Origin of the sequence: Pseudoduganella ginsengisoli, assembly GCF_009720865.1 — a bacterium.
GTDB lineage: Bacteria > Pseudomonadota > Gammaproteobacteria > Burkholderiales > Burkholderiaceae_D > Rugamonas > Rugamonas ginsengisoli.
On record NZ_WNLA01000031.1, the window covers coordinates 1 to 52,687 of the forward strand.

Consider the following 52,687-nt stretch of genomic DNA (forward strand, 5'->3'; position numbering starts at 1 on the left):
CCCGGCCACGGCGGCGGCCAGCGCCGCGCCGCCAACTCCACAGCAACCCGCCCCCGACACCGGTGCGGCCGACATCCACGTCCAGCGCGGCGCCGCAGCGCCGCGTTTGAACGCCGCGCTGCAGGATGGCTACCAAGCCTTCATGGCAGGCGACTACGCCACGGCGGCACAGCAATACGCCAATGCGCTGCGCCAGGACCCGAACAACCGCGACGCCCTGCTGGGCAACGCCACCATTGCCGCGCGCCGTAACGACATGGCTGCCGCCGCATCGGGCTACCAGCGCCTGCTGGAATTGAATCCCGCCGACGCCGATGCGCAGGCAGGCTTGCTGGCGCTGCGTCCCGGCGACCTGGGACACAGCGAAGTGCGGCTGAAGGAATTGCTGCGGCGCGATCCGGGCGCCGCTCCGCTGGAATTCGCACTGGGCAATCTCTATGCACAGCAGGGCCGCTGGCCCGATGCGCAGCAAGCATACTTCCGCGCCTACACGGCGATGCCGGACAACGCCGACTATGCATTCAACCTGGCCGTGGGGCTGGACCGCCTCAGCCAGCGCAAGCTGGCGCTGACGTATTATCAGCGCGCGCTGGATTTGTCGCGCACCAGCCCCGCGGCATTCGACCGCACTGCGGCACGGCGCCGCGCCGATCAATTGGCGGACAGCGCGCAGGGAAAGCAGCCATGAATGCGTTACACCAGCCGGGCCACGGCCCCGCCGCGCCGCTGGGCAAATTGCTGGTGCGCCAAGGCGTCATCAGCGAGGACCAGCTGCGCATTGCACTGATCGAGCAAAAGCGCAGCGCGGAACCGCTGGGCCGCCTGCTGATTTCGTTGGGCTTCGTGACGGAAGCCACGATGCGCGAGGCGCTCAGTGAAAAGCTGCAAACCCCCGCAGCTGATCTGAACAGCCTGGTGGTTGATGCTGTCGCGCTCAAATTGATTCCCAAGGATGTGGCAAAGCGCTACCGCGTCTTCCCCATCGTGTATGAGCGCGACAAGGACAACCTGGTGCTGGCCATGGCCGATACCAGCAATATCGTCGCGCTGGACCAGATCAACGCCATGCTGGTGCAAGGCATCACCATCACGCCGGTACTGGTCAACGAATCCGATATCAGCCGCGCCATCGACCAGTATTACGGTTTCGAGCTGTCGATCGACGGCATCCTGCATGAAATAGAAACAGGAGAAGTCAACTACGCCAGCATGCGGGCCGACACGGATGAATACAGCCACCCGATGGTGCGCCTGATCGATGCGCTGCTGGCCGATGCCGTGCAAAACGGCGCGTCCGACATCCACTTCGAACCGGAACAGGGCTTCCTGCGCATCCGCTACCGTATCGACGGCATCTTGCGCCAGATCCGCAGCCTGCATAAATCGTACTGGCCCGCGATGGCGGTGCGCCTGAAAGTCATCAGCAGCATGAATATCGCGGAGACCCGCGCGCCGCAGGATGGCCGCATTTCCATCCGTTTTTCCGGCCGCCAGATCGACTTCCGCGCATCCAGCCAGCCGACCACGCACGGGGAAAACATCGTGCTGCGCGTGCTCGACCGCCAGCAGGGCATCGTGCCGCTCGACGGGCTGGGGCTGGCCGATCCGGAATTGACGCTGTTAAAGCTGATGATTGCCCGCCCCCACGGCGTGATTCTCGTCACCGGCCCCACCGGCAGCGGCAAGACCACGACTTTGTATTCGATCCTCAACCATATCAATACCGAGAGCGTCAACATCATGACGCTGGAAGATCCGGTTGAGTACCCGATGAACATGATCCGGCAAACGTCCGTCAACGACGCGGCGCGCATCGGCTTTGCCGACGGCATCCGCTCCATGATGCGGCAAGACCCGGACATCATCCTGGTCGGCGAGATCCGCGACCGCGAAACCGCGGAAATGGCGTTTGCCGCCGCCATGACGGGCCACCAGGTGTATTCGACCCTGCATACGAATTCAGCCATTGGTTCGCTGCCACGGCTGCTCGATATCGGCATCGTGCCCGATGTCATGGCGGGCAACATCATCGGTATCGTGGCGCAGCGGCTAGTGCGCAAGCTGTGCGTGTACTGCCGCGCGCCCTCGGAAGCCGACGACATCGAACGCCGCCTGCTGGGCCTGGCGCCGGACGACGGGCCGGCGCCGGTCTACCGCGCCGTGGGCTGCCCGCGCTGCGCGCACCAGGGCTACAAGGGCCGCATGGCCATCATGGAAGTGCTGAAGATGAACAGCGAACTCGATGAGCTGGTGGGCCGCCGCGCATCCGGCCGCACCATGCGCGAAGCGGCTGCGCGGGCAGGCTTCCGCACGCTGGTGGACGATGGCATGCGGCGCGTGCTCGATGGCGCCACCACGCTGGAAGAAGTGGCGCGCGTGGCGGATTTGACGGACAGGCTGCAGTGATGCCCCATTACCTGTACAAAGCCATGGATGCCGCCGGCGAACTGGTGCCCGGCAATATGGAAGCGGCCAACGTGCCGGACCTGGAATTGCGCCTGGGCCGCATGGGCCTGGACTTGATTGATTACACGGTGACGCGCACCCGTACCCTCGCGCTGGGCCGGCGCAAGGTCACGCGGGCCGACATCATTAATTTCTGCTTCCACATGGAGCAAATGACGGGCGCCGGCGTGCCGGTGCTGGAAGGACTGGGCGACCTGCGCGACAGCATGGAACAGCATCCCCGCTTCCGCGAAATCATCACGTCGCTGATTGAATCCATCGAGGGAGGAAGCCAGCTGTCGCAAGCGCTGCAGGCGCACCCGGAAGTTTTTGACCGCACTTTCACCAGCCTGGTGCACGCGGGCGAGCAAAGCGGCCGCATTACCGACGTCTTCAAAAACCTGGCCGACAGCCTGAAATGGCAGGATGAACTGGCGGCCCGCACCCGCAAGATCCTCACCTATCCCGCCGTAGTCGCGGTGGTCGTCATTGCCGTCACGTTTTTCCTGATGATTTACCTGGTGCCGCAATTGACGGCATTTATCCGCAATATGGGCGGCTCGCTTCCCCTGCATACGCGGGCGCTGATTTTCGTGTCCGGCGTGTTTATCCGCTGGTGGCACGTGATCCTGGCCGCGCCGGTACTGGCGTGGCTGGGGCTGCGCTGGCGTTTGCGCCGCAGCGGCGCGGCGCGGCGCCGCTGGGATGCATTGCTGCTGCGCGCCTGGCTGGTGGGGCCGGTACTGCACAAAATTATCCTGGCCCGTTTCGCCACGTACTTTGCGCTGATGTATGCGGCAGGCATCCCGGTGCTGGAATGCCTGCGGCTGTCCGAAGGCATTGCCGGCAACCGCGCCGTGGCCGAAGGCTTTAAACGGGCCGCGCAGCTGATCGCGGAAGGCGCCAGCGTCGCGTCGGCGTTTCAACATACGGGAATATTCCCGCCGCTCGTGGTGCGCATGCTGAAAGTCGGCGAAACCACGGGGGCGCTGGACCGGGCGCTGCGCAACGTCAGCTATTTCTATGACCGGGAAGTCAAAGACATGACGGACCGCGCGCAAGCCATGATGGAACCGGCCATGACGGTGATCCTTGGCTTGCTGCTGGGCTGGATCATGCTGTCCGTGCTGGGCCCCGTGTACGACACGATAGGGAATATCCGCCTGTGAACATGCTATTCGGACCAACGTTGCACCTGGCGTACCTGTGCAGCGGCAGGCTGGAAACCTGGCGCTGGCGGCGCGGCGTGCTGGCGGCCGGTCCCGTGTTTGAACCGACCCGCGCCGGCATCGACGCCCTGGCCGACCATATGGTGGCGCTGGGCCGTCCGCCCGTGCATTTGCTGGCCGATCTGGTCGAAGAAGATTTCCACCGCCTGCTGTTGCCGCACGCGCGGGGCCGTGCCGGCCGCAATTTGCTGGCGCGCCGGTTGCAGCAGCATTACCGTGAAACGCCATACCGCCGCGCCGCCATGCAGGGCCGCCAGCCGGAGCACGAGGGCGGCGGGCGGCGCGACGATATCGTGCTGATGTCGGCGCTGACCAATCCCGCCACGGTGCAGCAGTGGACGGAAGCGCTGACACTGGTGCAGGCGCCGGTGGCGGGCATCTGGTCCGCCGCCCTGCTGTATGAAGGCGTACCGCAGGCGCTGGGCTTTACGCAGCCGCATATCCTGCTGGTGACGTGGCAAAGCTGCGGCATGCGGCAAAGCTATTTCCGTGACGGGCAACTGAAATTCTCGCGGCTGGCCCCGGCGCAGGCAGAATGCGCGGCAGAGACGGCGCGCACGCGCCAGTTCCTCGTCAGCGCGCATTTGCTGGAGCGGGACGATATGCTGCATGCCATCATCGTCACGCATGACGATGCCATTGCGCCGTTATCCGAACAGTGCATCAGCAGCACAGAAACCACATTCCACTTCGTGCCGCTGGCCATTGCGCTGGAACGCTGTGGCGCCGATGCCGGTGGCGCGGAGGCGACGATGCTGGCCGATACCGTACTGCTGCATGTGCTGGCGCGCACGCTGCCGCGCAGCCATTATCCGTGCGGCGCCGATGCCCGCTATTTCCGCCTGTGGCAGGCGCGCGTGTCGCTCTATGCGTCCGCGCTGGTGGTGGCTGCCTGTGCGCTGGTCTGGACCGGGTTGAACCTGTGGGCGTATGCGGACGCCAACGTGTCCGCCGCCACGCTGGCGGAAGAAACCCGCCATTTCACGGCGCGCTACCGCAGCGCCATGGCGCCCGTTGGTCCTACGGCAGCACCGACCGCGGATATGCGCGCTGCCGTGCTGGTTGACCGCCTGCTGGCGGACCAGGGACCGGCGCCGCTGGACATGCTGTCACAACTGAGCGGGGCGCTGGACCGTGCACCGCAAGTGCAGCTGGTGGCGCTGAACTGGCAAGTGGAGCCGCCGGGCGGCGGCGCCCCGGCCAAGTCCACTGCGGCGCGCGGCCAGCCCTCACTCCCCGCCGCCGCCGGGGACGCGGCCAGCACCGGCTCCGTGCCGTCCTCGTTGCTGGGCATCCCCGTCAAGCCGCGCCAGTCGCTGCGGGTGGAAGCGGAAGTGCGGCTGCCACGGCCCGATGCAAAAGGCGCGGTGGACAGCATGAATGCATTTGCCCGGGACCTGGCCCGGCTTCCGCGCATGAGGGTGGCAATCGAGCAGCCTGTGCTCGACATACGGCCCGATGTGAAACTCAGCGGCCGCGCCACGGCGGAAGCGGCGCCCCCCGTGCCGTTCACGCTGCGGCTGGAGCTGGCGCCATGAATGCCGCGACAGTTCAACGTCCGCTGCCATGGTGGCTGCGCGACTTCCGACACATGCGGCTGGCGGCGCTGGTGTTTGCCGTCGCGGCGGCCTGCGCGGCGGCAGCGGTTGTCTCCACGCGGGCGCTGTGGCATGACGCCCGCAGCCGGCAAGTGCAGGCGGCGCACACGCGCGACCTGGCGCGCAGGCAGTTTGCACAGGTGGATCAGGAAAAGCGCGACATTGCCCTGTTCCAGCCGATTTACCAGCAATTGCTGGCACGCCATCTGGTCGGCGCGGAAAACCGCCTGGACTGGGTCGGCGCACTGCGCCAGATGCAGGACCAGTATGGCCTGGGGCCTATCGCGTATGACATTGCACCGCGCCAGCCGGTGGTGATGTCGCCCGCCATGGATTTGGGCCGTTTCAGCCTGTACGCCACACGGATGCGGATACAAATCGACTTGCTGCACGAAGGCGATTTATTTACGCTGCTGGCCGGGCTGCGCGCACAGGGCCACAGCACGGTACAGGAGTGCACGTTGAAACGCCCGGCTTCGGCGCCGAATGCACCGCTGGCGCCCACTGTGACGGCCACGTGTACGCTGAACTGGGTAACGCTGGCCGATGGCGCCGTACCGGATACGGGCACGATGGCTGGCGTGGTCCCCGCGGCGCCGGAAGGTGCGCTGGCGGCGCGGGCCAGCGAAGGAGCCGGTCCATGAATGCCCTGCGCAACCTTGTATGCCAGGGCCAGCTTGTGGCGGTCTGCGCGCTGTTGCCGGCGCACGCAGCGGAACCGCCCCCGCTGGGACGCCTGTTCACGACACCGCAGCAGCGCGCGCAGCTCGATGCGCAGCGCTACGGCGTGCCGCAAACCGCGCCGGCCGCCGAGGTTGCGCCGCCACCGCCACCGCAACCACCCGTTGTGGTCAACGGCGTAGTCCGTCCGTCGCGCGGCAACGCCACGATATGGCTGAACCAGGAGCCCGTGCCGGAAGGCCAGCGCATTACGCGGCGCGACGGCAAAGTCGTGGTGACGCTGTCATCGGGCCAGCGCGTCACGTTGAAGCCGGGCCAGCGCTATGATGAAGCGGCGGGAGGGGTGCGCGATGAAGCCCAGTGATGCACGCTTGCGCCGTACGCGGGGCCAGCGCGGCGCCGTGCTGCTGATTTTGCTGGCCATCCTGGCGCTGGCGGGGTCGTCGCTGCTGATGTCGGCTTTCAGCGCGGGCAACCCGCACGCGCGCCGCGAACAGCAGACCATGATGCTGCTGGCGCAAGCCAAGGACGCGCTGGCGGGATTCGCCGCGGTCAATGGCCGCCTGCCCCTGCCTGCGGCTTCGGCGCTCGATGGGCTGGAACGCCGTACGCCATGCAGCAGCGATGCCGACTGCACGGGCTTTCTGCCGTGGGCCGCGCTGGGGATCGACGGCGCCGACGCCTGGGGCCAGCGGCTGCGCTACAGCGTCACCCCTGCCTTGACTACGTATGCGTATGCGGCATCGACCGCCGTTGCCAACCGCACCGTGCAGACGCGCGATGCGGACGGTGCGTTGCGCTATCTGGCGGGCGGCCCGGCATGTTCGGTCGAGGCGCAGTGCGCGCCATTTGTCGTGCTGTCGCACGGGCGCTACAACTTTGGTGTCAGCGAAGCGGGAATTGCACGGGCCAATGCCGCCGCCGGCAACGACGACGAAGCGGACAATGCGGAACAGGCGCTGCACTTTATCAGCCGCCCCGCGACGGCCGACCCGCAGCACGCGGGCGGCTCATTTGACGACCTGGTAGCGTGGCTGCCGCTGGACTTGCTGTACCGGCGGATGCGCGCTGCCCGCACCTTGCCCAACTGACTATGCGAATCAAACTGCAACACGGTTTCAGCCTGGTGGAAATCGCCATCGTGCTGGTCATCGTCGGCCTGATGATCGGCGGCCTGTTGACCCCATTGACCGTACAAATGGAACAGCGCCGCGTGGCGGAGACGCGGCGCATGCTGGATGAGGCCAGGGAAGCGCTGGTGGGCTACGCGGTGCGGCATGGCCACCTGCCCTGCCCGGCAATTTCCGCCGCCAACGGCGAAGAAGACCGTACCGGCTACCGCTGCACGGATGAACGGCGCGACGGCTTCCTGCCATGGGCCACGCTGGGCTTGCCCAAACTCGATGCATGGAACCACCTGTACCGCTACAGTGTGACGCCGGCGTTTGCCGACAGTGGCCAGCGCTTCAAAATCATTACGCCGCGCGATATCACCGTGTATACGCGCGACGCCACCGGCGCGCTGGCTTATGCCGCGCCGGCGCAGGATGTGCCGGCCGTGATCGTGTCGCACGGGGCCAATGGCGCCGGCGCGTACAGTGAACTCGGCGTCGCCGTGGCCACTATGTCCCGTGGCAATGAGGATGAGCGCAACAATGCGCAATCGGACGTGAACTTTGTCGCCCGCCCGCCCAGCGACAGCCGCGCGCAGCAAGGCGGGGAATTTGACGACCTGGTGGTGTGGGTGTCGCCCAACATCCTGTTCAACCGCATGGTCGCGGCGCAGGTGCTGCCATGAAAGCGGTGGCGGCGATCGCCCGCTGCACCGTGCTGGAAGCGTGGCGCGGGCGCCTGCCTTGGGTGATGGCGGCAACGCTGGCGGCGGCGCTGGGGTTCGCGGGATTTGCCCGCCAGCTGGCGCTGGCCGAAGGCGACGCGACCCATACCGGGCTGCTGGGCTCCTTGCTGCGGCTGGCGTGCGCCGGCGGTATCGCCAGTTTTGCCGTACTGTCCGTGATGCGGGAAGCACAAGGCCGGGGCATGCAATTGATGATGGCCATGGCGCTGCCCCGTGGCGCTTACGTGGCGGGGAAATTTGCCGGGCTGGCGCTGCTGGCGGCGCCGCTGGCTTTCGCGTGCGGCGCGCTGCTGTACGTATGCGCATCGCCAGGACAGACTGTTTTGTGGACGTTGTCGCTGCTGTGCGAATTGTGGCTGGCGGCGGGCTTTGGCCTGCTGTGCGCACTGGCGCTGGCGCACCCGGTGCCGGCGCTGGCGGCCACCCTGGCGTTTTACCTGTTGGCGCGTGTGGCGGGCGCCTTGCAGCTGGCCGCCAGGCATGGCCTGCACCCTGATGACGCGCTGCGCCGCTGGATGGCGCTGGGCTTCGACGCCATTGCCGCTCTGCTGCCCCGGCTGGATCTGTACACGCGCGCCAGCTGGCTGATTTACAGCGACGGCAGCTGGACGGCGCTGGTGGCGATTGCCGGGCAGACTGCCGTGTACCTGGCGCTACTGGGCGCTGCCGCGATGTTTGATTTACAGCGCAAGGAACTGTGATGGCTGACCGGGCTAGCTTCAAGCTGCGCATGCTGGTGGCCGCCACGCTGGCGGCCCATGTGCTGTATGCCGCATGGCTGCCGGCGCCCGGGGCACGCGCCGAACCTCTGCCTTCCGCCCCTACCACGGACTGGCTGCGTATTGCCAGCCTGGGCGAGCCGGAAGTGGCTGCGCGGGTGCTGATGCTGCAAGTCCAAACACTGGACGATGGCCGGCGCTGGCGCGACCTTGACTACACCGCCCTGGCGGCATGGCTGGACCGCGCGCTCGACCTGGACCCGCGCGGCCAGGCGCCGCTGCTGGCGGCAGCCGATGTCTATGGCGCCATTCACGATCCGGCGCGTGTGCGCATCATGCTGGAATGGATTGCGCGGCGCTTCAGCGAAGACCCGGACCGGCGCTGGCCATGGCTGGCGCATGCCGCGCTGCTGGCGCGCCACCGGTTGCACGATCCGGAACTGGCGCAGCGCTATGCACAGGCGATCCACGACCAGGCCACGGGGCCGGACGTGCCGCCGTGGGCACGCGAACTGGCGCCGCTGCTGGCCGGCGCATCCGAGCGCGACGCGGTGCGCGCCATTGCGGGCGGCCTGCTGGTGTCGAACCAGGTACACGACACGGCGCAGTTGCGGTGGCTGGAACGGCGCCTGCAGCGCGCAGAACACTGACTTTTCAACTTTGGAGTATTGATCATGACATTCCTGCATTCCGCCGCACGCAGACGCGGCTTCACACTGGTGGAAATTGCCATCGTCCTCGTCATTATCGGTTTGCTGCTGGGCGGCGTATTAAAGGGCCAGGGGCTGATCGACAGCGCCAAGGTGAAGAACATCATCCAGCAATCGAATTCGCTGACGGCTGCGGTTAATGCGTACCAGGACAAGTTCCGCGCATTGCCGGGCGATGATCCGCTGGCCACCACGCACGTGCCAGGGGCCACGGGCAATGGCAATGGCGACGGCCAGATTTCCGAATACTATCTGGCGCCCCAGCACCTGGCGCTGGGCGGATTCATCACCGGTTCGTACAACGGCAGCACGGACTTCATGACGAGCGCCCAGGGCGGCGCCGTGTATTTGTACAACGACGTGGTGGGCGGCCGCGGCGGCAACGGCATCCGCTTCGACAACTTGCCGGACACGTTTGCCGAGCAAATCGATTCCAAGCTGGACGACGGCAAACCCAACACCGGCTCCGTACGCGCCAATACCGCCGGCGGCGCCTATACGAGCAGCGGCGCGATCGTTCCCCGCACCGCCATCTTCTTCTAAACCATGGGGTCAGACGTGCATTCGTGCATATTCCCTGCAGGGTCAGGCGTGCATTGATGCATCCGTTTCACTCTGGCGCACGGCAAAATTCGCGTGAAAACAACCATTATGTTGCGTATTGCAAGTGACGAAAAAAGGCGGGACGGCAGAGTGGCGCGAATGCACGAATGCACGTCTGACCCCAATGGGTGTGTGCATTAATGCACGTCTGACCCCACAAAAAACGCACGCACGTTCTATTTTTTGGGCTAGAATAAAAAAACTATCCCGAATACCAATAGGAGATGCATGATGTTTGAGGAATTCATCGGCACCAAGGAAGTGTCCGAGCGCCAGCGGTTTGATGTTGCTGCGCTCGACGCTTACCTGGCCCGGCATATCGATGGCTACCCGGCTGGTGAACTGGCGGTTGCCCAGTTCAAGGGCGGCCAGTCCAACCCGACCTTCAAGCTCTCCAAGGGCAGCCAGCATTACGTTTTACGCACCAAGCCGGCCCCGGCCGCCAAGCTGCTGCCGTCGGCCCACGCCATCGACCGCGAATACCGCGTCATGGATGCGCTGAACAAAGCCGGCTTCCCCGCCGCCCGCCAATACACGCTGTGCCTGGATGAATCCGTCATCGGCCGCGCCTTCTACGTGATGGAATTCGTTGAAGGCCGCGTGCTGTGGGACCAGGCCCTGCCCGGCATGACGCCGCAAGAGCGCCAGGCCATCTACGCCGAACAAAACCGCGTCATCTCGCTGCTGCACACGATCGACTACAACGCCATCGGCCTGGGTGACTTCGGCAAACCCGGCAACTACTTCCAGCGCCAGATCGAACGCTGGTCCAAGCAATACGTGGCGTCGCAAACGGAACCCATCGAGGCCATGGACCGGTTGATCGCGTGGCTGCCCGCCAATATCCCGCCCGGTGATGAAACATCGATCGTGCACGGCGATTTCCGCCTCGATAACATGATTTTCCACCCGACCGAACCCCGCGTCCTGGCCGTGCTGGACTGGGAACTGTCGACCCTGGGCCACCCGTTTGCCGATTTTTCCTACCATGCGATGGGCTGGAATATCGAGCCGGGCCAGTTCCGCGGCATCGGCGGGCTGGATTTGCAGGCGCTGGGCATCCCGTCGCAACAGGAATACATTGCCATGTACGCGGAACGCACGGGCCGCACCTTGCGCCTGCAAGATTTCAATTTCTACCTCGCCTTCAACATGTTCCGCCTCGCCTCCATCATGCAGGGCATCATGAAACGCTACGTCGACGGCACCGCCTCTAGCGCCCAGGCACTGGAATCGGGCAAGATGGCCCGCCCGATGGCGGAACTGGCGTGGGCTTACGCCAACGGCAAAGCTATTTAACAAGGAACCAGCATGGACTTCGAATACTCCGACCGCTGCAAAGAACTGCAAGGCAAATTGCTGGCCTTTATGGACCAGCACATTTACCCCGTTGAAAACGTGTTTTATGAAGAAGTCGACCGCAACGGCCGCGAAAAAAACAACCGCTGGATTCCCACGGAAATTGTCGAACAATTAAAACCGCTGGCGCGTGAACAAGGCTTGTGGAATTTGTTCCTGCCGAAATCCAAACGCGCGCCGGAAGGCTTGTCCAACCTCGACTACGCGCCGCTGTGCGAAATCATGGGCCGCGTGCCGTGGGCGCCGGAAGTATTCAACTGTTCCGCGCCTGATACCGGCAACATGGAAACGCTGGAACGCTACGGTACGGAAGAACACAAGCAGCAATGGCTGGAACCCTTGCTGCGCGGCGACATCCGCTCCGCTTTCGCCATGACGGAACCGGCCGTGGCGTCGTCGGACGCCACCAATGTCGAAATGAGCATCGAGCGCCACGGCGATGAATACGTCATCAATGGCCGCAAATGGTGGATTTCCGGCGCCGGCGACCCGCGCTGCAAATTGTTCATCACGATGGGCAAAACGGATTTCGACGCGCCCCGCCACCAGCAGCAATCCATGATCCTCGTGCCGTCCGATACGCCCGGCATCACCATCGTCCGGCCACTGCCCGTGTTCGGCTATGACGACGCGCCGCACGGCCACTGCGAAATCATTTATGACAACGTGCGCGTCCCCGCGTCCAACATCCTGCTGGGCGAAGGCCGCGGTTTTGAAATTGCCCAGGGCCGCCTGGGCCCGGGCCGCATTCACCACTGCATGCGCGCCATCGGTGTGGCCGAACGCGCGCTGGAACTGATGTGCAAACGGTTGAACAGCCGCGTCGCTTTCGGTAAAAAGATTTCCGACCAGGGCGTGTGGCGCGAACGCATCGCGGAAGCGCGCATCCAGATTGATACGGCGCGCCTGCTGACCCTGAAAGCCGCGTACATGATGGACACCGTCGGCAACAAAGGCGCGCAGGCGGAAATCGCCATGATCAAGGTGCTGGCGCCGACAGTCACGCAGCAAGTGCTGGACTGGGCGATTCAGGCCCATGGCGCTGGCGGCGTGTCGGGCGACTTCCCGCTGGCTTACCAGTGGGCCGGCAACCGTACGCTGCGGCTGGCCGATGGTCCCGATGAAGTGCACCGCAATGCCATCGCCAAGCTGGAACTGGCCAAGCACATGCCGTTGAAAGAAGACCTGAGCCTGCCTGTCACCCGCAGTTGACGCCAGAATCCGGCCGGCGCCACGCCGGCCGGATTAACTTATCTCTTGCAAGCAACAACTTTCTGTTGCTGTCCAGCACAAAGAATTTTGCCGAATTCACTGGCACGGGTATCATCCAAAGGCCACCGGACCAACTGGAGACGCCGGGTGACCACGGATAACGGAAAATTACCAACCATACGCTCGCAAATCGCACTGCTGGTGCTGGTTTGCGCATTGCCATCCGTCGTGGGCCTGGGCGTCATGGTCCAGCATTTTTATCAGCGCGAAACCGTGCAAGTGTCGCGCGATGCGCTGGAAACCGCGCGTGCCGTCGCTGCGGCGGTGGAACACGATATCAGTGAAGCGGAAAGCACGGCGCTGGCGCTGGCCAGTTCGCCCAGCCTGGCTAAGGGGGAGCTCGAAGCATTTGCCGCGCAAGTGCGCAAACAGTTGCGGCCGGCCTTCCCTGCCGAGAAATTCGTGTTGACCGATACGGCAGGCCGCCAGGTGCTGGCCATCGCTCCCGGCGCCGCGCTGCCGGACAGTACGCTGCAGCCGCCCGCCGCACGGCCCGCTGCACCTGCCGATGCACCTGCCGATGTACCGGTCAATGCATCGGCCAATTCATTAGCCAATTCATCGGTCAACGCTTCGTCCACTACGCTTGCCGATTCCGCAGCCAAATCGTCCGCCCCCTTGCCCGCCGCGACATCCGGCCCGCCCGCGCGGCTGCGCGCCGTGTTCGAACAAGGCGCCACCGCCGCCTCCAGCCTGCTGGAACGCGCCCCGGACGGCCAGCGCTGGCTGGCCATCGATGTGCCGGTCGAGATACAGGGCAAGCCAGCCTATGCGCTGACGGCCGTGCTGAAGCGCGACTTGCTGGGCGCCCTGCTGGCTGAGCAGCGCTTGCCATCCCACGTGATTTCCAGCCTGATTGATGGCGACGGCATCATCCTTGCGCGCAATAAGGATGCGCACCGCTATGTCGGCAAGGAAGTCCCTCCCGACCTGATGGACGCGATGCGCGATAGCGACGAAGGCACGGTACGCACCGTATCGATGGACGGCTTGAAAGTCTATGCCGCATTTGCGCGGCTGCCGCGCCACAACTGGCGCATCGCCGTCGCCATGCCGGAAGAACATGCGCTTGACGGCATGATGCCGTCCGTACCGCTGGTGACGGGCGCCGTTACGCTACTGGTATTGGCCGGTTTCGCCATGTCATGGCTGATGGGTGGCCAGATCGGCCGCTCGGTCAGCGCACTGACGCAGCCGGCCCATGCACTGGCAACGGGAGAGCCCATGGTGCTGGCGCCATCGAATTTCCTGGAAGCGGAAGAAGTCGCCAAAGCGCTGCGGCAGGTGGAAGGCGATATCGGACGCCACCGCCACCAGTTGGAATTGCTGGTGGCCGAACGCACGGCGGAACTGGCGGCATCGAAAGCACTGCTGGAAAACGTCTATGCCAGCGCGCCGGTCGGGCTGTCGTTCGTGGACCTGGATTTACGCATCGTCATGATCAATGAATACCTGGCGGCCATCAACGGCAAACCCGTCAGCGCGCACATCGGCCGCCATTTCGGCGACGTGATCCGCGACCCGCAGGTGCGCCTGGACGTCGAGCGCGATTACCGCACCGTGCTGGCGACCGGTGAGGCGATTTCCGGCATCGAACTATCCGGTACGGCGCCCGGCAACCCTGATGACGTGCGGCACTGGCTGACAGGCTATTTCCCCGTGCGTGCCGCCAATGGCAAACTGATCGGGATTACCGGACTGCTGCTGGACATCACGGAGCAAAAGCGCACCGAACAAGAGCTGCGCCAGTCCAAGCAATTGTTCAAATCCGTGGTCGAACACATGCCGGTAACCCTGTTCGTCAAACGCGCCAGCGATTTGCGCTTTGAAATGCTGAACCAGCACGGAGAAATGACGTTCGGTTTGCCGCGCGAAGAATTCATCGGCAAGAACGATTACGATTTCTTCCCGGCCGAACAGGCCGATGCATTTACCGCGGCAGACCGCGATGTGCTGCGGTCCGGCAAAGTGGTCGAGATCCCCGAAGAACCGGTGACCAGCACCGACGGCCGCCTGCGCTACCTGCACACGCGCAAGGTCGCCATGCGCGACGATGACGGCAATCCCACCCACCTGCTGGGCATCGCCATCGACATCACGGAACGCAAGCAGGCCGATGAGGAATTGCGCGCCACGTCGGCCAGCCTGCAGCGCTCCAATGCCTTTATCCGCGCCATTGCCGACAATGTGCCCGGCATGGTGATCTACTGGGACGAACAATTGCGCTGCCGCTTCGCCAACCGTTATTTCGCGGAATTCATGGGCCGTCCGCGCGAAGAAATCCTGGGCGCCGCCATCCAGGACGTGCTGGGCGACCGGCTGTACATGGAAAACCTGCCGCACATCGAAAGCGTCATGGCGGGCCAGCCGCAAAGTTTTTACCAGGACCGCCTGCGCGCCGACGGCGAGTTGCGCTACGTGTGGGCCAGCTACGTCCCCGACCTGGATGAACAGGGCAAGGCGCGCGGCTTCTTTGTCATGGTGTCCGACGTGACGGAGCTGAAGCGCGGCGAATTGCGCCTGCACGACTTGAACGACCAGCTGGTCAAGGCGCGCGACCGCGCGGAAGCGGCCAGCCGGGCCAAGAGTGAATTCGTGGCCAACATGAGCCATGAAATCCGTACGCCGATGAACGCCATCCTCGGCCTGGCGCGGCTGCTGGAAGAAGCGCCGCTGGAACGGCGCGAACGCAGCTACGTCGGCAAGATCCAGCTGGCTACGCAATCGCTGCTGGCGGTCGTCAACGATGTGCTGGACTTTTCCAAGATCGAAGCGGGCCAGCTGAAGCTCGACATCAACCGCTTCAACCTCGACCATATTTTGACCAGTATCGGCGTCGTCATCAGCCAGGCCGCGTGGGACAAGGGCGTGGAACCGATCTTCGCGATTGGCGCCGAAGTGCCGATGGAACTGGTGGGCGACGCCATGCGGCTGCAGCAAGTACTGCTGAACCTGGCCAGCAATGCCGTGAAATTCACGCGCGAGGGCGAAGTGGTGCTGAGCGTGCGCCAGGTGGGCGGCAGCATTTCCCACGTCAGCCTGGAATTTTCCGTGCGCGATACGGGCATCGGCATCCCGCGCGAACAGCAGGAACACATGTTTGATGCATTTTCCCAAGCCGACACCAGCACCAGCCGGCAGTACGGCGGCACGGGCCTCGGCCTGGCCATTTGCCGCCGCCTGGTCGACTTGATGGGTTCTACCATCACCGTGCACAGCGAGCCGGGACGGGGTTCCGTGTTCCGCTTCACGCTGGCGCTGGAACGGGCCGTGATGGGGATTCCCTCGCCACAGCCGTTGCCCCCCGCACTGCAAGGCTTGTCGCTGCTGATCGTCGACGACAATGCCACCGTGCGCGATATGCTGTCCCGCCACTGCCTGGCGCAGGGCTGGAGCGTGTGGACGGCGCATGACGCGGCCACCGCCATGGCCATGCTGCACAAGCTGGCGCGCCCGGTCGGCCCGACGCAGCTCGATTTGCTGCTGCTCGATGCGCGCCTGCCGGACATGGATGGCATTGGGCTGCTGACCCAGGCCCACACTGACGACAGACTGCAGCTGCCGCCCGCCATCATGATGGCGCCCGACCACCTGACGGAGGAATTGCAGGCGCTGGCCGATACCTTGCACATCGCCTCCGTACTGGCCAAGCCATCGACGCCAAGCCGCATGATGGCGGCCATTGCCGCCGTGCGCACAGGCTGCGCGGAACCATCCGCCCTGCCCGCGTCGGTCCCGCTGACGGGCCGCCTGGCCGGCGTGCGCGTACTGCTGGTGGAAGATAATGAAATCAACCAGGAAATGGCCCAGTACATCTTGCTGCATGCGGGGGCCCGCGTGGAAATCGCCGCCAATGGCCGCATCGCTGTCGATATGCTGGAAGCGGATGGCAGCCGCTGCGACGCCGTGCTGATGGACCTGCAAATGCCGGTCATGAATGGCTATGAAGCCACTGCCGCATTGCGCGCCATGGGGTTCCGCGATTTGCCTATCATTGCCATGACGGCCAACGCGATGGAAGAAGACCGCCGCCTGGCCATTGAAGCCGGTGTCGATGCGCACGTGCCGAAACCTATCGACGTGGAAGAAATGATCGACACACTGCTGCGTTTTACCGCCGTGCGCAGCGATGCCGACGCTGCCAGCACGGGCGGCTGGGCCGTGGAAAAAGACGACCGTCCGGCGGAATTGCCCGGCATTGATCTCGATGCGGCGCTGAAACGGCTGGCCGGCAACTACCCGGCATTTGTGGGTTTGCTCAAGCGCTTTGAAAATTCGCAGGGCGACACCGTGGCAGACGTGCGAATGTTGCTGGCTAACAACAAGCGCGAAGAAGCCGCCAAATTGCTGCACCGGCTGCGCGGCGTCGCGGCCAACCTGGGCGCCGGCGACATTGCCCGCATCAGCGCACAGGCGGAAGTTGCCTTACATCAAGACAATGATGCGGAATTGGCGTTTATGCTGACTGCTCTGGAACAGTCGATTGCGATTGTGACAGCAGCGGCCCGCACATTGCCGCTGCCATTGCCGGCAGGAGCGCCAGAGGCGGAACAACGGGATGAACTTGACCTGACGCAAGCCCTGCAAGAACTGGTATCCTTGCTACAAACTAACAATATGAAAGCTTTGACACACTTCCAGTCCGTCCGGCCATCGCTGGAATCCCGCGGCCACGGCACGGTGCTGGCGCTGGCCAATGCGATCGAGACGCTGGATTTCGCCGCCGCTGAAGGGCTGGTGCGCGACCTGTTGAGGCGAAAGGAAAACGCATAATGAGCTGGTCCGACCTGGCAATGAACGGCCGCATCCTGATCGTCGACGATGCGATGGAAAATATCCAGATCCTGCACCACGCGCTGCGCGACGAACACGATGTGCTGTTCGCCCTGAACGGTGAAAAAGCGCTGCAAATTGCGCACAACCAGTTGCCTGACCTGATCTTGCTCGATGCTGTCATGCCCGGGATGGATGGCTATGAAGTGTGCGCCGCGCTGCGTGCATCAAGCGCCGTGCGCGATATCCCCGTGATCTTCGTGACGGCGCTGACGCATCCGGAAGATGAAACCCGCGCGCTGGAAGCCGGCGCCGTGGACTTCATCAGCAAGCCGTTCAACTCGGCCGTGGTGCGGGCCCGCGTGCGTACGCAGCTGACCATCAAGCGCCAGGCCGACGCCATGCGGGAATTGACGCTGACGGACGTGCTGACGGGGGTGGCGAACCGCCGCAGCTTCAATGAAGCGATGGACAATGAATGGCGCCGCTGTGCGCGGGCGGAACAGCCGCTGGCGGCCATCATGATCGACATCGACCACTTCAAGAATTACAACGATGCCTACGGCCACCAGGCAGGCGACCATTGCCTGCAGCAGGTGGCATCCGCGATGAAGCGCTGCGCCGGCCGTCCGCCGGACTTGCTGGCCCGTTATGGCGGCGAAGAATTCATCATCCTGCTGCCGGCCGTGGGCCTGGACGGCGCGGAAGTCGTGGCCAAGCGCCTGCTGGAAGAAGTACGCAGCCTGAATTTGCCGCACTGCGCATCGTCCGTATCGGACCAGGTGACGGTGTCGCTGGGCGTGGCGGCGATACAGCCCAGCGACGACAATGACCCGGAAGCGCTGATCCGCGCCGCCGATGCCTTGCTGTACCGGGCCAAGGAAACGGGACGCAACCGCTATTGCATCGGCAACGGTAGTTAAGGCCGGGCGGTTGAAACCGCCCAATCCGTGCATTGCCAACGTTATAATGATGGCTGATTAACCTGTATCAGCCATGCATACTCCCACTCCGCCTTCTTCCGATGCCGCCGCTGCCGACGCTGCGCGTTTCCGCCGCCGCCTTTATATATTGGGCGCCATCGCCCTGGCCGGCCTTGCCGCGCTGACGGCGCGTCTGGTGTGGCTGCAAGCTTTCTGACTTTTTCACTGCATGACATCCGTTCCATTGTGGCGCCGCGTGCGCCCGTTCCTGGCTATTGATGCCCGCCTTGCGCTGCTGGTCGGCCTGCTGCTGGCCGCCGGCCTCGGTACGCTATATTCCGCCGCGCTGGACTTCCCCGGCCGTTTCGAGCTGCAGCTGCGCAACGTGGTGATTGCCCTGTCGCTGATGTGGGCGGCCGCCAATATTCCCCCTTCCACCCTGATGCGCTATGCGGCGCCCGTGTATGGCGCCGGCGTGGCGCTGCTGCTGGCCGTATTCCTGTTCGGCATCAGCCGCAAAGGTTCACAGCGGTGGGTGTGGATCGGCTTTGAATTCCAGCCATCGGAAATGATGAAAATCGCCATGCCGCTGATGCTGGCGTGGCTGTTCCACCAGTTTGCCGCTACCCGGCGCACGCATTTGTTCATCGTGGCCGGCGTGCTGCTGGCGATACCGGTGGGCTTGATCATGAAACAGCCGGACCTGGGCACGGGCTTGCTGGTGCTGGCGGCCGGCCTGTATGTGATTCTGCTGGCGGGCCTGTCATGGAAGGCGCTGGCGGCCATGGTGCTGGCTGGGCTGGCGGCAATTCCCATCGCGTGGCCGATGCTGCACGACTACCAGCGCAACCGCGTCCTCACGCTGCTCAATCCCGAAGCCGACCCGTTGGGCAAAGGCTTCCAGATCAAGCAGGCCGGCATTGCCATCGGCTCCGGCGGCATGGCGGGCAAAGGCTGGCTGGAAGGCACGCAAGGCCACCTGGGCTTCGTGCCGGAACGGTCGACGGATTTTATCTTTTCCGTGTTTGCCGAAGAATTCGGCCTGGCGGGCAACCTGGTGCTGCTGGTGCTGTATGCGCTGCTGATCGTGCGTGGCCTGCAAATCGCTGCTGCCGCGCCGACCGTATTTTCCCGCCTGCTGGCCGGCGCCATCACGGGGATATTCTTCACGTATGCATTCGTCAACCTGGGCATGGTGAGCGGCATCATGCCGGTGGTCGGCGTGCCGCTGCCCTTCTTCAGCTATGGCGGCACGGCCCTGATGACGCTGGGAACAGGCTGCGGCATGCTGATGAGCATACGCCGCGCCTCCCTGCTGGTACGGTAGGTACGGCCGTTACTGCACCGTCAGGATCACCTTGACGCTGTCGTCGGCAGCGGATTTTTCAATGTAGCCGATTGCATTGACATCCGCCGCCACGGCTTTTTTTACTTCCGCACTGCTGGCATATTCCTTGGGCGCGTTGCCCTTGCCGGTAAATACCAGCTTGGACCACGCCGCCTTCACTTGTGAAATATCCTTGCCCAGCACCTTTTGGCTGAATTCATTGCGCAGCGGCCCTTCCGTATGTTCGACCGGCGTGAATAGCGCCGATTTGCCGACAAAGAATTGCGCAGCCTGTTCGCTGAACATGCGCGTCGCGGGATTCTTGGGATTGACGATGACGACGATTTCCGCCGCCGTGGCCGATGCCGCCACACCGGCCAGCACGCCCGACGCCACCGCCAGCTTCAGCCCCTGCTTCACTGCCTGCTTCAAAGACCTGGTCATGGCAGTCTCCTAGAACACGAAGTCGATGCCGGCGGCATACACGTTCACCGGCCCCGTGAACCCTGGCGCGGGCTTGATGAACGCACCGGCGCCATCTTTCGGCGTGATGCGGTCCCACTGCACTTTGAGCGCCATGGAATCGCGGAAGTCCCAGCGCACGCCCACCGCGTTGGACTTCTGGATCGCGGCGCGGATAGCGCCGTTGACGGCCGCCGTCAACGGCGCGGCAGGCCCGGTGGTGGGCATGCCCGGCATGGTGCGGATCGACTTTTGATCGATATTGCCGTGGTAGTAGTACGGCAGCACTTTGCCAAAGCGGTAGCCGCCCATCAGGTACCACGAATTGGTTTGCATCACGAGCCGCGTATCGGTGCGCCGCATGGCATATTCACCCTGCAGCACAATGTTTTTCCAGTCCATGGTGCCGCCAAACGACGTGAAGCTGCCGTCCACGTCGGAAATTCTCAGCTGGTCCGCCACGGCAGTGAAGCCGGACGCCCGCAGCGTATTGCCCAGCCCCGTCAGCGCCGCGCTGCCGGTGATGGAAAACTTCGCGTTGGCCCGGCCGAAGCGCAGCGTGAATGGGCCGTTTTCCGCCACCACGTGCAGCGACAGCAAGGGGTGGTATTCAATGTAATTGCCGACCAGCTTTTGCTTCGTATGGCCGCCGCCGAACTGCACGGTCAAGGTCGTATCGCCAAACGACGGCTGCCAAACGACGTCCGCGCCATCGTAATAATCGCCGCTGACCTGGCGGTACACTTCGGCCGGCGGCCGGATCATCGTATTGGCATAGCCGACCTGGCGGAAGTCGGAAATCATGTACACGGGTGTGCCGATGCGCCCGACCCGGAAATTCAAGTCATCGGTGGCTTTCCATTTGGCGAATGCCCACGCCAGTTCCGCGCCTACGTCGTCGACGGGATTCTTGCGCACCAGACCTTGTACCGTGAAGGACAGGCTGTCTGTGGCTTTGGCGGTCGCCTGCAGGCCAAAGTTGGAATCGACGCCGGTGCGCCAGTCTTTCTTGGCGCCCACCGCCTGGTTGGGCCGGATGAATTCCGCCTGGTCGGTATCGGTGCGGGTGGCGGCCAGTGTGCCGAAACCGCTGAGTGTCACGGCAGGCCAGTCTGCCGCATAAATGGTGGGGGTGTAGACCGCGCCGGCCAGCGCAGCGCTTAACAGGGTCAGTCGAAATCGCATGCAGTCTCCCTTTCGATGTCCATCGGTGCACGGGGCAAGGCCCTGCCACAAACGCTGTGTGGATCAGGAAGCCTTGATACCAGTGTGGGCGACCGCCTTCAAACTGTCAGTATCCGATTGGCGGGTTTTGACAAATTGCGGCATGGCTGGCTAAAAATGTGGCAGCAGAGCAACGCCACGCACTGCCTACGCCGTCCGCGGGTCAGCTGCCTTGCCGTTTGAGCCAGCGTTTCAAGCCCCAGCCGCCTGCAGCCAGCAAGATTGCCGTCAACACCAGCAAGCCGATGCCGAAACCGGAGGGCTGCTTCATGGACGCGATGATGGTGTCGACAAAGCACATCATGAACACGGTGCTGGGCGTCATGCCGATGGCCGTGCCCAGCAATAAGTCGCGCAAGCGGATATGGCTGGCGCCGGCCACCATGTTTACGATGGGGAATGGCGCCACCGGCACCAGCCGGATCAGCACGATGGCCAGCAAGCCCCGCTCGCCCAGGCGCTGGCTGACCAGGTTGATGCGCGGCCCCGCCAGCCTGGCCACGGCTTCGCGGCCCAGCAGCATGCCGGCGCCATAGCTGAGCGATGAGCCGATCAACGCACCCGGCAGCGCCACGGCAAAGCCGCCCCACGGCCCGAACGCCACGATGGCCACCAGTGTCAGGAATGTCAGCGGTACGGCGGTGGCCACGGCAACGGCAAAACCGGCAATGGCGGCCGGAATCCCGAATGACTGGCCAACGCCGCGCAGCCCGGCCACGATGGTATCGAGGTCCAGCATGGATTTCATGGGCGACCACGCCCAGCCGGCCGCCAGCGCCAGCAGCAGCGCAATGGCCGCACCCAGCGCCATCAGGCGGCGGCGCAGCGCCTTGTCGGACTGGCCGCCTGCCTCACGCTGCATGGCGCTCGTCCATGATGGCGTTCAGGGTGGCGGCCAGTTCATTGATGTTGTTGCTCTCGAAAATAGAGCCGTGCATGCCGGGCACGCGCCGTTCCGACAGGCGGTCCTTCAGCAGGCGGCGCCATTTGCCAAAGAACAGCCGGTCCCAGTTGGCCAGGCCGGACGAACGCACCAGGCACGTGTGGCCATCGAATTCGCGCGGCTGGAAGCCGCGCAGCGCCATCACTTGCGCCACCAGGCCCGGATCGCCCACCAGGCCGCCCAGACGGCGCCCGTTCAGGCTCAATTCCTGGATCCGCAGCGTGCGCACCAGCCACCCCAGCGCGCGCCACGAGCCCACGCCGCCCACGATGGAACGGGGGTGGATGGTATCGAGCAGCACCAGCATGCGCACCGGCGCCCCGCTGCTTTTCAACAGGCGGGCGGTTTCCAGCGCAGCCACGCCGCCCACAGAAAATCCCGCCATGATGCCCGGTTCCCGGCCCTGTGCGACGATGCAGTTGACGTACAGTTCCGCCAGGCTGGCGACGTCTTTCAGCTGATTATCCATTGGTGGCTGCAGCATGTAGACGTCATAGGTATCCGACACCAGCCTGGCCAGTTCCGTAAAACGCAGCAAGTCGCCATGTCCGGACGCGGCCAGGTATAGCGGCGTGCGGCCATTTTCCGGCGACAGCGACAGGATCATGTCGGGCGGCGTGATCTTCTTGCCCAGCGCAATGGCCAGCCGCTCGATGGTCGGGTGTTCCGTCAGCGTGTACATCGGCACCGAACAGCCAAGGCGGCTGTCGATGGCCGATAGAATCGCGACGGCGGCCAGCGAGTCGCCGCCAATGTCGAAGAAGTTGTCGTGGATACCGATCGGCCGCGCCGACAGCGCGCTTTCCCAGATCGCCACCAGTTCCCGTTCCAGCGCCGTGCCCGGAGGCCGCGCCGGTTCCGCCAGCGAACCTGGCTGCTGCAACGGCAACGCATCGTAATCGATCTTGCCGACCGTGCTTTCCGCCAGCCGTGGCAGCACGCAGATGGCGCTGGGGATCATGTAGTCGGGCAGGCGCTGGCGCAGTACGGACTGCAAACGCTGCGCCGTCACGTGGTCGGCTGCACCGACCCATGCGTGGATTTGCGGCTTGCCGCCCAGTTCCACCAGCCGCGCCGCCGCCTGCGACACGCCGTTGACTTGCAGGCACGCCGCCTCGATTTCACCCAGCTCGATGCGGTAGCCGCGCAATTTCACTTGCCGGTCCAGCCGCCCGACGAAGTGCAGGTTGCCTTCCACGCCCAGCCAGCCACGGTCGCCCGTCTTGTACATGCGGGCGCCGGGCTGGAACGGGTCGTCGAGGAAGACAGCGGCGTCGAGTTCCGGCCGGTGCAGGTAGCCACGCGCCAGCGTGTCGCCGCCGATGTAGATTTCACCCGGTATGCCCAGCGGCATGGGACGCAATTGCGAATCGAGCACATAAATGCGGGTATCGTCGATCGGACGGCCGATCGGCAAAGGCGTATCGTCGCCCGATCCCTGGCACTCCCACGCGGTGGCAAAGATCGACGCTTCCGTCGGGCCATAGACGTTGAACAGCCGCGCGCCCGTCTCGTTGACGAAGCGCCGCGCCAGCGCCGGCGACAGTACTTCGCCGCCACAGCAGGCCACGCGCAATTTCAAGCCCTGCACGCCGGCGCAGCCATCCAGGTAGCGCTGCAACGTGGTGGGCACGAACGCGATGAACGTCACGCCGTGGCGGGCCGCAAAGGCCGGCAGCGTTTCCGGCAGCAGGCGGCCCGGCGGCGGCAATGCCACCCTGCCGCCGTTAATCAGCGGCAGCAGCAATTCGATCAGCGACGGGTCGAACGTGTATTGCGTCGACTGCCCGGAACAGTCGCGCCAGTCCACGCCATACGCGCGCGACAGCCACGCCAGGCGGCGCGACAGCACAGCATGTTCGACCATCACGCCTTTCGGACGTCCCGTGGAGCCGGACGTAAACAGCACATACGCCAAATCGCGCGGCGCAGGCTTGGCCGTCAGCGGCGGCAAAGGCGCTTCCGACACATCCGACAGCGGTTCATTCCACCGCACGCGCACGATATTCGGATGCAGCTGGCCCAGGCGGCCGCCGGCTGCGGGATCGATCATCAATGCACAGGCGCGGCTTTGTTCCAGGATATCGGCCAGCCGTTCCAGCGGCGCATCGGGATCCAGCGGCAGGAACGCGGCGCCAGTCTTGGAAATCGCCAGCATTGCCACCACCATCGAGCAGGTGCGGGCCATCGCCATGGCCACCACCTTGTCGCGGCCGGCGCCCTGCGCCACCAGGCGCTGCGCCAGCATGGTGGCGCGCCGGTTCAGCGTGGCGTAATCTGTCTCGCCTTCATCCCACACGACGGCCGGCGCTTCCGGCCGCAGCGCCACCTGGTGTTCGAACAGGGTAATGAATGGCGGCGGATATTCATGCGTCGCGATATCGCGGTGCAAACCATACAGCACGGCCCACTGTTCTTCGCTGGGCACGATCGACAATTGCGCAATGCCCGACTCCGGATGCGCGCGCATCGCTTCCACCAGGTGCCACAGGCGGCGGCCCAGCAATTCCGGCTCTCCCTGCGCAAAGCACGCTTCGCTAGCGTCGAGCACCAGCTCCAGGTCTTCACCGGGATGGAAGTCGCACACGGTGACGCCCAGCGGATAGCGGGCCGAACCCGAAAACAGCTGGCGCGCATCGACCAGCGGCGTATCGCCGAACGCCAGCGAGTAATCCTGCCGCTCGAACGACAGGAAAATATCCAGCAAGCCATCGCGGCCCTGGCGGATGACTTCCAGCTCGCGGCCCAGGTCCGACAGCGGGTAGCGCGCATGGCGCAGCGCGCCGCGCATGGCGATGCGCGTGGCGCCCAGCAATTCATCGACGCGCATGTCCGGGTGCACGGCGACTTTGACCGCCAGCACACCGGCAAACATGCCCAGCGTGGATTTATACGCGCGGCCCGAACGGTTCAGGCTCGGTACGCCGATCACCACTTCCTGCACGTTATTGACGCGGGAAAAATACAGCGCCAGCGCGGCCAGCACATAGTTAAACACAGTCAGCCCGGCGCCGGCGGCCTGCTGTTCGACCCGCTCATAATCCGCGCGGGGAATGCGCTGCTCGACAAGGCGCGACTGCGGCAACTGGCCCGCGTGCATGCCTTCGTAATCGTAGCGGCGCTCGATCAGCGGCGCCGGCACTTCCGGCACTTGCGTGCGCCAGTACACGGCATCGTCCTGATAGGCGGGCGAATCGCGGTACGCATGGGATTCCGCAATGAATTTGCGGTAGCCCGGCGCATCCGTTGGCGGGCAAATGACGGACAAGGCCAGCGCGTTGTAGATTTCACTCCAGCGCTTCATCACTTGCGTGGTGCCCCAGCCATCCATGATCAAATGGTGGAACTGGATCGTCAGCCCATACAGGTCATCGCTGCCGCGCAGCAAAGTAAAACGCCATGGCGGCGTGCCGTCCAGTACGAACGGTTCGCGGATGCGGGCCGACCACCACTGGCGCATGGCTTTGCGCGGATCCAGGCTGGCGGACAAGTCCACCACTTCCAGGTCCCGTTCAAACGCCGGCAGCAGCACTTGCCGTCCGTTTGAATCCGGCGCCAGGCGCAAGGCTTCGCTTTCCGCAACCAGGCACACGAGCGCCTGGCGGAAGCGGTTCAAGTCCAGCGGTCCTTCGAGGTAGGCGCCGCCGCCGATATTCAAATGCGGCGAAGCCGGCCAGGCACGCTGGTCCAGCCAGACTTCCCTTTGACTCAGTGACAGACGCAGCGAATCTTCAGCCGGCTGTGCGCGGCTCAACCCCTCATTGACGCGCGGCCTGATAGAACTGGATGCGTCCATTTTTCAATTTTTTCGATGGCATAACGATAGCCCACTTCGGCGATTTCACGCGAGCGGGCATAGCCCATCAGCGAGAATTCCGCGACGGGCGGTTCGAGATAGTGGTCCGCCTGGGCAATCGTGCGGCCGCGCTGGGCGGCGCCGCCGATATGCCCGGCGCTGTAAAGAATGGATGCAATGCTGGGAGTGGGATTGGCGTTCGGACTGAAGTACCCTTTTACGGTCTTCCACACGGACAATCGGTTCAGGCTGGGGTCTGCGCCTGGACCTTCGCGCACATCGACGTCGATGGCGATGATGGTGCCGTTGCCGCGCCGTTTTTCCAGCGGCGTGCCAAGGCGCACGCGCATGGCTTCCACCGGCACGTTTTCAAGAATGGCGCCATCCACCAGCAAGTCGCCCTTGTCGAGCACGGGCGGGAACAGGCCGGCCGGCGAATTGCTGGCCAGGACTGCGCGCCACAGCGGCCCCCGGTCCTGGACCGTGGTAATGCCCTTGGACAGGTTGCACGCGGCGGCAAAGAATGGCGTCCACAAGTCATCCATCGTGGTGTCGCCAAACATGCGTTTTAAATCGCGTTCGACGCGGCGGCCGGACACGATGGAAATCACGGGCAAAGTCAGGCGTTCGCCGCCGCCCGCAAATGCCTGCGTACGCTCGCGGATTTCTTCCAGCGGCACGCCGCACGCGAATTGCGCGCCGATCAGCGCGCCCATGGAATTGCCGCCTACCAGGTCGACGGGAATGCCGCATTCCTCCAGCGCGCGCAATACGCCCAGGTGGGCAAAGCCGCGCGCGCCGCCGCCGCCCAGCACCACGCCCACCGCGGTACCGGTCAGGAAACGGGCCAGGCGGGAAAAGTCGGCAGGCCGGCCTTCGCGCACGGGATAGGTGCGCTCAAATTCACGCACGCCGCGCCACAGGCCGATATCGGCGGGAATGCGCGCATCATCCTTATGCACGAGCACCAGGTGTTTGCGCTTCAGGTGGAAGCCCGGTTCCTGCATCAGGCGGTCTTCAATTTCACCGATCGCCTGCGACGTGCCGGCGCTGCAGACAAAAATCACCTGGTCAGCCTGGCGGAACGCGCGCCGCGTCCATTCGGATGGCTTGTCTTCCGCTTCATACACGAGGAATTCATATTCGCCTTCCAGCTCGTCCGCGTGGCGGCCCACGTGGCTGCTGCCGTCAGCAGGGGGACGCAGGTGGTGCACGCTGCCCATGGTGGCAAATGCAGTGGCCAGCCGGTGCGCGACTTCGGCCGCCTCGGCGCCGGCATGCAGCGGCACCACGGCAAACGATTGCGCATATTGCTGGTGCGCCACCGGCGTGTGGCGCATGAAGTTATAGACGGTTTTGACGAACACCTGGTTCAGCGCCAGCGGGTGCTTGGCCAGCAATTCTTCATAGCTGGCGCGCGACAGGTAGGCCACGGTGGAATCGCGGATCGCCGTGACGTCCGCCGTGCGCGGCTGCTGCAAGATCAAGCCGACTTCACCGACGCTCTGGCCGGGCCGCACTTCGTTGTACAGGTTCAGGTCCGCGCCGGCGCCGCGCGACACGCGCATACCGCCGCTGACGACGAACAGCATACTGTCCGACTGTTCGCCTTCCTTGTAGACTTGGGTGCCGCCGGACACGTCGCGGAAGACCAGCGCCGACGCCAGGTCATTCAGTACCGCGTCATCGAGTACGCCGAATCCGCGACTCGCGCGCAATACCCTGATTGCCTTTTCATGCAGGTCCATATGAGCCATTCAATTGTTAAACGGATCCGCACCGGTGGCGCGGCACTACCATAGAACACAGCCGACCATAGAGAGATGCACTAAGGCATTCCCTATGATGAGCGACAGGGATACGGTTTGTCAATCTGGCATTCACCCGGCGCAAGATTGCTACAAAATACGTATTATTATATACACAATCATTGCGCAAAATCAATTCTATTGCATTTAGTAAATTTTTTATAACAATCCTCGCGGCCATTTATCCCCACTGCATGCCATCGCTGCGCGATGATTCCACGTGCCATTCACTGGCGTTCGCCGCCGGGTCCGCCAGGAAGCGGCGCACTGCCCCTTCCCTGCCCATGGTTTCCAGCGACACGCCCACCCAGGCATCGCGCCAGCTGCGTTTGGCCGCATACAGCGCCGTATCGGCCAGCTGCTGCAAACTGTCCAGGTTCATCCCGCCCATCTGGCCCGGCACGGCGGGACACGCCGCGTAACCGATCGACACGGTCTTGTGCAGCACCGTGCCGTCCGGCAGCACGAAAGGATGATTGGCGATGGCGGCGCGGATTTTTTCCGCCATGGCCGGGCCCTGGCTGCGGTCCACGAGGCGCGCCAGCAGCAGGAATTCTTCACCGCCCCAGCGCACGATATGGTCGGAGCCCCGCATGCACTGGCGCAGCACGCCGGCCGCCTGCACCAGCACCGCATCGCCTGCCGCGTGGCCATACCGGTCGTTGACGGATTTGAAGTGGTCGAGGTCCAGCATAAACAGCAGCAAATCCGAATCCGGCGGCGGCGAACCATTGGCATGGCGGCGCGCCACCAGGTCCAGGTCGGCCTGGAACGCCTGTTCGAGGAAACGGCGGTTGCGCAGGCCCGTCAGCGGATCCGTCAGGCTGGCCTGTTCAATGTCGCGGTACGCGGTTTCCAGCGCGGCAGTGCGCTCGGCCACCATCAGCTCCAGCCGCTCGGCCCGCCGCCGCAACTGGCGCAACCGCAGCCGGAACAAGCCAAACACCGTGGCGGCGCCCAGCAGCCACATCAGCACGCGGAAATGCACGGTCTGGTAAAACGCGGGCTGCACGGTGACGCCGAGTTTCCATTCACCGGGCTGCCAGCCGTCGGCGCCGGATGCCTGTACCCGCAGGCGGTATTCGCCGGGCGGCAGCCCGGTGTACGCGGCAACGCGCTGGCGCGCATCGACTTCAACCCAGTCGGCGTCATAGCCATCGAGCTGGTAACGGTAGCGCACGTGGTCCGCCGCGCGGTAATCAGGCGATGCGAATTCCAGCCGCAAGCCGCGCTGCGCCGGCGTCAGCACCAGCGACGCCAGTTCCGCGCCGCCCGGCACGGGCTTGCCGGCCACGGACAACGACGTTGCCACCACGGGTACGGCGGCATGGCGGGGATCAAGCAGGGCCGGACGCACGACCAGCAAGCCTTCCGGCGTGCCAAACAGCAGATCGCCCTGGCGCGTCATCGCGCGGCTGGCGATATAGCGGGTACGGAAGTCCGCGCCATCGGCCGGGCCGAACGTGTGGAAAGTCCACGTCGCCGGATCGATGCGGGTGCGGCCGTTCAGCCACACCATGCCTTGCGCATCTTCGATCAGCGATTCGGCCGGCTGCGGCGCCAGGGCCGTGCGGCGCGCCAGCACATCGAAATGCGCCTGTTTGCCGTCCCAGCTGGCCAGCAGGGCCACACCGGACTGCGTGGCCAGCCACAGCTTGCCATGCCGGTCCACCATCAAATCCGGCACCCAGTTATCGGGCAGGCTGTCGGAGCGCTGCGGGTCGCGGCGGATGCGCACCGCCGTCCCCGTCTGCGGATTGAACGCGTTGACGCCGTTTTCCGTGCCGGCCCACAACGTCCCGTCAGGCGTAAACGCCAGCGATTCCACTTCGCGCCCAGACAGCGTGGCCGGGTCTTCCGCCACGTGGCGGTAGGCAGTGATCTTCCCATCCGCGGCGGCGCCGAGCGTCATGCGCGCCAGTCCTTTCGATGAACCGGCCCACAGCGCGCCATCGGGGCCAAACACCATCGCGCGGATCGGCCCGCCGGGCAAGCCTTGCGCTTCACTGTAGCGCTCAAACCCTTTGGCGCCTGCGCGCAGGCGGTGCAAGGTGCCATCCAGCGTGGCGACCCACATGCCGCCGCCGGCATCTTGCGCCAGGCACGTGACGGCGCCATCGGCCAGCGCGGCAGGATCGTTGCGGCGCGGCCGGTGGCGGGCCACGACGTGGCCATCCTGGTCCAGCACGTCGACGCCTTCGCCATTGGTGCCCAGCCACAGTTTGCCGTCCGACGTTTGCATGGCGCGCACGACGCCGGGGTGGGCCGGCGTATCGGGATTGATGGCGCTGTGACGGATTTTCAGGAAAGCGCGCGATTGCGGATCATGCCGCGCCACGCCGCCGCCCCACGAACCGGCCCACATGGAACCGGCGCGGTCGGCCAGCAGCGCGCCGATGCGGCCGGCGCCGATGGAATTCGTGTTGCCGGCGTCGTGCCGCAGGCGGTCCACCACCTTCAATGTTTTCGGGTCGATGACGTCGATGCCATTGCCAAACGTGGCGACCCAGATTTCGCCGCTGGCCGTCTGCGCAAAGCTGTACACCCAGCGGTAGCTCAGTTTGGACGGGTCCAGTTGCAGCGGGTCGCGCTTGTCGGCAGGCTGCCAGCGCACCAGCAAGTCTGCAGCCGGCGGCTGCACCGCGTCCGCCACTTCCGGCAAGCGCGCCGGGTCCAGCATGGCGGCGCCATCGCTGTCGGTGCCGATCCAGATGCGGCCCTGGCTATCCTGGAATAAACGCACGACATGCTGGCCGGCCAGCGATCCCTGTGCTCCCGGCGTGGACGCCACGCGCAGCCAGCGGCCGTCTTGCCACAGCTGCAGCCCGTCATGGCTGCCCACCCACAGCCGCCCTTCGCGGTCCGCCAATACGCTGCGCACTTCATTGCTGGCAAGGCTGCCCGCATCAAGAGCATCATGGCGGAAGTGCGTAACCTTGCCCGTCGCCGGATCGAGCCGGTCCACGCCGTCAAACGTGGCCAGCCACATCATGCCGTCACGGTCTTCGGCGATGCCCTCGACCCGGTCATGCGACAGTCCCGCGCCATCCTGACTGTGGCGGTATTGCGTAAAACGCTCGGTGCGGGGATCAAAGACGGACACGCCGCCGCTGGCGGTCCCCACCCACAGCCGCCCGTCACGGGCCACCAGCAGTGCGCGGACGTAGCTGCCGCCCAGCGCATGGTCATCGCCGGGCCGCGCGCGGTACACCTTGTAACTGTAGCCGTCAAAGCGTACCAGGCCGTCTTGCGTGCCGAACCACAGCAAGCCGTGCTGGTCTTGCGCCATGGCGGTCGTCAAATGCGCGGGAATGTCGTCAGGAATGGCCAGGCGCTGGAATGACACGAGGCCGGGACGGGTTTGCGCGCAAGCATGCGTGGGCGCAGTGAACAGCAGCGCCGCCAGCAGCAATGACAATAAGCTGCGCCGCCGGGGGCGCGCCCGGAATGGTGAAGTCATCGGCACAGGAAAAAATCCCATTATTACATGCTCAGCAGCAACATCGTAATCTGCTTTTTACATATGTCTTTTACGTGAAACCCGTAGCGGTTTGTCTATAGCAAAAGCGTGTGTTACAGTGCCAGATAGTTATCAATTAAATAATTCCCACCATGCACATCCGGCAATACCACCATACTGACTGGCCCCGCATCTGCGAAATCCACGACGCGGCGCGCCGTTTTGAACTGGAAGCGTCCGGGCTGGCCGATGCTTTCCTTACGCTTGAACAAACGGGCGAAACGGAAGGCTTGTTTGACGCCACGCTGTTCGTGGCCGTACAGGATGGCGTGGTCGCCGGCTTTGCCGGTTATACCAACGATGAAGTCACGTGGCTGTACGTCGATCCGTCGCGCTACCGCAACGGCGTGGGACGCGCGCTGTTGCGGGCCGTGGTCAAGGCGGCGCCGAAACCGCTGGCGCTCGACGTGCTGGTCGGGAACGATGCGGCGCTGGCGCTGTATCAAAGCGAAGGCTTCCGCATCATCGATACCGTCAGCGGCAAACTGGCCGGCAATGAAGCATTTGCCGCGACGGCGCACGTGCTGCAATTCCAGCCGGCGCCGCCGCATTAATACCGCCGCATTAATACTTCCGCCACGCACACGGGCTTGGCGCCGCCTTCGCGCTCGATGACGACGCCCCACTCGACTTGCGCGCCGCCTTCGATGTCATCGATGCGCTGTATCGTCATCCGCGCCCGCAGGCGGCTGCCGGCCGGCACGGGCGCCGGCAAGCGCACTTTATTGAGGCCATAGTTGACGCCCATTTTCATGTCGGCCATCGTCAGCGCGCTGTCCAGCATGGCGGGCACCATCGCAATCGTCATGAAGCCGTGCGCGATGGTGCCGCCGAAAGGCGACTCCTTGCGCGCCCGCTCCACGTCCGTATGGATCCACTGATGGTCGCCGGTGGCGTGGGCAAACTGGTTGATGCGCTCTTGCGTGATGTCGAACCACGCGGAGACTGCCACTTCCTTGCCCACCAGCGCCTTCATGTCGGCCAGCGTCGGGATCACGGTCGGAATAGCAGCCGGCATCATGCGCGCCTCCCGAACATGCCCATGCCTTCCACTGTCGCCACCAGGTCGCCGTGCTGGTTGACGGCCTTCCATATCGACACCACGACGCCACGGTCCGGTTTCGACTGCGATGCGCGCACGGATTTCGTGTAGTACGACACCGTCAGCGTATCGCCCGGATAAACCGGCTTGATCCAGCGCACTTCATCGACGCCGGGCGAACCCAGGCTGGTGGAATGGGACAGCAGGTTGTCGACCACCACGCGCATCATCATGCTGCACGTGTGCCAGCCACTGGCCGCCAGCTTGCCGAAGATGGATTTTTCCGCTGCCGCGTGGTCCAGGTGGAACGGCTGGGGGTCGAATTGCGTGGCGAAGGCAATGACCTCTTCTTCCGTCACGTGCTTGGCGCCGAGGACGAATTCCTGGCCGGGCTCGAAGTCTTCGAAGGTCCAGTGTTTAGTGGCGGGCATACGTTTCCTTTATGTTGCAGGCGCCACGCATGCGGGCCAGTACAGCCTGCGCCAGAGGCGGTGCATGCAATGGCGGGTTCATGGAACCCGCCCTGCGCAGTTGGCAGAGGCGCCGCTGGCCGGCGGTACGTGGCCGCCTTCTTACGCGGCTTGTTTGAATCCTGGCTGGGCAATGAAGCGTTCCAGGTGGTGGTCCGCGTCGCCCAGGGTCAAATCTATCATGGCCAGGCGTTTGAAGTGGTGCGCGGCTGGCAATTCATCGGTGACGCCCATGCCGCCATGCAGCTGCACGGCTTGCTGGCCGACGAATTTTGCCGCCTGCCCCACCCGCACCTTGGCGGCCGACACAATGCGGCGGCGCTCTTCGGCATCCTGCGACTGCACTTTCACGGCCGCCAGCATGGCCATCGAACGGGCTTGCTCCAGGTGGATGAACATGTCGGCCATACGGTGCTGCAATGCCTGGAATTTACCGATCGGCGCACCGAATTGCTGGCGCGTCTTCAGGTATTCCAAGGTGGCGGCAAACACGGCGTCCATCGCGCCCACGGCTTCCGCGCACAGCAGCGCCGCGCCATAATCGGTCGCCGCTTCCAGGATATCCCAGCCGGCGCCATCGGCGCCCACCAGCGCCGAGGGCGGCGCCAGCACTTGCGTGAATTGCACGGTGGCGGCGCGCATGCCATCGAGCGTGCGGCAATCCGTGATTTGCACGCCCGGCGTATCGCCCGGCACGACGAACAGTGAAATGCCTGCCTTGTCGCGCTGGCCGCCGCCCACGCGTGCCGAAACGATCAGCGCACCGGCCTGGGCGCCGTGCAGCACCACGGTTTTCACGCCATCGATCAGATAGCCGTCGCCATGCGGCGCGCGGCTGGCCGTGACGGCAATGTCATGCAAGTCATGGCGCGAGTGGCGCTCGCCCAAGGCCGCCGCCAGTTTCAATTCACCGGCCGCCACTTGCGCCAGCAGCCCCTCGTGGCCGCCGGCCAGCTTCAGGAATTGCGCGCCCAGCACGGTGGCAAAATACGGTTCCACCACCAGGCCACGGCCCAGTTCCTGCATCACGGCCAGCATGTCGATGGCCGTGCCATCAAAGCCGCCCTGCGCTTCCGGCACCGGCAGCGCCAGCATGCCCAGTTCCGTCAGCGTGGCCCACGCGTCAGCCGAGACGCCGGTGTCCGAATGAACGATGCGCTTGCGGGTTTCAAAATCATAATCCTTGCTGATCCAGCGGCGCAGCGCGTCCGCGAATTGCTGCTGTTCTTCATTGAATTGGAAGTCCATGCTGTCTCCTTACAGGCCCAGGATCATCTGGGTGATGATGTTTTTCTGGATTTCGTTCGAGCCGCCGTAAATCGACGTCTTGCGGAAATTGAAGTAGTGGCCGGCCAGCGGCGCGGCATCGTCGTCGCCGCTGAGCGCATGGCCACGCTCACCGGACAGGTAGACAGGGTCGAACGGGAGCGCGTTCGGCCCCACTGCTTCCATCATCAATTCCGTCAGCCATTGCTGGATTTCCGAACCGCGCACTTTCAGCATCGACGCTTGCGGTCCCGGTGCGTGCTCTTCCTGCGAAATCGTGCGCAGCACCGTGGTTTCCAGCGCCATCAATTCAATTTCCAGGTTCGCGACTTTGGCGGCAAACAGCGGATCTTCCAGCAGCGACTTGCCCTTCTTCATTTGCTTGGCGGCGATGCGCTTGAGCAGGTGCAATTCCTTGCGCGAACGGCCCACGGCGGCAATGCCCGTGCGTTCATGGCCCAGCAAGTATTTGGCGTACGTCCAACCCTTGTTTTCCTTGCCGATCAGGTTCGTGACTGGCACTTTCACGTTATCGAAGAACACTTCATTCACTTCGTGGTCTTCATCGAGCATGATGATCGGACGCACGGTAATGCCCGGCGTCTTCATATCGATCAGCAAAAATGAAATGCCTTCCTGCTTGCGCACGCTGGTATCGGTACGGACCAGGCAGAAAATCATGTCGGCGTGCTGGCCCAGCGTGGTCCACGTCTTTTGGCCATTGACGATGTAATGGTCGCCCTGGCGTTCCGCCGTGGTTTTCAGCGAAGCGAGGTCAGAGCCGGAACCGGGCTCCGAGTAGCCCTGGCACCACCAGTCGTCGCAGTGCAGGATGCGCGGCAGGTAGTGGGCTTTTTGTTCATCGTTACCGAACGCCATGATGACGGGCGCCACCATGTTGATGCCGAACGGCAGGATCGGCGGCGTGCCGGCGCGCGCGCACTCTTCTTCCCAGATGTGGCGCTGCACGGCATTCCAGCCCGGGCCGCCGTATTCGACCGGCCATGCGGGCGCCGCCCAGCCTTGTTTTGCCACGATCTTGTGCCAGCGGACGTAATCGCCGCGCGTCAGGCGCAAATGGCGCTGCACCTTGTGCTGCAAGTCTGCCGGCAGGTTCGCTTCAAGAAAAGTGCGCACAGTGGCGCGAAACGCCTGGTCTTCCGGCGAGTAATTCAAATCCATGCTGTCCCCTTAATGTTCGATACGTTTTAAAAAAGCACGATCGTTCATTTAATTGTACAGCAGACTTTGGGAAGATCAACAGGGATTTTTTGCTCAGTGTTGCTAGGCGGGCATGTGCTGCCCGCCTGGTTGGAAAACACTCAGTGGATGCTGTTCAGCGCCGCCATGTCGGCCCGGAAGCCGGGCGCCTGCGGCCGCTGCTCAAGCAAGGTCTTCGTAACGTCCGCCAGCTTGTCGCGCCGGATTTGCACCAGCTCGCCCAAGGTAGCCAGGTCGGCCGGCATGCAGACGATGACCCAGATCGGCAGTTTCAACAGTTTTTCCAGCACTTCCAGGTGCGACAGCCGTGAACCGAACAAATTGGCCGTGGGCGAGCCGATGTGCTGCACCGTGTGCAGGAAATTGCCGACCTGGATACTGATGGTGTCCTGCCCCTGCACGACGCCTGCCTGCGGCAAGCCCGCCGGATAAATAATGCCGGCCAGTTCTTCCAGCGCGCGCGGGCCATGCGGACCTTTTGGCCGGGTGCCGCACCAGTCGTCGTCGTCCCAGCCGAAATACAGGCGGGCCTGTTCTTTCGTGTAGTCGGCAGCGGCCAGCAATTCTTTTTCATCGGCATTGCCGCGTTTGCCAAAGTATGGGAAGTGGTGCAGTTGGCGGCCAAACAGGGTCGCGGTCTGGGTCAGGTACAGCTCGGTATCCAGCACGTGCGTGTGCCACACGTAGTCGACGTAGCGCGATGGCGAAACAGCCCGGCCTTGCGCATTGTGGGTCAGGAACAGGAAGCCTTTGTATTTCGTGATGGCGTCCGCAGCCTGTTCCAGCGACAGGCCCGGGCGGTCTTCCGGGTTCATTAATTTATAGGCCAGCGGGCTGAAATCCAGGCTATTGAGCTTTTGCAGGAATTCCCGCTGCGTCTCATTCAGGCGTTCGGTGGTTCTGGACATGGCGTATCCTCCGTGGTGTGACCGTCGGCTCGGCTGGTTCAGCCGCGCCGGCCACATCGCGGCCGCTCCAGATGCCCACTGTCCATATCAACCGTCAGTGGGACGTATTGTGATAGTTAATAATGCTATTTCAATCATAACCCGCGAATCTCACCAAATCTCACAGGTGCACACATTTATTCTCATGAGGCCGCATGGCCCGATAGACGCGGGCTCTTGCTCAGCCATTGATATTTTCCATCCAGTAAAATTGGAAAATTGAAAAGTATATTTCTCTTTAAGTCAGTATCAAGTTGCAATAACTAAAGAAGACATTTAACTTCCCTTCAATATCGCGTACGATAAAGCAGTTACAAGCCGCCCAATGCAGTCACATGCACACTCACTGCCGGAGAGTATCATGAAAGACATGCTGGATATCGCATCGAAAATAACAGACCCATTAGCAGTAGCCAGCTTATGTGCGCTCATTTTCTTCAGCGTTATCAAATTAATGATAAAGAAAGGACTTATTCCTCAAGCAGAAAAAGGGCACGCAAAGGAAATTATCCTTACCATTATCAACAAGCTATTTATTCTATCCCTGGCAGGCATGATCATGGGATTTTCCGGCTTCCTGCTCGTCAAGCTGCTATCCAACATGGATAAGAGCCAGAGAATTGAGCGCGCTGAAGAAGAAGGAAATAAGTTACAAACCACCGTTGCTTTATCGACCAATATCTTACAGCTGTATGCTAACAGCAAACTACCAGACCAGCGGACAAACCTGGTGAAGGCCGAAGAAAAGCTCCACAGCCAAGTTGATCATTATCGAAAAATATTGAAGGATAATACCTATTACAACATCGCACCTTCACCACAATCGATTCATTATTTAAATGCCGCCGAGGAGACTATTACTTCGGTCAGATGGGCGCTGTCTGCAGATATACCAACCCAGCCCGTGCAAGTGCCTGATGCACCTGCCGCTGCGCCCAGCTACAGCCCGGTGGCGTTACCGGCGCGTATTGAACCGCCCATGCAGACAGAAAGACCAGCTGACAAGCCTCTGCCGCACACAATAGCTATTCCAGTTTTGATCGCAACCAATCTTGTCGCCCCAAATAACGCGGCAGGCATAGGCTGGATATTAAACGGTGACTCATTCATCCAGCTTGTACATCGGCGCTACATGGAAGCTCCTCGCATGCGCTATGCGTTTGACGCCAATCTGCCAAACATTCCCGTTACATTTGAACAATTTGAGGAAAACCGCGATTGTCCTCAGCCATGCATTACCACCATATTGCGCGAAAAGATACTTCAGTTGCAATCGGGAAGCCTCGGGGCAAAAAGAGAGGCGCTGGCAGATATTGCCTTTATTGTAGCGCGCATCCATGAACCTTTATGTTGCACGGCATTAAGCGAAAAGCAAAATTCCAATCGAAAAATATTTATCCTGGAGCATCGGCCCACCACGCTGGGAACCATCTGGCATAGCACGATCCCGGCCAGCATTATTTCCGATAGCGATGATGCGGAATATGCCCATGGTTTAGTTGAAAATTATGGACGGGATGGCTTTGAACCTAACTCTCAAGCAGCATCATGGATTACCGGCAGCCACCGGCAAGCAGTTGAAATCTACCGAAAATTTGGCAATAGAAATTATGTGCATCTGACGAATGAATATCTTGTTGCAGCTGAACATCGCGAGATCATGAATCGCCAGTTACTTTTCGCCGGAAAAAGGCTGGCTTATATTTTGAACTATGGAAGAATGTGATGCGCGACGCAAAAGACTCTCGCCATCACTCGATCTGCAATGCTAAGTCACGCCCTTCAATTGCCGCATTGCCAGCGTAATCGTAAGCATGGACGCGCAAAATATAATGCCCCGGCGGCAGGCTGGCAATGCGCCATGCACCGGGTGTCACCTGTCCCGCCTCCAGCCGATTGGTGACTGTATAAGCAAAGCGCGTAGCCTTGCTGCCATAAACTGTAATGCCACTGTTAGGTGCATATATATATTTAACGGCATCCCTGTTACGGGGAAGCTGGTCATACCGCTGCGTCATGAATGGCTGTTCATAACCTTGCACCGGGGTCCCATCCGCAGTCAGCAACTGATAGCCGATACGGTACACGCCAAGGCGGCGCCGAACGTCGTTGCCATTCATCTGGTCCCACGCGTCGGCCACGATGGCCAACTCGCCGAGATCCCGTCTGACCACCAATGGTTTAGCTGTTTCCGATGACCCGGATGGTTTTTTTCCCTTTCCTCTGGCGCGCTCGCGCGGCGCGCCGAGCGGATTACCTTCCATATCGAACAGCGTGATGCCGGCAATGCGCGGCGCGATGGTGTCGCGCAAGCCCGGGAATGGCAAGTTCAGTGGATTAAGTACTCCACCCTGCCGGAAATAATCGAGGTGCACGTGCGCCATGCCGTTGACGATGCCCAGCGTGTCGCCCGTTTCAAACCGGGCGCCGCGCCGCACGCGGATGCGTTCCGGCTTGCCGCGGCTGTTGCGCAGCAGCTGGAAGCGTTCATCGAGTGGCGTATTTTTTGCGTTACGTCCTACGCGCATGTGGATGTACGAGATATTGCCCAGGCTGATGCCTTCGCTGAGCGTGCCATAACCCCAGTTGGGCAAAGGGTCGCTGACTTTGACGGGTGCAATCGCCAGCACGGGCTGGCCGACGTCGGCACGGATATCGAGGCCGGAATGGAAATGGTCGCGCGGATCACCTTCAAAGTTGCCGCGCACTTCGCCCATCAGGCCCACCACTTCGTGCGGACTGGTTTGCGGCGACAGCGGCCATGGCATGGCTTTCTGCGGCGCTGCCTGCGCACCATCCGCCGCGGCCGGGTTTGGACCGCCTGTCACGGCATGCGTACCGGACCTGGCGCGGCTTGCAGGCGCCGCATTGGCCCCCGGCAGCGGCACGGCAGCCATCAACGCCGCATTGACGGGGCGCGGCGTGCCGGGCGCCGATGATGGCTGCGCGCCATCGACGCGGCTGATACGGTGCACGCGCTGGGTAGCCGCATCCGCCACGATAATGTTGCCATTGGCCGCCAGCGCCAGGCCGCGCGGCTGGTACAGCTGCACTTTGCCGTCGCTGCCATAGCCCGGCTGCACCACCTGGTCCACGTCGCCCAGTGCTTCAATGCCGTTGGACGGCGTCAGTTGCAGGATACGGCCGCCATGCACGGCAATATAAACGTGGCCGTCATGGGTGCGGGCCAGCGCCAGCGGGCGGCGCAGCAACGGGCGGCGCTCATCATCCGGCGGCCGCGCCACCGTGCTGACGGCGCCATCTTTGCCAATGCGGCGGATCGCGTCGTTGCGCGTATCGGCCACCAGCAATGCGCCATCCGTATCGATGACCAGCGCACAGGGCGTGTCGAACGCTGCCTGCAAAGCCGGGCCGTCCGCATCGCCGGGCGTACCGCTGCCGGCCAACGTCGTGACGCTGCCGTCAGGCGCGATTTTGCGGATCATATCGTTGTAGGTATCGGCCACATAGACGGCGCCGTCGCCGTCCACAGCCAGCCCGACCGGACCATTGAATTGCGCGGCTTTGCCAATGCCGTCGGCTGTTCCCGCTACACCGCTGCCGGCCAAGGTCGTGACGGCGCCGTCCGGCGTGATTTTGCGGATCGCGTGGTTGCCGGTATCGGCCACGTACAGGTTTCCCTGCTGGTCGATCGCAAGCCCGGAAGGCGTATTGAAGCGGGCCTGCGTACCGGCGCCGTCTGCAAAGCCTTCAACGCCGCCCGCCACCACCGTCACCATACCATCCGGCGTAATGCGCAAGATGCGGTTGCCATCGCCGCCATCGGCGACATACACATTGCCCTTGGCATCGGTGGCCACGCCATAAGGATCGGCAAACTGGCCGTCTTTGCCCGCCAGCAGCGAGACTTTGCCACTCCAGAACACGGGCGTGGCCTGCGGTCCCGTATCGGCAGGCGCCTGCGCACGGTGCGGCGCAGGCGCCTTGTCGTTACGCGCATTGAGCCAGTACGCAGTCCCGCCGATGGCGGCAGCGGCGCCGAGCGCCAGCAAAATCGGTTTCGAAGTCCCCACGGCAGCCAGAAAATAATTGCAGAAATGCTATTTTAATGCATGACTGGCGTGCCGGCTTGCCTGCGGCGCCGCCATATCCACCAGACGGCATAGGCAGCCAGCATCAGTCCCAGGAATTTGCAGCCATTCCCGATCCGTACGTCATGCGCCAGCACGCCCCAGCGGCTGAAAATTTCCGTCCAGTCGTGATCGCCGCTGCCCACCAGCGGCAGCACCTGCGCGCGGGCATCTTTCATGTAGCGGCCGATGTTGAGCATGCTGTCGGCCAGCCACAGCAGCGAAGCAGCCCAGCCGGCAGCCTGGCGTCCACGCCAAAAGTGGTGGGCGCACAGCATGGGAAACAGCAGTTGAAAAATAGTGCCGCCATAGACGGCCAGGCGGCTGGAAACGATGCCGATGACCGGGTGCCCTGCTTCATGCAACGCCAGATTGGCATGATCGAGCAAGAACACCCATGCATCAGCAGTGAAAAAATGCTGCCACAAAATCCACGCAGCCAGCAGCGACAGCCCGGCAGCAGCTCCCAACGGGATAGGCTGCCAGGGGGTTTTCTCGGTGTCAGGGTTGGCGCGCATAGCAAGCGCATCGGTCGTATGGAAATGCCAGGCAGTTTAGCTGGCCAAAGCATTATGGGGCAACACCCAATACGCCGATCTCCTTCAGCCAGTTTTCAACCAGCGCCGGCCATGACGCAACCGCATGTCCGTTGTCCCGCAAGCCAAACGCATGGCCGCCCTTGGCAAAGAAATGCACTTCCGCCGGGACACCAGCGCGCTGCAGCGCTTGCGCATAAAGCGTGCTGTTGCAAATGGGGTCGACGGGATCATCCCACGCCTGCAGCAAAAAGGTGGGCGGCGTGTGGTCCGTGACGCGGATGCTGGAATCAAACTTGCCGCCGGCACGGCACAGGTGGCCCGGGTACAGTGCAATGGCAAAGTCGGGGCGGCTGCTGACCTTGTCCACCGCATCAACAGGCCGGTATGCCGGTTTGACGATATTGCTGGTTTGCGCCACCAGATAGCCGCCTGCGGAAAAGCCGATCACGCCGATCTTGCCGGGATCGGCATGCAACTCCTGGGCGCGGGCGCGGACCAGCCGGATGGCGCGTTGCGCGTCTTGCAGTGCACGGGGCACTTTGGGCGTCACGTGGCACTGGCATTGTTCATCCCAGTAATGGTTGCCCTTGGGGACGCGGTATTTCAGCAGCACGCACGTGATGCCGCGCGACGCCAGCCAGCCGCAAATTTCCGTGCCTTCCAAATCCATGGCCAATACTTTGAAACCGCCGCCGGGAAAGACCACCACCGCCGCGCCGGTGTTTGCGCCTTGGGGGGCATAGACTGTCATGGTGGGCACGCTGACGTCCGTGGCAGCCACCCATCCACCATGGCCTTCCCGCAGCTCAACCGACTCGGGCTTGGGATGAGCGATGGCATCCGGTACCACGGCGGGCCAGATCGGCAACTGCACACTGCCCGCCAATGGCTGCCAGGTATCCGCATAGGCCACAGCCTGTCCCATCATCAAAACCGCCAATGCAGCAAGGCGGGCCGTTAATTTCATTGTCAATTTATTCATGGCGGCAGTGTGCCGGACGATTGCTGAATGTTCAACCCCTGCCCGCGCGTGCAGCCGCAGTCATTCAGCTGCTTGCCAAACTTGCGGCCCGCCCGCATGCTTTGCAGCCGGATGGCATGCAGCCGCACTTCATCCACCGGCAGCGGACCGCCATGCCCCATGTGGAAAGTGCGCATCCCCGCATTGATCAAGCGGATCAATTCTTCACTGACCGCTGCCGGATCATCTTCAAACGGCGGGCGTATCGCGCGGCCGGTGCGCATCACACCGCCCAGCAGGACGCCGGAAGCCAGCAAATCGCCCACCATGGCGTCGCCGCTGGCCAGTTGAATGGACACACTGCCCGCCGTGTGGCCAGGCGTATGCCGCGCCACGCCATCGACGCCATATGGCGCCAGGTCTACCGGTACGCTGTCCGTCAGCAAGATATCGGGCGTGAACGGGGCATACGGCTCGTTGATCAGGCCCAGGCGATAAAAGAAGCGGCCGAACCAGCCCGTCTCGCAAAAAGTCATCGGCTTCCTGCGTTCGTAATAATCCAGGTCGGCGCCATGGGCCATGATGGGCGCCCCCGTCAACGCACGCAGTTCGGCTGCCGAACCGGCATGGTCCACATGCGCATGCGTGATGACGATTAACCGGACGTCGCTGAGCCTGCGGCCATGCTTGTGCAGCGCCCGCGCAATTTTCATGGACGATCCGGGCAAGCCCGTATCAACCAGCACGACGCCTTTCTCGCCAATCAGCGCGTGGCAGTGAACCATGCCAAACGGCAGGATCGGGATTTCGATGATTTTGCTCATTGCATGCCTTTCCGGTCATTGATCGTTACCCGGCATGCTACCGGCCCGGCGCTGTTTCGGGCATGTCGATATCGACCAATTTATAGCTATAATCGCCAGCATGAAGACTTTGCGCATTGCCGTGCTGGCCTATCATGGCTGCATGCCCACCCAGCTGTTCGGCGTCGCCGACGTGCTGCGCATTGCCGCAGACCTCGATGGCAATCTCGGCGCCAAGAAACGGATGCGCGTGCAAGTGGAGTTGATTGCGCTGTCAGGCCGCAGCGTGGCCGTGGCGGGCGGCATCCCGGTGCAATTGAAGCGCCCCGCCGGCGCCTATGACTTATTGATCGTGCCGGGACTCGAAACACGGCGCCACGTGGACTGGGCGGAAAAGATGGCGCCGCTGGCCAGGGAAGTGGAATTCATCCGCAACAGTTTTGCGCGCGGCACGCCGGTTGCCGCCATCTGCGTGGGGGCCTTCCTGCTGGGCGAGGCAGGTTTGCTCGATGGGCGCAAGGCGACGACAGCGTGGCTGTTCGCCGGCGATCTGGCGGCCCGCTATCCCCTGGCCAAGGTGCATTCCGACGCCATCCTGGCCGAGGATGGCGCCGTGATCACGTCGGCTGCCGTGAGTTCCGTCTTCGACATGGTGATCCACCTGGTGAAACGCCACCTGGGCGCGGAAGTCGCGATGGCGACAGCTGCCGTCGCCTTGTTGCCGGCCGAACGCGCCAGCCAGGCCCCTTATGTTGACAACACATTGCGCGAGCCCGCCCTGCCCAATTTTTCACAGCATGTCATGCAGTGGCTGACGTCGCGGCTGGCTGACAAGTATGACCTGGAAACCGTGGCGCAGGCATTTCACGTCAGCGGCCGCACGTTGATGCGCCGGGTGAAGGAGGAAACGGGCAAGTCGCCGTTGACGCTGTTGCAGGAAGCCCGCGTGGACAAGGCCAAGCTGCTGTTGCGGACCACCCGGCGCTCGACTGTGCAGATTATTGAAGACGTCGGCTATACGGACGTCGCCAGCTTTACACGGCTGTTTGTCCGGGTGGTGGGCGAATCACCGGCAAAGTACCGGCAGCGGGGAGCGGCGGCGATGCGCGGCTAGCGTACGAACCGCAGCCGGTTGCCGGCTATGTGCCGCAACTCCGCTTCCGTCAGGGGGACCTTGCTGCGGAATAGTTCCCACCCTTGCCGGATACTTCCGCCCGGCGGGCTGAGGTCCGATCCATACAGCACGCGGCCAACGCCGACTTGCCGGATACGCTGTGCAACAAGCTGCCCGTCGGCCGGCGTACTGTCTTCCGCGACATTGGTTGCCACATCGAAGTACAGGTTGCGCATGGATGGATCGCTGCGTTGCGCCGCGGCGGCGAAGACCGCCATGATTTCATCGTTTTGCGCGGGATAGCCGGGACCGGCGCCACCCAGGTGCGCAACGATAATGTCAATGTCCGGCGCCAGCGGGACCACCTTCGCTAAAAATACGTGTGCATCTTCAGCGCCGTAATGGCTGCCGCCACGCGCCCGCATATGCACGAGGACTGGCGCGCTATTGCGCTGTGCCAGCCTGAACACTTCCTGCACCACGGCGAGGTGCACTGGATTGCGCAGGCTGATGCCACTGTTGCCGAGATGGAGCTTGATACCGGCCATGCCGGGCAATCCCAGGCACCGCTCCAATTCCCGCAAGGCGCCGGCGCGCAATGGATTGGCGCTGCAAAAACCAACCAGGCGCGGCGCGTTGCCGGCCACTTGCGCGGACGTCCAATTGTTTTCTTCACGCGTCAGCCGGTCGGGATCGGTCAAACCTTTGCGCTCGTCGGCAAAGCTGTAGCCGACTGACAGCACGACGGCGCGCTCAATACCCGCAGCATCGAGCTCGCGGGCCAGCGCGGCGCCATCGCGCGCACGGACGTTGGCGATGGCTGCAAAGGCTGGGCTAACCAGGTGCTGGTGATAGTCAACTTGCGGCACCATGCGTGGCGTAGCCGGTAACGTGTGGCACGCAGCCAGCGGCAGGGCCAGCAACAGGAAGCGGACAATTTTCTTCAATTGAGGGGATGCTTGCGGACAGGTGGCTGGTCAAGCTGTTGAGCCAGTCCGATGAGGATGCCTTCCGGCCCCCGGATGTAGCACAGCCGGTATATGTTTTCATACTCAGTGATTTCGCCCACCAGCACGGCGCCGCGCTGGCACAGCCGCGCAACCGTATCGCCGATGTCATCCACGGCAAACATGACCCGCAAGTAGCCCAGCGCGTTCACGGGCGCAGTACGGTGGTCGGCAACCACGGCGGGCGCCACGAAACGGGACAACTCCAGCCTGCTGTGGCCATCCGGCGTGCGCATCATGGCAATCTCCACGCGCATGCCCGGCAAGCCGGTCACGCCATCGGCCCAGGCGCCCTCCACCGGCGCGCGCCCTTCCAGGTCAAGGCCGAGTTCGGTGAAAAATTCAATGGCGGCATCGAGGTTTTCCACGACGATGCCGACGTTATCCATACGTTTAACAGCCATGGGTTCTCCCTGAGAGATGCGATTTCACCGATGCCGGCGCAAAAAAAAGCCCGCTACAGGAGCGGGCTGAATCTATTTTCCTTGGAGGGAGAATAGAGGAGACATGAGTAGGATGCTGCACCGCGCCATAAATTTCCAATTTATATTGGTGATGCTGGAAATACATGGCGCGTATACTTATCGCAACGACAAGGGGTTATTTACCCAAGTCCGCGACATAAGGCAGCACGCGCGATGCCAGGCGCGTGTCGGTTTTCAGCAAGCCAACTTCATCGGCCAGGATGTGCACGGCTTCCATCAGCAGCACGTCCTTGGCAGCCTTGGCGGCTTTTTCCGCGTCGAGGTCGGCAGCCAGGCCGCGTTCATCCGCCTGCAAGCCGTCATCCGTACGCAGCGCACCTTTGACGCCGGCAACTTTCTTTTCAGGCTTGCCATTTTTTGCCGACGCAGCAGCCGACGCGGAAGCAGCCGCAGCCACCGTCTTCAGTTGCACGTCTTTAGGATCCGGCACCAGCACCGGATCGTCCGGCGACATCGCCGCCGCCGTCAGGCGCTGTTCCCGCAGCTTGGCGCGCGCCTCTTGCTGGTCGCGCTCCTTGCGGCGTACGGCTTCATTGAGCGAAATGACATTATCCTTGCGCAGTTTTTTCACGATCGCGATATCTTCTTCCAGGTATTGGAAGTCCTTGTCGCGCGACACGCGCTGCTCATGCTTTTTATCCAGCAGCGGCACGATTTCCTTCAATTCACCCGCAGGGATATACACGGCCGGCTTGATCGACGTCCAAGGCAGCGCATTGTCATAGCTGGATTCGCCGAAATTATCCGGATCCGACATCGACGGCAGGCTGATGTCCGGCTGCACGCCGCGCAGCTGCGTGGTGCCGCCATTGATGCGGAAGAATTGCGCCACCGTCATTTTCAGCTTGCCATACTTCGGCTTGTCGGTTGGGTTGTGGCCATCCAGGTTCCACAGCGTCTGCACGGTCCCCTTGCCGAACGATGGCTCGCCGATCACCAGGCCACGGCCATAATCCTGCAGCGCGGCGGCAAAGATTTCCGACGCCGACGCCGACGAACGGTTGATCAGCACGCCCACCGGACCATCCCACGCCAGCCCGGCGTGCGTATCGCTCTCCACTTCCACGCGGCCGGCGGCATTACGCTGCTGCACCACCGGGCCCTTGTCAATGAACAGGCCGGTCAATTCCACGGCTTCATTCAGCGAACCGCCACCGTTATTGCGCAAGTCGATCAGCACGTTGTCGACTTTTTCACGTTTCAATTCCGTCAACAGGCGCGCCACGTCGCGCGTGGCCGACTTGAAATCGCGGTCGCCACGGGCGCGCGCTTCGAAGTCCTGGTAGAACGTTGGCAGCGCAATCACGCCGATGCGGCGCTTGGCCGTGCCATCGCGCACTTCATAAATGGATTTCTTGGCCGACTGTTCTTCCATGCTGATCTTGTTGCGCACCAGCGAGATTTGCGCCAGTTTGCCATCCGGGCCGGCATCGGCCGGCAGCACGTGCAGGCGCACGGTGGAACCTTTGGCGCCACGGATTTGCGACACCACGTCGTCAATACGCCAGCCGACGACATCCTGGAATGCGCCATTTTCACCCTGCGCCACCGCAACAATGCGGTCGCCCACTTTCAGCTTGCCGGATAACGCTGCCGGGCTGCCCGGCACGATTTCACGCACGACCGTGTAATCGTCGCGCTGCTGCAGCTGCGCGCCTATCCCCTCCAGCGACAGGCGCATGGCGATATCAAAGTTTTCCGCTGCGCGCGGCGCCAGGTAATTCGTGTGCGGCTCGATCGACATGGCGTACGCGTTCATGAAAGTCTGGAACACGTCTTCCGTCGACAGCTTGCGCGAACGGCTCACATAGTTTTCATAGCGCTTGTCCAGCGTGGCGCGGATCGCCTTGTCATCCTTGCCGGCCAGCTTCAGGCGCAGCCAGTCATTTTTCACACGCTTGCGCCACAAGTCTTTGGCTTCCGCGTCATTTTTCGGCCAGTCCGCTTTTTCACGGTCGATCTGGTACGTCTCATCCGACGTGAAGTCGAATTTGCCCTTCAACAATTCGCGCGCATACGCCATGCGTTCGTTGAAACGCTGCTGGTACAGGTTGTAGATCGCGAACGGGATCGTCAGGTTTTCCTGCATGATCGCGTCATCGAGCTTGGTGCGGGCCGGCGCAAACTGGTCGATGTCCGCCTGCACGAAGAACAGGCGGTCGCTGTCGAGCAGCTTGAAATAGCGGTCGAAAATCTTTTCCGACATCGCGTCATCGAGCGGCGTTGCCTTGTAATGGAAGCGTGACAGCACGTGGGAGGCGGCCACGGCAGCCTGGCTTTGCGCGCCAATCGGCTTGATGTCGGCCTTGTCCGGCGTTGCGGCGCCCACCTGCACTGAAATCGCCAGCGCAATTGCGCTCAACAGCATCTGCTTCTTCATCGGCTTACCCCCGTTACTTTAAGGCGAAAAACTTTTCATGGAACCGGCGCACCTATATGGCGCCGGCGCTTCGGCTTATTCTACAGCGCGTATAGCGGTAGCGCAGCCTATTTCCCCTACAGATACGGGCGGAAACCTTAAGGCAGGATTAAAGTTGGCAGGCTGGCAGCCTGCAAGTGCTGACGGGCATCAGGAAAAGTGCAAATAATGCAGGGCGCCCCATGCCAATGCAGCAATCACCAAATAAGGCCAGGAACGCAGGGAAATCTTCCAGTCCGCCGCCGATGGCCAGCAGGCAAGGAATTGCGGCGCCACGGCAAAGGCCAGCAATAAATCTATGCCTTCGAATTGCCAGCCGGGCCGCGTGCGCCACAGCGCCACCAGCAATGGCACGCCCGCCACGAGAAATGGCGCCAGCGCCGCTGGCGCGGCGTTGTACCAGCGCACCCGCGTCAGGCTGACGGACCCCAACTGCCAGCCGCCCGCCATACGGCGCGGTACCACGGAAAACGCGGCGGGCCGCGCATACGTGACTAATCCAACGAAGAAATGCGCCAGTTCATGGCAAATGGTTCCGGCCAGGCGGAACAGCAGGAAAAAAGGATGCCATGCGGCCAGGCGCCGGATCACCAGCGCCAGCATGACGGAAGGCGCCAGGTACAGCAGCATGTCAAACGCCGCGCCCCGGTACTGGCAGATCCAGGCGGGGGCGATGGCGCTGCAATCGATCATGGCGGCCGGTGTTGGTCAGAAGTTACTCGGAATAAAAACAGCGTCCGCAAGCCTGGCGGTAGCGCTCATTGCCGCCAATGCTGATTTGCTCGCCTTCGCGGATGCGCTTGCCCTGCTCGTCCACGCGGATATTCATTGTGGCTTTTTTGCCGCACGTGCAAATGTTTTTGATTTCCTCGATATCGTCCGCGAGGCCCAGCAGATAGGCTGAACCTGGGAAGGGTTCACCGCGGAAGTCCGTCCGCAAGCCATACGTGATCACGGGAATACCCCGCACTTGCGCCAGCTTATGTAATTGCTGCACTTGCGCCGTGGACAGGAACTGCGCCTCATCAACCAGCACGCACGCAACCTTTTGATCGACCACGTGTAAAAAATCCGTATTTGCGTCAAACACTTCCGTGGCGCGCTGCGGCCCCAGGCGCGACGTCACGTGGCCCACGCCATAGCGGTCGTCGATGGCGGCCGTGAACAACCGCACGGCCTGGCCTTGTTCTTCGTAGTTATGGGCGACCTGCAACATTGCAGTGGATTTACCGGCATTCATTGCCGAATAGCGGAAATAGAGCTTAGCCACTTTAATACCAATCATGCTTCATCATGGTGCGGATTATACGGCGCGGGTGTTGAAAAGGGCGCATACTTTTCCTGTTCTGTGCATAAAATGCATATACAAGTTGATTAAGATTCGTTCCCGAAGTGAACCGTGCGGCTGAAAATCCGCGTTTTTCACGGGACGGGCTGCCGGCACAAGCGGCGGTGCGCGTCCCACCATCAAGGAGAACGCCATGAACACTCCCAAAGAGGCTGCCCTGTTCAGCCTGATCGGCGATACGCCGCTGGTCGAAATCACACGGCTCGATACCGGGCCGTGCCGGCTGTTTTTGAAGCTGGAATCGCAAAATCCCGGCGGGTCCATCAAGGACCGCATCGGCCGCGCCATGATCGAGGCGGCCGAACGCGACGGGCTGCTGAAGCCGGGCGGCACGATTATCGAAGCGACGGCCGGCAACACCGGGCTGGGCCTGGCGCTGGTGGGCCGCATCAAGGGCTACCGCGTCGTACTGGTCGTGCCGGACAAGATGTCGACGGAAAAAGTATTGCATTTGAAAGCGCTGGGCGCGGAAGTGCACATGACCCGTTCCGACGTCGGCAAGGGCCATCCCGAGTATTACCAGGATTACGCGGCACGGCTGGCGAAAGAAATTCCCGGCGCGTTTTACGCCGACCAGTTCAACAATCCCGCCAATCCCTACGCGCACGAATCCACGACGGCCCCGGAAATCTGGGAACAGATGCAGCATGACGTGGACGCCATCGTCGTCGGCGTCGGCTCGTCCGGCACATTGACGGGCTTGACGCGCTTCTTCCGCAAGGTGCAGCCGGAACTGGAATTCGTACTGGCCGATCCCAAGGGCTCGATCCTGGCCGAATACATCGACACGGGCAAAGTCAGCGACACCAGCGGTTCGTGGGCCGTCGAAGGCATCGGCGAAGACTTTATTCCCTCCATTGCGGACATGAAGTCCGTACACCAAGCCTATACGATCACCGACCAGGAAAGCTTCGACAGCGCGCGCTCGCTGCTGCAGGCCGAAGGCATCCTGGGCGGCTCGTCAACCGGCACCCTGTTGGCCGCGGCCCTGAAATACTGCCGCGAACAGACGGAAGCCAAGCGCGTGGTGACCTTCGTGGTCGATACCGGCACGCGCTACCTGTCGAAGATGTATAACCACAACTGGCTGGTCGACCAGGGGCTGGTGCAGCGGCCCAAAACCGGCGACTTGCGCGACTTGATCGGACGCCGCTTTGACGAAGGCAACGTGGTCAGCGTGTCGCCCACGGATACGTTGCTGGTAGCGTTCAACCGCATGCGCACCAGCGACCTGGCGCAATTGCCCGTGCTGGAAAACGGCAAGCTGGTGGGGATCATTGATGAATCCGACTTGCTGATGAAAGTCGATAACCACGCGGAACAGTTTTCCAGCCTGGTGGGCGCCACCATGACGTCGCGGCTGGAAACGCTGGCGCCCTCTTCCAGCATCCAGGCGTTGCGCAGCACGCTGGACCGGGGACTGACTGCCGTGGTGGCCGACGGCGCCACGTTCTATGGCTTGATCACCCGCTTTGATTTGCTCAACCACTTAAGGAAATCCCTGTAAATGACAAAGAAAAAAGCTGCGCTGGCCACCCGCGTCATCCACGGCGGGCAAGCCCCGGACCCGTCCACCGGCGCCATCATGCCGCCAATTTATGCGACGTCCACCTTTGTGCAGGAAAGCCCGGGCGTCCATAAAGGACTGGATTACGGGCGTTCGCATAATCCGACCCGCTGGGCGTTTGAACGCTGTATTGCCGACCTGGAAGGCGGTTCGCAAGGGTTTGCCTTTGCTTCAGGGCTGGCTGCCATTTCCACCGTACTGGAACTGGCCGATGCGAATTCGCACATCATTGCCGGTGACGATATGTATGGCGGCAGCTACCGCCTGTTTGAACGGGTGCGCAAGCGCAGCGCGGGCCACACGTTTTCCTACGTGGATTTGACCAATCCGGAAAACTTGCTGGCGGCGCTGCGGCCGGAAACACGCATGGTGTGGGTGGAAACGCCAACCAATCCCATGCTGAAACTGGCGGACTTGGCCGCGATTGGCAAGATTTGCCGTGACCGGGGCATCATTGCCGTGGCCGACAACACGTTCGCCAGCCCGCTGGTGCAGCGGCCGCTGGAACATGGCTTTGACATCGTCGTGCATTCCGCCACCAAGTATTTAAATGGCCATTCGGACGTGATTGCCGGCGTCGCCGTGGTCGGCAATGAAGCGCACCAGCAGCCATGGCGCGAACAACTGGGTTTCTTGCAAAACGCCGTGGGCGCCATCCTGGGCCCCTTCGACAGTTTCCTCGCGCTGCGCGGTGTCAAAACCCTTGCCGTGCGCAGTGCGCGCCACAACGCCAGTGCACTGGACCTGGCGCAATGGCTCACACGGCAGCCAAAAGTCGCGAAGGTCTATTACCCGGGCCTGGAAACCCATCCCCAGCATGCGCTGGCCAAACGCCAGATGGATGGCTTTGGCGGCATCATTTCCATCACGCTGGATACGGACCTGGCCGGCGCTCGCCGCTTCCTGGAGCGGTGCGAAGTCTTTGCGCTGGCGGAAAGCCTTGGTGGCGTGGAAAGCCTGATTGAACACCCGGCCCTGATGACGCATGCGACGATCCCGCCGGAACAGCGGGCCGTGCTGGGCATAGGCGACGGCTTGATCCGGCTGTCGGTGGGGATTGAAGACGTCGACGATTTACGGGCGGATTTGCAGGCGGCGCTGGACGCGATTTAATACCGGCGCGGGTGCCAGTCACCCGCGCCCCTTCGCATCGGCAGGCACCCCGAACACGCGCCGCACAAACGCTTCCAGCGCTAAAAACACGCCCTCCACGCCAAACCCTGCAATGAATGACAGCGCCGATCCGCTCAGCGTCCAGCTGGACGCCAGCGCGGCATCTGCCCCCGGTGATGCGCCGGACGGATTCACAAACAAGCCAATGCAGGCGCCGATGGTGGCGCCCAGCGCCAGCTGGCCCAGCGCCAGCGTATAGTCGCGCGGCATCAGCATGCTTTCACGCAGCTTGGCCCACAGGCTGCGCACGGCGGCGGCGCCCGCCCCGAGGATGCCATAACACAGCGGGAGCACGGCGCAGCCGATCACGTGCGTCAGCACCCTCGCCGGCTCTTCATCGCCGCCATATTCAGCCGCCTTGGCCGGCGGCAGCGGCGCATCGGCAATGGATTCAAAGGTGGCGATGCGGTACAGCTTATCCCAAGGCCGTATCCACACGTGTAAATTGCGCTGCGTGACCAGCCGTTCATTTTCCAGCCGCTCTTTGTCCGTGCACAGTTTGAGTTCTTCCACCGAGCGGTACCGGCGCGGCAAGCGCTCGCTGACCGGTTCGCAAAACAGCACAGCCGGCACATCCGTCCCGGGCGCAGCTTTATTTCTGCGCGCCAGTTCATCTGCGGATTCCGCTGCAGAGATCTTGCGGGCCACCTCGTCTTGCTGCGTACGCAACGTGTCCAGGTGCGTCAGCACGACATTGCCTGCAGTGATGTCCCATGACAGCACGCACGTCGCCACCATCCACGCGACAAGAAACAGGACGATGCGCCAGATGCCCCGGTTGAAGCGTCCGGCCGGGCCGATCAGGCCGGGAAATGCCGTGCGGGCCAGCGACATGCGGGTGGGCGGCCGGCTGAATCCCATGCCCGGGACAATCAAATCGCCATTGGCCGGGCTGGTAAAGGGCAAGGCCGGCGGCGGCATGGCGCCGCCAGGCGCCGCCGCAACAGCGCTGTAGGCGCCGAGGGCCGGGGGCGCGACGCCGGC

General features: G+C 62.9%; 43 protein-coding genes. 22 read left to right on the forward strand and 21 right to left on the reverse strand.

From position 1 onward, the window contains the following. From GM668_RS27435 to rodA, 17 genes are all read left to right on the forward strand, one after another. Positions 1–688 (forward strand): tetratricopeptide repeat protein (locus GM668_RS27435; protein ID WP_155442161.1); only part of this gene is annotated, 688 nt, incomplete at its 5' end. After that, positions 685–2,406, forward strand: coding sequence for a GspE/PulE family protein (locus GM668_RS27440; RefSeq protein ID WP_155442162.1), 1,722 nt, complete (start codon positions 685–687; stop codon positions 2,404–2,406). The genes GM668_RS27435 and GM668_RS27440, both read left to right, overlap by 4 nt. Then, complete coding sequence (locus GM668_RS27445) at positions 2,406–3,614, forward strand: type II secretion system F family protein (RefSeq protein WP_155442163.1); 1,209 nt, start codon at positions 2,406–2,408, stop codon at positions 3,612–3,614. The genes GM668_RS27440 and GM668_RS27445 overlap by 1 nt, the downstream gene beginning before the upstream one ends. After that, positions 3,611–5,212 (forward strand): hypothetical protein, encoded by a 1,602-nt coding sequence (locus GM668_RS27450; RefSeq protein WP_155442164.1) that lies wholly within the window; start codon positions 3,611–3,613, stop codon positions 5,210–5,212. The genes GM668_RS27445 and GM668_RS27450 overlap by 4 nt, the downstream gene beginning before the upstream one ends. Next, a complete protein-coding gene (locus GM668_RS27455) occupies positions 5,209–5,916 on the forward strand; it encodes a hypothetical protein (protein WP_155442165.1) in 708 nt (235 codons plus the stop codon). The genes GM668_RS27450 and GM668_RS27455 overlap by 4 nt, the downstream gene beginning before the upstream one ends. Beyond that, complete coding sequence (locus tag GM668_RS27460; protein ID WP_155442166.1) at positions 5,913–6,317, forward strand: hypothetical protein; 405 nt, start codon at positions 5,913–5,915, stop codon at positions 6,315–6,317. The genes GM668_RS27455 and GM668_RS27460 overlap by 4 nt, the downstream gene beginning before the upstream one ends. Further along, a complete protein-coding gene (locus GM668_RS27465; protein WP_155442167.1) occupies positions 6,304–7,044 on the forward strand; it encodes a hypothetical protein in 741 nt (246 codons plus the stop codon). Before GM668_RS27460 ends, GM668_RS27465 begins: the two co-directional genes overlap by 14 nt. 2 nt (positions 7,045–7,046) lie before the next feature. Then, a complete protein-coding gene (locus tag GM668_RS27470; protein ID WP_155442168.1) occupies positions 7,047–7,751 on the forward strand; it encodes a type II secretion system protein in 705 nt (234 codons plus the stop codon). Continuing rightward, entirely contained in the window at positions 7,748–8,512 is a 765-nt protein-coding gene (locus GM668_RS27475) for an ABC transporter permease (protein WP_155442169.1), read from the forward strand. The genes GM668_RS27470 and GM668_RS27475 overlap by 4 nt, the downstream gene beginning before the upstream one ends. Next, positions 8,512–9,180, forward strand: coding sequence for a hypothetical protein (locus GM668_RS27480; RefSeq protein ID WP_155442170.1), 669 nt, complete (start codon positions 8,512–8,514; stop codon positions 9,178–9,180). The genes GM668_RS27475 and GM668_RS27480 overlap by 1 nt, the downstream gene beginning before the upstream one ends. Before the next feature lie 24 nt (positions 9,181–9,204). Beyond that, positions 9,205–9,783, forward strand: coding sequence for a prepilin-type N-terminal cleavage/methylation domain-containing protein (locus GM668_RS27485; RefSeq protein ID WP_155442171.1), 579 nt, complete (start codon positions 9,205–9,207; stop codon positions 9,781–9,783). 291 nt (positions 9,784–10,074) lie between these two features. Next, entirely contained in the window at positions 10,075–11,142 is a 1,068-nt protein-coding gene (locus GM668_RS27490) for a phosphotransferase (RefSeq protein ID WP_155442200.1), read from the forward strand. A 12-nt stretch (positions 11,143–11,154) separates the two neighbouring features. Continuing rightward, entirely contained in the window at positions 11,155–12,414 is a 1,260-nt protein-coding gene (locus GM668_RS27495) for an acyl-CoA dehydrogenase family protein (protein WP_155442172.1), read from the forward strand. A 147-nt stretch (positions 12,415–12,561) separates the two neighbouring features. Continuing rightward, positions 12,562–17,247 (forward strand): PAS domain-containing protein, encoded by a 4,686-nt coding sequence (locus tag GM668_RS27500; RefSeq protein WP_155442173.1) that lies wholly within the window; start codon positions 12,562–12,564, stop codon positions 17,245–17,247. After that, positions 17,247–18,170: a diguanylate cyclase domain-containing protein gene (locus tag GM668_RS27505; protein ID WP_155442174.1), complete on the forward strand. Its 924-nt coding sequence runs from the start codon at positions 17,247–17,249 to the stop codon at positions 18,168–18,170. Before GM668_RS27500 ends, GM668_RS27505 begins: the two co-directional genes overlap by 1 nt. A gap of 73 nt (positions 18,171–18,243) precedes the next feature. Further along, on the forward strand, positions 18,244–18,387 hold the full coding sequence (locus GM668_RS27510; RefSeq protein WP_155442175.1) for a hypothetical protein: 144 nt from the start codon (positions 18,244–18,246) through the stop codon (positions 18,385–18,387). 12 nt (positions 18,388–18,399) lie between these two features. Beyond that, the gene (rodA, locus tag GM668_RS27515; protein ID WP_155442176.1) at positions 18,400–19,497 is read left to right on the forward strand and encodes a rod shape-determining protein RodA; all 1,098 of its coding nucleotides are present in this window, start codon (positions 18,400–18,402) and stop codon (positions 19,495–19,497) included. A 9-nt stretch (positions 19,498–19,506) separates the two neighbouring features. Here rodA and GM668_RS27520 read toward each other — a convergent pair whose 3' ends face one another. The 6 genes from GM668_RS27520 to GM668_RS27545 all read right to left on the reverse strand — a co-directional run bounded on the left by GM668_RS27520 (position 19,507) and on the right by GM668_RS27545 (position 31,190). After that, on the reverse strand, positions 19,507–19,941 hold the full coding sequence (locus GM668_RS27520) for a type 2 periplasmic-binding domain-containing protein (RefSeq protein ID WP_229499999.1): 435 nt from the start codon (positions 19,939–19,941) through the stop codon (positions 19,507–19,509). A 9-nt stretch (positions 19,942–19,950) separates the two neighbouring features. Further along, complete coding sequence (locus GM668_RS27525; protein ID WP_155442177.1) at positions 19,951–21,144, reverse strand: hypothetical protein; 1,194 nt, start codon at positions 21,142–21,144, stop codon at positions 19,951–19,953. Between the two features lie 202 nt (positions 21,145–21,346). Then, positions 21,347–22,045 (reverse strand): TVP38/TMEM64 family protein, encoded by a 699-nt coding sequence (locus tag GM668_RS27530; RefSeq protein WP_155442178.1) that lies wholly within the window; start codon positions 22,043–22,045, stop codon positions 21,347–21,349. After that, positions 22,035–25,922: a non-ribosomal peptide synthetase gene (locus tag GM668_RS27535; RefSeq protein WP_155442179.1), complete on the reverse strand. Its 3,888-nt coding sequence runs from the start codon at positions 25,920–25,922 to the stop codon at positions 22,035–22,037. Before GM668_RS27535 ends, GM668_RS27530 begins: the two co-directional genes overlap by 11 nt. Continuing rightward, the gene (locus tag GM668_RS27540) at positions 25,877–27,640 is read right to left on the reverse strand and encodes a patatin-like phospholipase family protein (protein ID WP_170305875.1); all 1,764 of its coding nucleotides are present in this window, start codon (positions 27,638–27,640) and stop codon (positions 25,877–25,879) included. The genes GM668_RS27535 and GM668_RS27540 overlap by 46 nt, the downstream gene beginning before the upstream one ends. 271 nt (positions 27,641–27,911) lie before the next feature. Then, positions 27,912–31,190: a ligand-binding sensor domain-containing diguanylate cyclase gene (locus GM668_RS27545; protein ID WP_170305876.1), complete on the reverse strand. Its 3,279-nt coding sequence runs from the start codon at positions 31,188–31,190 to the stop codon at positions 27,912–27,914. A gap of 152 nt (positions 31,191–31,342) precedes the next feature. Here GM668_RS27545 and GM668_RS27550 point away from each other — a divergent pair, with 152 nt between their 5' ends. Continuing rightward, positions 31,343–31,804: a GNAT family N-acetyltransferase gene (locus GM668_RS27550; protein WP_155442182.1), complete on the forward strand. Its 462-nt coding sequence runs from the start codon at positions 31,343–31,345 to the stop codon at positions 31,802–31,804. On the opposite strand, the gene GM668_RS27555 is transcribed toward GM668_RS27550, so the two are convergent. The 5 genes from GM668_RS27555 to GM668_RS27575 all read right to left on the reverse strand — a co-directional run bounded on the left by GM668_RS27555 (position 31,801) and on the right by GM668_RS27575 (position 36,157). Beyond that, complete coding sequence (locus tag GM668_RS27555) at positions 31,801–32,271, reverse strand: MaoC family dehydratase (protein WP_308506848.1); 471 nt, start codon at positions 32,269–32,271, stop codon at positions 31,801–31,803. The genes GM668_RS27550 and GM668_RS27555 overlap by 4 nt on opposite strands. Continuing rightward, the gene (locus GM668_RS27560) at positions 32,268–32,723 is read right to left on the reverse strand and encodes a MaoC family dehydratase (RefSeq protein WP_155442183.1); all 456 of its coding nucleotides are present in this window, start codon (positions 32,721–32,723) and stop codon (positions 32,268–32,270) included. The genes GM668_RS27555 and GM668_RS27560 overlap by 4 nt, the downstream gene beginning before the upstream one ends. Positions 32,724–32,864: 141 nt before the next feature. Next, entirely contained in the window at positions 32,865–34,010 is a 1,146-nt protein-coding gene (locus tag GM668_RS27565) for an acyl-CoA dehydrogenase family protein (protein WP_155442184.1), read from the reverse strand. A 9-nt stretch (positions 34,011–34,019) separates the two neighbouring features. Further along, the gene (locus GM668_RS27570) at positions 34,020–35,210 is read right to left on the reverse strand and encodes an acyl-CoA dehydrogenase family protein (RefSeq protein WP_155442185.1); all 1,191 of its coding nucleotides are present in this window, start codon (positions 35,208–35,210) and stop codon (positions 34,020–34,022) included. 140 nt (positions 35,211–35,350) lie between these two features. Next, a complete protein-coding gene (locus GM668_RS27575; RefSeq protein WP_155442186.1) occupies positions 35,351–36,157 on the reverse strand; it encodes a glycine-rich domain-containing protein in 807 nt (268 codons plus the stop codon). A gap of 400 nt (positions 36,158–36,557) precedes the next feature. Here GM668_RS27575 and GM668_RS27580 point away from each other — a divergent pair, with 400 nt between their 5' ends. Beyond that, positions 36,558–37,922, forward strand: a complete 1,365-nt coding sequence (locus GM668_RS27580) for a S1/P1 nuclease (protein WP_170305877.1) — start codon at positions 36,558–36,560, stop codon at positions 37,920–37,922. A 25-nt stretch (positions 37,923–37,947) separates the two neighbouring features. Here GM668_RS27580 and GM668_RS27585 read toward each other — a convergent pair whose 3' ends face one another. The 4 genes from GM668_RS27585 to GM668_RS27600 are packed head-to-tail and all read right to left on the reverse strand — an operon-like array spanning position 37,948 to position 42,611. Beyond that, on the reverse strand, positions 37,948–40,230 hold the full coding sequence (locus GM668_RS27585) for a gluconolaconase (RefSeq protein WP_371868791.1): 2,283 nt from the start codon (positions 40,228–40,230) through the stop codon (positions 37,948–37,950). 32 nt (positions 40,231–40,262) lie between these two features. Continuing rightward, on the reverse strand, positions 40,263–40,805 hold the full coding sequence (locus tag GM668_RS27590) for a hypothetical protein (protein ID WP_155442189.1): 543 nt from the start codon (positions 40,803–40,805) through the stop codon (positions 40,263–40,265). Positions 40,806–40,857: 52 nt separating this feature from the next. Continuing rightward, positions 40,858–41,754, reverse strand: coding sequence for an alpha/beta hydrolase (locus tag GM668_RS27595; protein ID WP_155442190.1), 897 nt, complete (start codon positions 41,752–41,754; stop codon positions 40,858–40,860). A 50-nt stretch (positions 41,755–41,804) separates the two neighbouring features. Beyond that, positions 41,805–42,611, reverse strand: coding sequence for an MBL fold metallo-hydrolase (locus GM668_RS27600; RefSeq protein ID WP_155442191.1), 807 nt, complete (start codon positions 42,609–42,611; stop codon positions 41,805–41,807). Positions 42,612–42,711: 100 nt separating this feature from the next. On the opposite strand from GM668_RS27600, the gene GM668_RS27605 reads away from it, so the two are divergent. Further along, positions 42,712–43,704, forward strand: a complete 993-nt coding sequence (locus GM668_RS27605; RefSeq protein ID WP_170305878.1) for a GlxA family transcriptional regulator — start codon at positions 42,712–42,714, stop codon at positions 43,702–43,704. On the opposite strand, the gene GM668_RS27610 is transcribed toward GM668_RS27605, so the two are convergent. From GM668_RS27610 to GM668_RS27630, 5 genes are all read right to left on the reverse strand, one after another. Continuing rightward, positions 43,701–44,651, reverse strand: coding sequence for an amidohydrolase family protein (locus GM668_RS27610; RefSeq protein ID WP_155442193.1), 951 nt, complete (start codon positions 44,649–44,651; stop codon positions 43,701–43,703). The two genes, GM668_RS27605 and GM668_RS27610, sit on opposite strands and share 4 nt — an antisense overlap. After that, positions 44,648–45,115 (reverse strand): VOC family protein, encoded by a 468-nt coding sequence (locus GM668_RS27615; protein ID WP_155442194.1) that lies wholly within the window; start codon positions 45,113–45,115, stop codon positions 44,648–44,650. The genes GM668_RS27610 and GM668_RS27615 overlap by 4 nt, the downstream gene beginning before the upstream one ends. A gap of 196 nt (positions 45,116–45,311) precedes the next feature. Beyond that, positions 45,312–47,576, reverse strand: coding sequence for a carboxy terminal-processing peptidase (locus GM668_RS27620; RefSeq protein WP_155442195.1), 2,265 nt, complete (start codon positions 47,574–47,576; stop codon positions 45,312–45,314). 189 nt (positions 47,577–47,765) lie between these two features. After that, complete coding sequence (locus GM668_RS27625; protein WP_155442196.1) at positions 47,766–48,308, reverse strand: hypothetical protein; 543 nt, start codon at positions 48,306–48,308, stop codon at positions 47,766–47,768. A 22-nt stretch (positions 48,309–48,330) separates the two neighbouring features. Next, positions 48,331–48,900, reverse strand: coding sequence for a thymidine kinase (locus GM668_RS27630; protein ID WP_155442197.1), 570 nt, complete (start codon positions 48,898–48,900; stop codon positions 48,331–48,333). A 196-nt stretch (positions 48,901–49,096) separates the two neighbouring features. Between GM668_RS27630 and GM668_RS27635 the strand changes: the two genes are divergently transcribed. Next, on the forward strand, positions 49,097–50,470 hold the full coding sequence (locus GM668_RS27635) for a pyridoxal-phosphate dependent enzyme (protein ID WP_155442198.1): 1,374 nt from the start codon (positions 49,097–49,099) through the stop codon (positions 50,468–50,470). Continuing rightward, positions 50,471–51,643 (forward strand): trans-sulfuration enzyme family protein, encoded by a 1,173-nt coding sequence (locus GM668_RS27640; RefSeq protein WP_155442199.1) that lies wholly within the window; start codon positions 50,471–50,473, stop codon positions 51,641–51,643. 18 nt (positions 51,644–51,661) lie between these two features. Here GM668_RS27640 and GM668_RS30650 read toward each other — a convergent pair. Continuing rightward, positions 51,662–52,687: hypothetical protein (locus GM668_RS30650; RefSeq protein ID WP_170305879.1), on the reverse strand; the 1,026-nt coding region annotated here is incomplete at its 5' end.

Bases quoted from the DNA above. Each gene is read 5' to 3' on its own strand.
- GM668_RS27530 (WP_155442178.1), bottom strand. From the start codon at position 22,045: ATGCAGCGTGAGGCAGGCGGCCAGTCCGACAAGGCGCTGCGCCGCCGC.
- GM668_RS27575 (WP_155442186.1), bottom strand. From the start codon at position 36,157: ATGTCCAGAACCACCGAACGCCTGAATGAGACGCAGCGGGAATTCCTG.
- GM668_RS27600 (WP_155442191.1), bottom strand. From the start codon at position 42,611: ATGAGCAAAATCATCGAAATCCCGATCCTGCCGTTTGGCATGGTTCAC.
- GM668_RS27635 (WP_155442198.1), top strand. From the start codon at position 49,097: ATGAACACTCCCAAAGAGGCTGCCCTGTTCAGCCTGATCGGCGATACG.
- GM668_RS27460 (WP_155442166.1), top strand. From the start codon at position 5,913: ATGAATGCCCTGCGCAACCTTGTATGCCAGGGCCAGCTTGTGGCGGTC.
- rodA (WP_155442176.1), top strand. From the start codon at position 18,400: ATGACATCCGTTCCATTGTGGCGCCGCGTGCGCCCGTTCCTGGCTATT.
- GM668_RS27455 (WP_155442165.1), top strand. From the start codon at position 5,209: ATGAATGCCGCGACAGTTCAACGTCCGCTGCCATGGTGGCTGCGCGAC.
- GM668_RS27520 (WP_229499999.1), bottom strand. From the start codon at position 19,941: ATGACCAGGTCTTTGAAGCAGGCAGTGAAGCAGGGGCTGAAGCTGGCG.
- GM668_RS27630 (WP_155442197.1), bottom strand. From the start codon at position 48,900: ATGATTGGTATTAAAGTGGCTAAGCTCTATTTCCGCTATTCGGCAATG.
- GM668_RS27490 (WP_155442200.1), top strand. From the start codon at position 10,075: ATGTTTGAGGAATTCATCGGCACCAAGGAAGTGTCCGAGCGCCAGCGG.
- GM668_RS27465 (WP_155442167.1), top strand. From the start codon at position 6,304: ATGAAGCCCAGTGATGCACGCTTGCGCCGTACGCGGGGCCAGCGCGGC.
- GM668_RS27625 (WP_155442196.1), bottom strand. From the start codon at position 48,308: ATGATCGATTGCAGCGCCATCGCCCCCGCCTGGATCTGCCAGTACCGG.
- GM668_RS27560 (WP_155442183.1), bottom strand. From the start codon at position 32,723: ATGCCCGCCACTAAACACTGGACCTTCGAAGACTTCGAGCCCGGCCAG.
- GM668_RS27505 (WP_155442174.1), top strand. From the start codon at position 17,247: ATGAGCTGGTCCGACCTGGCAATGAACGGCCGCATCCTGATCGTCGAC.
- GM668_RS27495 (WP_155442172.1), top strand. From the start codon at position 11,155: ATGGACTTCGAATACTCCGACCGCTGCAAAGAACTGCAAGGCAAATTG.
- GM668_RS27605 (WP_170305878.1), top strand. From the start codon at position 42,712: ATGAAGACTTTGCGCATTGCCGTGCTGGCCTATCATGGCTGCATGCCC.
- GM668_RS27555 (WP_308506848.1), bottom strand. From the start codon at position 32,271: ATGATGCCGGCTGCTATTCCGACCGTGATCCCGACGCTGGCCGACATG.
- GM668_RS27475 (WP_155442169.1), top strand. From the start codon at position 7,748: ATGAAAGCGGTGGCGGCGATCGCCCGCTGCACCGTGCTGGAAGCGTGG.
- GM668_RS27445 (WP_155442163.1), top strand. From the start codon at position 2,406: ATGCCCCATTACCTGTACAAAGCCATGGATGCCGCCGGCGAACTGGTG.
- GM668_RS27640 (WP_155442199.1), top strand. From the start codon at position 50,471: ATGACAAAGAAAAAAGCTGCGCTGGCCACCCGCGTCATCCACGGCGGG.
- GM668_RS27615 (WP_155442194.1), bottom strand. From the start codon at position 45,115: ATGGCTGTTAAACGTATGGATAACGTCGGCATCGTCGTGGAAAACCTC.
- GM668_RS27545 (WP_170305876.1), bottom strand. From the start codon at position 31,190: ATGACTTCACCATTCCGGGCGCGCCCCCGGCGGCGCAGCTTATTGTCA.
- GM668_RS27535 (WP_155442179.1), bottom strand. From the start codon at position 25,922: ATGGACGCATCCAGTTCTATCAGGCCGCGCGTCAATGAGGGGTTGAGC.
- GM668_RS27485 (WP_155442171.1), top strand. From the start codon at position 9,205: ATGACATTCCTGCATTCCGCCGCACGCAGACGCGGCTTCACACTGGTG.
- GM668_RS27470 (WP_155442168.1), top strand. From the start codon at position 7,047: ATGCGAATCAAACTGCAACACGGTTTCAGCCTGGTGGAAATCGCCATC.
- GM668_RS27620 (WP_155442195.1), bottom strand. From the start codon at position 47,576: ATGAAGAAGCAGATGCTGTTGAGCGCAATTGCGCTGGCGATTTCAGTG.
- GM668_RS27480 (WP_155442170.1), top strand. From the start codon at position 8,512: ATGGCTGACCGGGCTAGCTTCAAGCTGCGCATGCTGGTGGCCGCCACG.
- GM668_RS27525 (WP_155442177.1), bottom strand. From the start codon at position 21,144: ATGCGATTTCGACTGACCCTGTTAAGCGCTGCGCTGGCCGGCGCGGTC.
- GM668_RS27550 (WP_155442182.1), top strand. From the start codon at position 31,343: ATGCACATCCGGCAATACCACCATACTGACTGGCCCCGCATCTGCGAA.
- GM668_RS27580 (WP_170305877.1), top strand. From the start codon at position 36,558: ATGAAAGACATGCTGGATATCGCATCGAAAATAACAGACCCATTAGCA.
- GM668_RS27565 (WP_155442184.1), bottom strand. From the start codon at position 34,010: ATGGACTTCCAATTCAATGAAGAACAGCAGCAATTCGCGGACGCGCTG.
- GM668_RS27570 (WP_155442185.1), bottom strand. From the start codon at position 35,210: ATGGATTTGAATTACTCGCCGGAAGACCAGGCGTTTCGCGCCACTGTG.
- GM668_RS27590 (WP_155442189.1), bottom strand. From the start codon at position 40,805: ATGCGCGCCAACCCTGACACCGAGAAAACCCCCTGGCAGCCTATCCCG.
- GM668_RS27440 (WP_155442162.1), top strand. From the start codon at position 685: ATGAATGCGTTACACCAGCCGGGCCACGGCCCCGCCGCGCCGCTGGGC.
- GM668_RS27595 (WP_155442190.1), bottom strand. From the start codon at position 41,754: ATGATGGGACAGGCTGTGGCCTATGCGGATACCTGGCAGCCATTGGCG.
- GM668_RS27510 (WP_155442175.1), top strand. From the start codon at position 18,244: ATGCATACTCCCACTCCGCCTTCTTCCGATGCCGCCGCTGCCGACGCT.